Annotated in this window: 55 protein-coding genes, 1 other RNA gene and 1 pseudogene (2 of these 57 cut by a window edge); 31 read left to right on the forward strand and 26 right to left on the reverse strand. The window is 69.7% G+C overall.

Annotated features, from left to right (window positions below; translation table 11 throughout):
* A protein-coding gene (gene glnA, locus NO889_RS01135; protein ID WP_256410414.1) for a type I glutamate--ammonia ligase crosses the window boundary here: on the reverse strand, nt 1-72 show its 5' portion. The gene continues 1,299 nt to the left of window position 1, outside the view; 72 of the gene's 1,371 nt are visible here — the first part of the coding sequence; the start codon lies at nt 70-72; its stop codon lies beyond the left edge, outside the window.
* A gap of 126 nt (nt 73-198) precedes the next feature.
* On the opposite strand from glnA, the gene lrp reads away from it, so the two are divergent.
* Nucleotides 199-660 (forward strand): HTH-type transcriptional regulator Lrp, encoded by a 462-nt coding sequence (lrp, locus tag NO889_RS01140; RefSeq protein ID WP_256410415.1) that lies wholly within the window; start codon nt 199-201, stop codon nt 658-660.
* Nucleotides 661-724: 64 nt separating this feature from the next.
* On the opposite strand, the gene NO889_RS01145 is transcribed toward lrp, so the two are convergent.
* Nucleotides 725-1,999 (reverse strand): amidohydrolase, encoded by a 1,275-nt coding sequence (locus tag NO889_RS01145; RefSeq protein WP_256410416.1) that lies wholly within the window; start codon nt 1,997-1,999, stop codon nt 725-727.
* Nucleotides 2,000-2,153: 154 nt separating this feature from the next.
* On the opposite strand from NO889_RS01145, the gene NO889_RS01150 reads away from it, so the two are divergent.
* Entirely contained in the window at nt 2,154-2,573 is a 420-nt protein-coding gene (locus tag NO889_RS01150) for a DUF8059 family membrane protein (protein WP_256410417.1), read from the forward strand.
* 497 nt (nt 2,574-3,070) lie between these two features.
* Here the strand turns inward: NO889_RS01150 and NO889_RS01155 are convergent, their stop codons facing one another.
* Nucleotides 3,071-4,297 (reverse strand): phosphoglycerate kinase, encoded by a 1,227-nt coding sequence (locus NO889_RS01155; protein WP_256410418.1) that lies wholly within the window; start codon nt 4,295-4,297, stop codon nt 3,071-3,073.
* A gap of 65 nt (nt 4,298-4,362) precedes the next feature.
* A complete protein-coding gene (gene gap, locus NO889_RS01160) occupies nt 4,363-5,415 on the reverse strand; it encodes a type I glyceraldehyde-3-phosphate dehydrogenase (RefSeq protein WP_256410419.1) in 1,053 nt (350 codons plus the stop codon).
* 138 nt (nt 5,416-5,553) lie between these two features.
* Between gap and NO889_RS01165 the strand changes: the two genes are divergently transcribed.
* Nucleotides 5,554-5,931, forward strand: a complete 378-nt coding sequence (locus tag NO889_RS01165) for an Hsp20/alpha crystallin family protein (RefSeq protein ID WP_256410420.1) — start codon at nt 5,554-5,556, stop codon at nt 5,929-5,931.
* On the opposite strand, the gene NO889_RS01170 is transcribed toward NO889_RS01165, so the two are convergent.
* A complete protein-coding gene (locus NO889_RS01170; RefSeq protein WP_256410630.1) occupies nt 5,928-6,827 on the reverse strand; it encodes an ATP-grasp domain-containing protein in 900 nt (299 codons plus the stop codon). The genes NO889_RS01165 and NO889_RS01170 overlap by 4 nt on opposite strands.
* A gap of 89 nt (nt 6,828-6,916) precedes the next feature.
* Nucleotides 6,917-7,207, reverse strand: a complete 291-nt coding sequence (gene eif1A / locus NO889_RS01175; protein ID WP_094531098.1) for a translation initiation factor eIF-1A — start codon at nt 7,205-7,207, stop codon at nt 6,917-6,919.
* A gap of 119 nt (nt 7,208-7,326) precedes the next feature.
* On the opposite strand from eif1A, the gene NO889_RS01180 reads away from it, so the two are divergent.
* A complete protein-coding gene (locus tag NO889_RS01180; protein ID WP_256410421.1) occupies nt 7,327-7,506 on the forward strand; it encodes a DUF7470 family protein in 180 nt (59 codons plus the stop codon).
* A gap of 96 nt (nt 7,507-7,602) precedes the next feature.
* Entirely contained in the window at nt 7,603-7,848 is a 246-nt protein-coding gene (locus NO889_RS01185; protein ID WP_256410422.1) for a DUF8151 family protein, read from the forward strand.
* 27 nt (nt 7,849-7,875) lie between these two features.
* On the opposite strand, the gene NO889_RS01190 is transcribed toward NO889_RS01185, so the two are convergent.
* Nucleotides 7,876-9,570 (reverse strand): cryptochrome/photolyase family protein, encoded by a 1,695-nt coding sequence (locus NO889_RS01190; protein ID WP_256410423.1) that lies wholly within the window; start codon nt 9,568-9,570, stop codon nt 7,876-7,878.
* Nucleotides 9,571-9,702: 132 nt separating this feature from the next.
* Here NO889_RS01190 and NO889_RS01195 point away from each other — a divergent pair, with 132 nt between their 5' ends.
* From NO889_RS01195 to NO889_RS01210, 4 genes are all read left to right on the forward strand, one after another.
* The gene (locus tag NO889_RS01195) at nt 9,703-9,900 is read left to right on the forward strand and encodes a hypothetical protein (protein ID WP_122106368.1); all 198 of its coding nucleotides are present in this window, start codon (nt 9,703-9,705) and stop codon (nt 9,898-9,900) included.
* A 74-nt stretch (nt 9,901-9,974) separates the two neighbouring features.
* Nucleotides 9,975-10,949: an aldo/keto reductase gene (locus NO889_RS01200; RefSeq protein WP_256410424.1), complete on the forward strand. Its 975-nt coding sequence runs from the start codon at nt 9,975-9,977 to the stop codon at nt 10,947-10,949.
* A gap of 104 nt (nt 10,950-11,053) precedes the next feature.
* Nucleotides 11,054-11,209, forward strand: coding sequence for a hypothetical protein (locus tag NO889_RS01205; RefSeq protein ID WP_198530018.1), 156 nt, complete (start codon nt 11,054-11,056; stop codon nt 11,207-11,209).
* 77 nt (nt 11,210-11,286) lie between these two features.
* On the forward strand, nt 11,287-11,724 hold the full coding sequence (locus tag NO889_RS01210) for a hypothetical protein (RefSeq protein ID WP_256410425.1): 438 nt from the start codon (nt 11,287-11,289) through the stop codon (nt 11,722-11,724).
* A 718-nt stretch (nt 11,725-12,442) separates the two neighbouring features.
* On the opposite strand, the gene NO889_RS01215 is transcribed toward NO889_RS01210, so the two are convergent.
* Complete coding sequence (locus NO889_RS01215) at nt 12,443-15,622, reverse strand: adenosylcobalamin-dependent ribonucleoside-diphosphate reductase (protein ID WP_256410426.1); 3,180 nt, start codon at nt 15,620-15,622, stop codon at nt 12,443-12,445.
* A gap of 428 nt (nt 15,623-16,050) precedes the next feature.
* Between NO889_RS01215 and NO889_RS01220 the strand changes: the two genes are divergently transcribed.
* Complete coding sequence (locus tag NO889_RS01220; RefSeq protein WP_256410631.1) at nt 16,051-16,290, forward strand: DUF8029 family protein; 240 nt, start codon at nt 16,051-16,053, stop codon at nt 16,288-16,290.
* A 51-nt stretch (nt 16,291-16,341) separates the two neighbouring features.
* Here the strand turns inward: NO889_RS01220 and NO889_RS01225 are convergent, their stop codons facing one another.
* Both NO889_RS01225 and NO889_RS01230 read right to left on the reverse strand, forming a co-directional pair.
* Nucleotides 16,342-18,615 (reverse strand): CDC48 family AAA ATPase, encoded by a 2,274-nt coding sequence (locus NO889_RS01225; RefSeq protein WP_256410427.1) that lies wholly within the window; start codon nt 18,613-18,615, stop codon nt 16,342-16,344.
* On the reverse strand, nt 18,612-18,863 hold the full coding sequence (locus NO889_RS01230; protein ID WP_256410428.1) for an Hsp20/alpha crystallin family protein: 252 nt from the start codon (nt 18,861-18,863) through the stop codon (nt 18,612-18,614). Before NO889_RS01230 ends, NO889_RS01225 begins: the two co-directional genes overlap by 4 nt.
* A 192-nt stretch (nt 18,864-19,055) precedes the next feature.
* Here NO889_RS01230 and NO889_RS01235 point away from each other — a divergent pair, with 192 nt between their 5' ends.
* From NO889_RS01235 to NO889_RS01250, 4 genes are all read left to right on the forward strand, one after another.
* The gene (locus tag NO889_RS01235; protein ID WP_256410429.1) at nt 19,056-19,841 is read left to right on the forward strand and encodes an alpha/beta fold hydrolase; all 786 of its coding nucleotides are present in this window, start codon (nt 19,056-19,058) and stop codon (nt 19,839-19,841) included.
* Between the two features lie 66 nt (nt 19,842-19,907).
* A complete protein-coding gene (locus tag NO889_RS01240; protein ID WP_256410430.1) occupies nt 19,908-20,597 on the forward strand; it encodes a DUF2391 domain-containing protein in 690 nt (229 codons plus the stop codon).
* Between the two features lie 49 nt (nt 20,598-20,646).
* Nucleotides 20,647-21,042, forward strand: a complete 396-nt coding sequence (locus tag NO889_RS01245; protein ID WP_256410431.1) for an Hsp20/alpha crystallin family protein — start codon at nt 20,647-20,649, stop codon at nt 21,040-21,042.
* Nucleotides 21,043-21,045: 3 nt separating this feature from the next.
* Nucleotides 21,046-22,722, forward strand: a complete 1,677-nt coding sequence (locus NO889_RS01250) for an ABC1 kinase family protein (protein WP_256410432.1) — start codon at nt 21,046-21,048, stop codon at nt 22,720-22,722.
* A 10-nt stretch (nt 22,723-22,732) separates the two neighbouring features.
* Here the strand turns inward: NO889_RS01250 and NO889_RS01255 are convergent, their stop codons facing one another.
* From NO889_RS01255 to NO889_RS01285, 7 genes are all read right to left on the reverse strand, one after another.
* A complete protein-coding gene (locus NO889_RS01255) occupies nt 22,733-23,551 on the reverse strand; it encodes an FkbM family methyltransferase (protein ID WP_256410433.1) in 819 nt (272 codons plus the stop codon).
* Nucleotides 23,552-23,561: 10 nt separating this feature from the next.
* Entirely contained in the window at nt 23,562-24,704 is a 1,143-nt protein-coding gene (locus NO889_RS01260; RefSeq protein WP_256410434.1) for a site-2 protease family protein, read from the reverse strand.
* A 193-nt stretch (nt 24,705-24,897) separates the two neighbouring features.
* Nucleotides 24,898-25,158, reverse strand: a complete 261-nt coding sequence (locus tag NO889_RS01265) for a DUF7123 family protein (protein ID WP_256410435.1) — start codon at nt 25,156-25,158, stop codon at nt 24,898-24,900.
* 407 nt (nt 25,159-25,565) lie between these two features.
* The gene (locus NO889_RS01270; RefSeq protein WP_256410436.1) at nt 25,566-26,384 is read right to left on the reverse strand and encodes a molybdopterin synthase; all 819 of its coding nucleotides are present in this window, start codon (nt 26,382-26,384) and stop codon (nt 25,566-25,568) included.
* A gap of 44 nt (nt 26,385-26,428) precedes the next feature.
* The gene (locus NO889_RS01275; protein WP_256410437.1) at nt 26,429-27,286 is read right to left on the reverse strand and encodes a 3-hydroxyacyl-CoA dehydrogenase family protein; all 858 of its coding nucleotides are present in this window, start codon (nt 27,284-27,286) and stop codon (nt 26,429-26,431) included.
* Between the two features lie 24 nt (nt 27,287-27,310).
* Nucleotides 27,311-28,993: a histidine kinase N-terminal 7TM domain-containing protein gene (locus NO889_RS01280; RefSeq protein WP_256410438.1), complete on the reverse strand. Its 1,683-nt coding sequence runs from the start codon at nt 28,991-28,993 to the stop codon at nt 27,311-27,313.
* A gap of 138 nt (nt 28,994-29,131) precedes the next feature.
* Nucleotides 29,132-30,073, reverse strand: coding sequence for a UbiA family prenyltransferase (locus NO889_RS01285; RefSeq protein ID WP_256410439.1), 942 nt, complete (start codon nt 30,071-30,073; stop codon nt 29,132-29,134).
* Between the two features lie 281 nt (nt 30,074-30,354).
* On the opposite strand from NO889_RS01285, the gene NO889_RS01290 reads away from it, so the two are divergent.
* The gene (locus NO889_RS01290; RefSeq protein WP_256410440.1) at nt 30,355-31,158 is read left to right on the forward strand and encodes a class I fructose-bisphosphate aldolase; all 804 of its coding nucleotides are present in this window, start codon (nt 30,355-30,357) and stop codon (nt 31,156-31,158) included.
* The gene (locus NO889_RS01295; protein ID WP_256410441.1) at nt 31,158-32,069 is read left to right on the forward strand and encodes a class 1 fructose-bisphosphatase; all 912 of its coding nucleotides are present in this window, start codon (nt 31,158-31,160) and stop codon (nt 32,067-32,069) included. Before NO889_RS01290 ends, NO889_RS01295 begins: the two co-directional genes overlap by 1 nt.
* 356 nt (nt 32,070-32,425) lie before the next feature.
* Here NO889_RS01295 and NO889_RS01300 read toward each other — a convergent pair whose 3' ends face one another.
* From NO889_RS01300 to NO889_RS01320, 5 genes are all read right to left on the reverse strand, one after another.
* Nucleotides 32,426-33,400, reverse strand: coding sequence for an NAD-dependent epimerase/dehydratase family protein (locus NO889_RS01300; protein WP_256410442.1), 975 nt, complete (start codon nt 33,398-33,400; stop codon nt 32,426-32,428).
* Nucleotides 33,397-34,068 carry a phosphate ABC transporter permease gene (locus NO889_RS01305; protein WP_256410443.1) on the reverse strand — a complete coding sequence of 224 codons (672 nt, stop codon included), beginning with the start codon at nt 34,066-34,068 and terminating at the stop codon, nt 33,397-33,399. The genes NO889_RS01300 and NO889_RS01305 overlap by 4 nt, the downstream gene beginning before the upstream one ends.
* Before the next feature lie 102 nt (nt 34,069-34,170).
* Nucleotides 34,171-34,449 (reverse strand): zinc ribbon domain-containing protein, encoded by a 279-nt coding sequence (locus tag NO889_RS01310; protein ID WP_256410444.1) that lies wholly within the window; start codon nt 34,447-34,449, stop codon nt 34,171-34,173.
* 108 nt (nt 34,450-34,557) lie between these two features.
* Entirely contained in the window at nt 34,558-35,874 is a 1,317-nt protein-coding gene (locus NO889_RS01315) for an MFS transporter (RefSeq protein WP_256410445.1), read from the reverse strand.
* A gap of 101 nt (nt 35,875-35,975) precedes the next feature.
* Nucleotides 35,976-37,772 (reverse strand): hybrid sensor histidine kinase/response regulator, encoded by a 1,797-nt coding sequence (locus NO889_RS01320; protein WP_256410446.1) that lies wholly within the window; start codon nt 37,770-37,772, stop codon nt 35,976-35,978.
* Nucleotides 37,773-37,942: 170 nt separating this feature from the next.
* Between NO889_RS01320 and NO889_RS01325 the strand changes: the two genes are divergently transcribed.
* The 4 genes from NO889_RS01325 (at nt 37,943) to NO889_RS01340 (ending at nt 41,699) form a co-directional block, all read left to right on the forward strand.
* Nucleotides 37,943-39,424 (forward strand): DNA polymerase Y family protein, encoded by a 1,482-nt coding sequence (locus NO889_RS01325; RefSeq protein ID WP_256410447.1) that lies wholly within the window; start codon nt 37,943-37,945, stop codon nt 39,422-39,424.
* A 107-nt stretch (nt 39,425-39,531) separates the two neighbouring features.
* A complete protein-coding gene (locus NO889_RS01330) occupies nt 39,532-39,990 on the forward strand; it encodes a hypothetical protein (RefSeq protein ID WP_256410448.1) in 459 nt (152 codons plus the stop codon).
* Nucleotides 39,991-40,066: 76 nt separating this feature from the next.
* On the forward strand, nt 40,067-40,612 hold the full coding sequence (locus tag NO889_RS01335; protein WP_256410449.1) for an NUDIX hydrolase: 546 nt from the start codon (nt 40,067-40,069) through the stop codon (nt 40,610-40,612).
* A gap of 82 nt (nt 40,613-40,694) precedes the next feature.
* Nucleotides 40,695-41,699, forward strand: coding sequence for a CPBP family intramembrane glutamic endopeptidase (locus tag NO889_RS01340; RefSeq protein ID WP_256410450.1), 1,005 nt, complete (start codon nt 40,695-40,697; stop codon nt 41,697-41,699).
* Between the two features lie 28 nt (nt 41,700-41,727).
* On the opposite strand, the gene NO889_RS01345 is transcribed toward NO889_RS01340, so the two are convergent.
* Nucleotides 41,728-42,951, reverse strand: a complete 1,224-nt coding sequence (locus NO889_RS01345) for a TIGR04347 family pseudo-SAM/SPASM protein (protein WP_256410451.1) — start codon at nt 42,949-42,951, stop codon at nt 41,728-41,730.
* On the reverse strand, nt 42,948-43,328 hold the full coding sequence (locus tag NO889_RS01350; RefSeq protein WP_256410452.1) for an Htur_1727 family rSAM-partnered candidate RiPP: 381 nt from the start codon (nt 43,326-43,328) through the stop codon (nt 42,948-42,950). Before NO889_RS01350 ends, NO889_RS01345 begins: the two co-directional genes overlap by 4 nt.
* 137 nt (nt 43,329-43,465) lie before the next feature.
* Between NO889_RS01350 and NO889_RS01355 the strand changes: the two are divergent.
* The 3 genes and pseudogenes from NO889_RS01355 to NO889_RS01365 form a co-directional block, all read left to right on the forward strand.
* A pseudogene (locus NO889_RS01355) lies at nt 43,466-43,674 on the forward strand (radical SAM/SPASM domain-containing protein); the annotation flags it as partial.
* Between the two features lie 60 nt (nt 43,675-43,734).
* Nucleotides 43,735-44,135, forward strand: an RNA gene (gene rnpB, locus NO889_RS01360) — RNase P RNA component.
* A gap of 166 nt (nt 44,136-44,301) precedes the next feature.
* Nucleotides 44,302-44,904, forward strand: coding sequence for a TIGR00296 family protein (locus NO889_RS01365; RefSeq protein ID WP_256410453.1), 603 nt, complete (start codon nt 44,302-44,304; stop codon nt 44,902-44,904).
* Nucleotides 44,905-44,970: 66 nt separating this feature from the next.
* On the opposite strand, the gene NO889_RS01370 is transcribed toward NO889_RS01365, so the two are convergent.
* The gene (locus NO889_RS01370; protein WP_256410454.1) at nt 44,971-46,128 is read right to left on the reverse strand and encodes a nicotinate phosphoribosyltransferase; all 1,158 of its coding nucleotides are present in this window, start codon (nt 46,126-46,128) and stop codon (nt 44,971-44,973) included.
* A gap of 105 nt (nt 46,129-46,233) precedes the next feature.
* Nucleotides 46,234-48,009, reverse strand: a complete 1,776-nt coding sequence (locus NO889_RS01375) for an Hvo_1808 family surface protein (protein WP_256410455.1) — start codon at nt 48,007-48,009, stop codon at nt 46,234-46,236.
* A 150-nt stretch (nt 48,010-48,159) separates the two neighbouring features.
* Between NO889_RS01375 and NO889_RS01380 the strand changes: the two genes are divergently transcribed.
* The 8 genes from NO889_RS01380 to phnC form a co-directional block, all read left to right on the forward strand.
* Nucleotides 48,160-48,738: a cysteine hydrolase family protein gene (locus tag NO889_RS01380; protein WP_256410456.1), complete on the forward strand. Its 579-nt coding sequence runs from the start codon at nt 48,160-48,162 to the stop codon at nt 48,736-48,738.
* A 92-nt stretch (nt 48,739-48,830) separates the two neighbouring features.
* A complete protein-coding gene (locus NO889_RS01385) occupies nt 48,831-49,439 on the forward strand; it encodes a preprotein translocase subunit SecD family protein (protein ID WP_256410457.1) in 609 nt (202 codons plus the stop codon).
* A gap of 47 nt (nt 49,440-49,486) precedes the next feature.
* A complete protein-coding gene (locus tag NO889_RS16410; RefSeq protein WP_256410458.1) occupies nt 49,487-49,678 on the forward strand; it encodes an HVO_2523 family zinc finger protein in 192 nt (63 codons plus the stop codon).
* Between the two features lie 203 nt (nt 49,679-49,881).
* Nucleotides 49,882-50,847 (forward strand): phytoene/squalene synthase family protein, encoded by a 966-nt coding sequence (locus NO889_RS01395; RefSeq protein ID WP_256410459.1) that lies wholly within the window; start codon nt 49,882-49,884, stop codon nt 50,845-50,847.
* 4 nt (nt 50,848-50,851) lie between these two features.
* Nucleotides 50,852-51,061 carry a hypothetical protein gene (locus NO889_RS01400; protein ID WP_256410460.1) on the forward strand — a complete coding sequence of 70 codons (210 nt, stop codon included), beginning with the start codon at nt 50,852-50,854 and terminating at the stop codon, nt 51,059-51,061.
* Between the two features lie 584 nt (nt 51,062-51,645).
* The gene (gene hisD, locus NO889_RS01405; protein ID WP_256410461.1) at nt 51,646-52,923 is read left to right on the forward strand and encodes a histidinol dehydrogenase; all 1,278 of its coding nucleotides are present in this window, start codon (nt 51,646-51,648) and stop codon (nt 52,921-52,923) included.
* 225 nt (nt 52,924-53,148) lie between these two features.
* Nucleotides 53,149-54,318: a phosphate/phosphite/phosphonate ABC transporter substrate-binding protein gene (phnD, locus tag NO889_RS01410; RefSeq protein WP_256410462.1), complete on the forward strand. Its 1,170-nt coding sequence runs from the start codon at nt 53,149-53,151 to the stop codon at nt 54,316-54,318.
* Between the two features lie 7 nt (nt 54,319-54,325).
* On the forward strand, nt 54,326-54,873 hold the 5' portion of the coding sequence (gene phnC, locus NO889_RS01415) for a phosphonate ABC transporter ATP-binding protein (RefSeq protein ID WP_256410463.1). It continues 331 nt past the right edge of the window; 548 of the gene's 879 nt are visible here — the first part of the coding sequence; the start codon lies at nt 54,326-54,328; the stop codon falls past the right edge of the window.

The raw sequence follows: 54,873 nt of genomic DNA on the forward strand, positions 1-54,873 counted from the left end.
GTCGATCTCGTCGAGTACCGCCTGTTCCTCGGCCGTGAGGCCGCCGTCCGGTTTGGCGTGGTCGCCGGTCATGTTTTGGACAGTTACCTCGTTATCTGCCAGTATAAAGGCCTTGTCGCTTGACGCATGAACCGCCGAGTCCCCGCCAGTAGTGGACGTTCGTAAAATTCTAAACCCCCCAAACCGTGATCGAACCCAATGACGTACGAAAACCTCGACGCCAAACTCGTGAACTCGCTTCTCGGAAACGGTCGCGCCAGTCTCCGCAGCCTCGGGGACGAGCTCGACGTCTCCGTGACGACGGTCTCGAATCACCTGCGGGACCTCGAGGACGAGGAGGTCATCCGCGGGTACAGTCCGATCGTCGACTACGACAAGCTCGGGTTCGACGTGACCGCCATCCTCCAGCTGAAAGTGGAGGGAAGCGCGCTCCCGGAGGTCACCGAGAAGCTCCGTCAGGAGAAACAGATGATAAGCGTCTACGAGGTCACGGGCGACTACGACGTGATCGCGATCGGGAAGTTCACCGACACCGACGGCATGAACGACCAGATCAAGGAGATCCTCACCGACGCCGACATCCGCGAGTCGAACACCAGCGTCGTGCTCAATGCGGTCGTCGAGAACAAGCAGTTCGAACTCGACCTCAACGAGGAGTAGTCGTCCCCGCGAACGGCGGGGTGGTCGACCACGTCACGGACCGCTCCCGCCGCGACGATCCGCTCTAGTTCGCCGCGAGCCGCCGGACCGCGTCCGTGATCACGTCGACGCCGACGTCGATACACGCCTCGTCGACGTCGAAGTACGCCGTGTGGTGGCCGTCCGGGTTGCCCCCGCCGACGCCGAGGTACGTCGCCGTCCCGCCCCGTTCCTGGACGCGCCGGATCAGGTAGGAGGCGTCCTCGCTGCCGCCGAACTCCTTCGTTATCACCTCCTCGACCGAGTCGGTCGCGCTCGCGGCCGTCTCGACGACATCCACGACCGACGCGTCGTTCTCGAACGTCGTCGTCTTCCCGTAGAGGCTCGTCTCGTAGGTCACGTCGTGCATCGTCGCCGCGCCGTCGACGACCTCCCGAGCCCGCCCGAGCATGTACTCGTTGAGGTCGTGGGTCTCGCCGCGGACCTCGACGCGCATCGTGGTCTCCTCGCAGATGACGTTCTGGGCGTTGTCGGCGTTGACCCGTCCGACGTTGATCCGCGTCGCGCCGTCGCCGTGTCTGGCGATCCCGTAGAGGTTGCCGATCGCCGCCGTGGCCGCTTGGAGGGCGTTTCGGCCGGCGTGCGGCTGGCCGCCCGCGTGGGCCGGCTCGCCGGAGAAGGTCACGTCGAGCTTGGCGTTCGAGAGCGGCCCGTCGTAACTGGAGACGACGGTGCCGATCGGCTCGTCGAGGCCGACGTGGACCGCGAGCAGATGGTCCACGTCGTCGAGGTGACCCGACTCCGCCATCGGCTTGCCGCCGCGGCCGCCCTCCTCGGCGGACTGGAAGAACAGCTTGAGGGTGCCGTCGAAGCCGCCCTCCGCGAACGCGCGCGCCACGCCCAGCCCGATCGCGGCGTGGGCGTCGTGGCCGCAGGCGTGCATCTCGCCGGGATGGACGCTCGCGAATCCCTCCGCCGCCGGTCGGTGATCGTCGTCCATCGCCTCCTGTCGCTCCAAGGCGTCGATGTCGGTGCGGAGGCCGATCGTCGGCCCGTCGCCGAACGTCCGGGTCGCGATCACGCCGGTGATGTCGCCCATCCGGTCGAGGTACTCCTCGGGCGCGCCCTCCTCGCGGGCGCGCTCGCGGGCCGCGGCGACCTCGTCGGCCGGCGGAACGCCCATCCGCGAGTCGGGGTCGACCGTCTCCTCGCCGAGGAACACGTCGTAGCCGAGGTCCTCGAGTTCGGCCGCGAGCAACGCCGAGGCACGGAACTCCTTCCAGCCGGCCTCCGCGTGTCGGTGGAGGTCGCGGCGGATCTCGGAAAGCGAGCTGTCGGCGAACGTCGTCAGTGGCTCCATACGGTCCCCTCCGGGCCGAGCGGAAAAAGCGTTGAGTAAACGGAGAAACGCGCCTCGGCGGGACGGGGCGATCCGTCGATCGGCCGATTCGCGGAAATCGGTTCTCGTAGGAGAAGATTTATGAAACAATCAACGGATCGACACTGACGAATCCATGACACGTGCGCTGAAGGGGTCCGGATTTCTCGGATTGGCAGTCATGATGGTCGTCGGGTTACACCAGTTCGTCATCCTCTCCGGCGGCAGCGCCGTCCCGCCGTGGATGATCGGCGGACACGCCCACCTCGGCGTGCTCTCCATCCTCGCGGTCGTGATGGGATTCGCCGTCCCCGCGCTCGAGGTGACGGGGACCCTACGAACCGCCGTGACCGCGCTCTTCGTCGCCGGTCAGTGGGGCATCCCCGGCATCGTCTGGCTCGGTGAGGGGTTCGGGCTGACGTTCCTCATGCCGACCGGGTTCCTCTGGGGCGGCGCGCTGATCGTCTCGATGCTGATCATGTTCTACTACTCGGTGACGGAGCCGGCGAATGCCGCGGGGGGCGGTTCGTCGAGTTTCGCGCCCGGCGACGACTGAGCGTCGGGAACGGCGGAACGGTCGGCGGCGGCCCCGTTGACCGTCTCTCGGTCGGAACGAGACCGCACGAAACGGCCGTTATATTTCGAGTGCTTGTCGTACGGATGTTTCGGTGGTAATCGGGGTGATAAGAATGAGATCGTTGCTAGCGCGGTGAACACGTCCAAAGCCCCAGCCGGCTCCAGTCGAGGGCCTCGCGGCGCTCCTCGCTCACTTCGTTCGCTGTGGTGCTTGCGTCGGCCGTCTTCCCGGAGCCGGCTGCCCCTTTGAGTCCCACCCGACCGCACCGCCCCACACCTCACGCCTCCCCAGCCTCGCGGCTCGCGCTCTCCGAGCGCTCACCGCGTCCCTCGCGGGCTCCTCGCGTCCTTCGGACGCTCGGAGGCGCGCCACCGCGATCGCTCGTTGCTTCGCCTGTGTTGACCGGATTCGGACCCGGACGTATCACTCACAGGCGATCTCAACGGATCGACGACGGACGGATCGACGACGCGCGGCTACGCCCCGCCGTCGTCCGCGCGCCGGAGCAGTTCGATCGCGGGCAGCGGCTCGCCGGTGAGCGCGCGGATGTACGCGCCGCCGGCGATGGAGACGTGCGAGAAGTCCGCCTCGTCCAGCCCGTACAGCTCGATCGCTCTCGAGGTGTCGCCGCCGCCGACGACCGAGAAGCAGTCGGTCTCCGCGATGGCCTCCAGCACGCCGACGGTGCCGTCCGCGAACCGCTCGTCCTCGAAGACGCCGAGCGCGCCCTTCACGAAAACGGCGTCGGACTCGCGGATGAGGGGGCCGTAGTCGGCGACGGTGTCGGAGCCGACGTCGAGGTAGGCGTCCGTCTTCTCGTCGAGGTCGGCGACGCGGACCTCGGCGCGGTCGCCGTCCGCGCCCTCGTAGGCGAGGTCGATCGCGAGGCGGATCGCGTCGCCGCGCTCCTCGAGGATCGCCTCGACGGTGTCGTGGGTCGCCTCCCACTGCTCGTCGAAGAGGTCCATCCCCTCGAGGTCGCGGCCGACCGGGTGGCCGGCCGCGCGCAAGAAGAGCTCGCCGGCGACGCCGCCGAGCAGGAACCGGTCGACGCGGTCGCCGAGGGCGTCCATCACGCCGATCACGTCGGTGGCCTTCGTCCCGCCGACGACCATCGTGACCGGGCCGTCGAACTCCTTGCGGGCGATCGCGGTGTTGGCCTCGTACTCCGTCTCCATCACGCGGCCGGCGTAGGCGGGGAGCGCGACCGGGAAGCCGACCAGCGAGGCGTGCTTGCGGTGGGCCGCGGAGTACGCGTCGTTGACGTAGGCGTCGAAGCGCGGCGCGAGCGTCCGGACGAACTCGGTGTCGGCCTTCTCCGTCGGCGACGCCTCCGGTAGCTCGTCGTCGCACATCCGCGTGTTCTCTAAGAGGAGCACGTCGCCCGCTTCGAGCGCCTCGATCGCCGCGAGCGCCTCCTCGCCGTAGGTGTCGGCGACGAAGCCGACCTCGCGGCCGACGTGGTCGGCGAGGATCGCCGCGTGGCCCGAAAGCGACGTGAAGTCGTCGCGGCCGGGGCGGCCCTGGTGGGCGAGGAGGGCGACGCGGTGGCCGGCGTCTGCGAGCTCGCGAACCGTGCGCGCGTGTCGCTCGAACCGGCGGTTGTCCCGCGGCTCGCCGTCCTCGATGGGGGAGTTCAGATCGAGGCGAACGAGCACGCGCGAGCTGGCCGGCAGGTCGTCGATGGTCTGGAACGTGGACATGGGTGAGACTAGGTGTGTCGGTGTATCCGTCGGCAGGGGTTGTGAATTCCGGGGAAACGCGGCGGTTACGACTCCGCGTGGACGTACGCGGCCATATCGAGCATTCGACACGAGAAGCCGTACTCGTTGTCGTACCACGTGAGGATCTTGAGCAGGCCGCCGTCGGCGATCACGTTGGTGGACGGGAGGTCGACGTAACTCGAGAAGGGGAGGCCGGTGACGTCGCTGGAGACGACCTCGTCGTCGGTGTAGCCGAGCACGCCCGCGAGCGGCCCGTCGTCGGCGGCCGCGCGGAACGCGTCGTTGACCTGCGACTCGGTCACGTCCTCCGTGAGATCGACGACGAACTCCGTGATCGAGCCCGTCGGGACGGGAACGCGGATCGCCATCCCGTCGATCTTGCCGTCGAGCTGCGGGAGGACCTTCTGTGCCGCGCCGGCCGCGCCCGTCGAGGTCGGGACGATGTTCTCGGCGGCGGCGCGTCCGCGACGGGTCTTCGCCTTCGGGCCGTCGATGAGCGCCTGCGATCCGGTGTAGGCGTGGACGGTGGTGAGGGTGCCGGCCTCGATGCCGAACTCCTCGTCGAGCACCTTCGCGACCGGCGTGATGGAGTTGGTCGTACACGAGGCGTTCGAGACCACGTCCTCGCCGTCGTACTCGTCGTGATTGACGCCGTAGACGAGCTGTTTGACCGGCTCCTCGCCCTTCGGCGGCGCGGAGATGACGACGGTGTCGGCCCCGCCCGCGAGGTGCGCGCTCGCGTCCTCCTTCGTCCGGAAGATGCCGGTACACTCCAGGGCGACGTCGACGTCGAGGTCGTCCCACGGGAGGTCGGCGGGGTCCTGAACGTTGAAGAGCGGCACCGACGTGCCGCCGATCGTCAGCTCGTCGTCGACGAGCTCGATCCCGTCGAGCCGCCCCATGACGGTGTCGTACTTCGCGAGGTAGCCCATGTCCTCGAACTCCATCACGTCGTTGATCCCGGCGAGCTCGATCCGGGGGTCCTCGAGGACCGCGCGGAGGACGTTGCGGCCGATCCGACCGAATCCGTTGAGTCCGACCCGCACGACCTCCTCGTCGGGTACCTCGTCGCCAGCGGACAGATACGATTTACTCATATGCGAAAAAGCGGTGCGCAGACACTTAAATCCGCCCGAGTCGTGCGAGCCCGCCGCGGAGCGTGTCTCTCACGGTCGATCCACGGGGATCCGACGATCGACAGAAGGCTTATCGGGGAGACCGCCCTCACACGAACCATGGACAGAGACGATCGAGACGACCCGTTCGGCGACTTCTTCGAGGAGATCGAACGGATGATGAACGAGGTGGCCGGAAACGGACACGGGACCGACGACGCCGGCTTCGGGTCGGAGACGCACGTCGACGCGTACGCGACCGAGGAGTCCGTTCGACTCGTCGCCGACCTCCCCGCCGTCTCGAAAGAGCAGCTCTCCCTGCAGTGTGACGGGGAGGCGCTCACCATCTCGGCGGCCTCCGACCGACGCGAGTACGACGAGACCGTCGAGCTCCCCGCGACCGTCGACGAGCGGTCCGGCGAGGCGACGTTCAACAACGGCGTGCTCGAGGTCGAGTTCGAGCGCGACGACGACTCCGCCTCCATCGACGTCGTCTAGGCGTCGTTCCCGCGACCCGTTCTCCGCGACCCGTTCTCCGCGACCCGTCGGATCACCCCCGCGAGTCGGTCGTAGAACCCCGGCTCGTACTTCCTCGCCGTGTCGACCGTCGGTCGGGCGTTCGTCTCGTTAACCAGGAACCGACCGTCGGCTTCGAGCAGGTCCACGCCGAGGTAGTCGATCCCGAGCGCCGCCGCCGTCCGCTCGGCCAGTTCGCGACCCTCCCCGTCGAGTTCGACGCCGCGCGCGTCCGCGCCGCGGTGGACGTTGTGTTTCCAGCGGCCGGCCGCGAGCGCGTCGGGAGGGAGTTCGCGACGGACCGCACCCGCGTAGGCGCCGTCGACGACCATCGCCCGGTAGTCGCGCGCGCCGGGGAGAAACTCCTGTATCAGGTACGACTTGTCGCCGGTCGCGCGGTAGTCGTGAGCGAGGTTCAGGTAGTCGACGACCCCCAAAAGCGAGTCGAGGTCGGTCGCCTTCGCGACGCCGACGCCGCGGGTCGCCGAGTTAGGCTTGACCACGACGGGGAACTCGAAGTCTGCGGCCGCCTCGACGACGGCCGACTCGTCGACCGGGTTCGAGACCAGCGTCGTCCGGGGAACGGGGAGTCCCGCGTCCGAGAGCGCCGCGAGCACGCCCGCCTTGTTCCGGGAGGTCACGACCGCGTCCCGACCGTTCACCCACGGGACGGCGAGCCGGCGGTCGAGGACCTCACCCTCCATGAGCCGGGACGGGTAGACGAAGCCGACGTCGAACGCCTCCGCGTCCGTCGCCGCGTCGCCGTCCGCCCCGTCGAGCCGGAACGTCCGCTCTTTCGCTCGAACGTGATCGACGTCGATCCCGCGGTCGGCGAGTGGCCCGCGGACGCGCTCGTAGGTCTCCGCCGCGGTGGTCATCGCGAGCCGGGTGGGGTCGGTCACGGTCGGAGACGGCGTCTATCGAGCCCCGCGGAGAGCGGGGTGTCGCCGCGGCGGCGCGACCGCGCTCACTGGAGGTGTCCCTCCTCGCGGAGCTGCTCGGCCTCGTTCTTCTCGTAGCGCCAGGAGATGTCCGCCTTCTCGTCCTGCCAGTCCCACGGTTCGACGAGGACGATGTCGTCCTCGCGGATCCAGACGCGCTTTTGCATTCGTCCCGGTATCCGTGCCGTCCGTTCCTTCCCGTCCGCACAGCGGACCTTCACGCGGTTGGCACCGAGCATCTCGACGACCTCCGCGAACACCTCGTCGTCGTCGGGCATCCGGAGGTCGCGCCGGCCCTGGCCGTCTCCGTCGGTCATGCGTGTCGGGTGATACGTGTCCCACCCGATAAAAGCCCCACCCTCCGACGCGGCGCTCCGGCCCGACGCGGCGCTCCCGAGGCGTCCCATTTAACCGGCGGCGGACGGAGACCCCGGACATGCGAGACACGCTCGGACTGGAGGGGATCGCGGGAGTCGTCGTCGTGTTCCTGGCGATCACGGTCGTGACGCTTCGCGACCCCGTGATCGGCGGCGGGCTGATGCTCCTCGTCGCCGGCCTCGCGCTGATCGCGAAGGGGGTCGCGGCGTCGACGATGCGCGCGTTCGGCCTGAAGTGACCGCGAGAGACGAGGCGACGCGGCCGACGGCGACTGCGTGACCGGCGCGACCGCGCGGCCGAAAGGGCTATACGCGACCGTCTCGGCCGCTTCGATATGGCACGGATCCCCGAATTCGCGGTCGAACTGTTCGAACTCCTCGCGCTCGTCGTCGGGTCGGGCGTGGCGTCGGTCATCGGCGTCGAACTCGAGCGCGTCGGCGTCGCCGGCCTCGCGGGCGGCGACCTCGCAGTCGGGCTGTGGGCGCTCACGATGGGGATCGTCGCGCTGTACGTCGGCGTCGTCGCGCTCGGGTACGAGCAGGTGCTCCCCCGACTCCGCGCGCTCGCCGGCGACGCGTGAGGCCGCGGCCGCGACCCTCGGACGAGGTCACAGCTCGCCGGCGGCGGCCAGTTCGCGGACGCGGGCCGCGCGCTCCCGGATCGCCTCCCGCTCCCCGTCGTCCTTGTCGTCGGCGTGCGAGTACAGCAGTCCCGTCCGACCGGTCCCGCGAAGCGTCTCCTCGTGTTCCATCAGGAAGTCCCAGTAGAGCGCGTTGAACGGACAGGCCCCCTCGCCGGTCGTTCGAGAGACCGCGTACGGGCACGACGCGCAGTGGTCGCTCATGCGGTTCACGTAGCTCCCCGAGGCGGCGTACGGCTTCGATGAGAGGACGTCGGTCCCGAACGATCCCATGGCGACCACGTTCGGTGTCGTTACCCAGTGGTACGCGTCGACGAAGCCGAGATGGAACCACTCGTCGAGTTCGGCGGGGTCGACGCCGTAGAGCATGGCGAAGTTCGATAGGACCATCAGCCGCTCGATGTGGTGGGCGTAGCCGTGCTCGCGGACGTGGCCGACCGCCTCCGAGAGACACCGCATGTCCGTCTCGCCGTCCCAGTAGAGCGGCGGGAGCGTCCGTTTCTGATCGAGACGGTTCGCGTCCGCCAGTTCCGGCATCGTCTCCCGGTAGACGTGACGGACGAACTCGCGCCAGCCGAGCACCTGCCGGATGAACCCCTCCGCCGCGTTGAGCGGGACCGGCGAGCGGTCGGCGGCGGTTCCGTCCCCTTCGCCGCCCGTCGCGAACGCGTCGAGGGTCGTCTCCGATCCCGCGGAGCCGACGTCGGGATCGAACGCCCCCGGTTCGCCGCCGCGCGCCTCGTAGGCCGCCTCCACCGCCCGGACCGGCTCGCGCGGGTCGAGGAGCCCGAGGTTGATCGCCGGCGAGAGCAGCGAGTGTGCGAGGAACGGCTCACCGCCGACCATGGCGTCCTGATAACGGCCGAACGCGGGGAGCCCGCGGGCGACGAACGCGTCGAGCGCCGTCAGCGCCTCCTTCCGCGTCACGGGCCACGCGAACGTCTCGATCGAGTCGTTTCCCCACGTGTCGAAGCGGTCGCGAACCCACGCGTGGGTCTCGCGAGTGAGCGCGTCCGGCTCGAACCGCGGGGGGTTCGGGGGGGTCCAGCCGTCCGGCGGCGTCTCGCGGTTCCGGTCGTCGTAGTTCCACTCGCCGCCCTCGGGCTCGTCGCCGTCCATCAACACGCCCGTCTCCCGACGGACGTGGCGGTACCAGTCCTCCTGACGGTACGTGCGGTCCGCGGTGCCGTCCTCGTGGATCGCGACCCCGTCGGCGTTCCGCTCCTTGCCGTTCCGCTCTTCGCCGCCCGACGACTTCCCGGTCCATGCCCGCCAGTCGTCCGGCGTCGTCCAGAACAGCTCGTTCTCGAGAAGAATCAGGGACCCGCCGCGCGCCTCGACGATCCCGCGGAGCCGCTCGCCAGCCCCGTGACTCGCAGGACGCATGAGCCTGAAGGCGACGTCCGGCCGCCGGTCGAGGAACGTCGCGATCCCCTCGCCGAAGGAGTCCGCCTCGAGGTAGGTCACGTCGTGGCCGCGATCGCGGAGGTCGTCGCGGAAGTGACGCATCGCCGAGAAGACGAGCGTCAGCTTGTGCGCGTGGTAGCGCCGGCGGGCCGCGAACCCGTGCGCCTCGATCAGGAGGACGTCGTCCGTGGCCTCGAGCGCGTCCAGGTCGAGGTTGAGCTGGTCGCCGAGCAGCCAGAGGGTGGAGTCGCTCACGACCGATCGCACGGGACCGAATCACATAGCTCCGGGGTCGAACGCTCCGGTTTGACCGCTCTCGAACCGAGAGCGGTCGCTCCGGGAGAGGAACACCCGCCCTTTTTGTTCGCCGTCGACGAGGAGCGGAACATGGACGAGATCCTCACCAACTGGCTCCTCGGTCTGATCGCCGCCCTCCTGGCCGTCCTCGTGCTCGACTCGACCGGCCAGCCGTTCCTCGACCCGCTCGCGCCCGTCGCGAACGTGCTCGCGCTCGTGACGTTCCTCGCGTTCGTCATCCTCACCGGCGCGTTCCTCGTGTACACCGCGTCGTTCCGGAACGAGTAGTCGGGGACGGACCGTCCCGGCCGAACCACGCGCCCCCGCGAAGACTTTTGCTCACGGCCGCCCACGGCCGTCCCATGGAGTACACGACGCTCGGAGATACGGGCATGACCGTCTCGAGGATCTGCCTCGGCTGTATGAGCTTCGGCGACCCCGGCTGGCGCGAGTGGGTGCTCGACGAGGAGGAGGGAAAAGCGCTCGTCGAGCGGGCACTCGAGCTGGGGGTGAACTTCTTCGACACCGCCAACATGTACTCGAACGGCGAGTCCGAGCGGATCCTCGGGGAGGCGCTGGAGGGTCACCGTGAGGAGGCGGTCGTCGCCACGAAGGGATACTTCCAGATGGACGAGTCGAACCCGAACTCCGGTGGACTCTCCCGGAAGGCGATAGAACAGGAACTCGAGAACAGCCTCGACCGGCTCGGGATGGAGACGGTCGACCTCTATCAGATCCACCGGCTCGACCCGGAGACGCCGATAGAGAGGACCCTCGCGGCCCTCGACGACGCGGTCCGACGCGGACGGGTTCGTTATCTCGGGGCCTCCTCGATGTGGGCTCACGAGTTCGCGGAGGCGCTTCACGCGAGCGACCGGCTCGGGTTCGACCGGTTCGCCACGATGCAGAACCACTACAACCTCGTCTACCGGGAGGAGGAACGCGAGATGCTTCCGCTGTGTGAGAAGGAGGGGATCGGGGTCATCCCGTGGAGCCCGCTCGCGCGCGGGTACCTGGCGCGCCCGGACGACGACGTCGACGCCACGAGGCGCGGCGAGACCGAGGACCACCTCTACCGCCATCCCTACCGCGAGGGAGGCGGCCCCGCGGTCAACGCCCGCGTCGCGGAGCTGGCCGACGAGAAGGGCGTGAAGATGGCGCAGATCGCGCTCGCCTGGCAGTTCCACAAGGACCCGGTCGACGCCCCGATCGTCGGCACGACGAGCATCCGACATCTGGAGGACGCGGTGGAGGCGCTCGAGATCGATCTGTCCGACTCCGACGTCGAATGGCTCGAGGAGCCGTACGAGCCGGTCCGCGTCTCCGGACACGACTGATCGCCGGTCGCTGCGGAGTGGATATATTCTGGGGATCGACGTATTCGGTGTATTAGGACATATATGGACAACCTACTTATCGAGTGAGTAAATACCACGCACACATGACCGACGACGGCGACGAGGCCTCGGTCCGGTCGAGCACCGAGTACGCGCGCAGCCGGGTCCGGTGTCCGAACTGCGGGGACCACGTCCCGGCGGTCGGCCGGGACGCCGGGGCGACCGAGTGTCCGAACTGTCGAACGCTGGTTCGCAACTGAGCGGCCGGCGGGAGGGGGATCGCACCCACGTGCCCGGAGCGACAACCCTTTTCGGCCGGGCTACCGAATCGGAGCGTATGCCAGACGACGACTCCACCGAGCCCGAGGCGGGCGACGACCGGGCCGAGGACGGCGACGAACAGGCCGACGACGAGGAGAAGTCCTTCCGCGAGCGGGTCGAGGAGATCCGCGAGCGACGCGAAAAGGAGCGCGAGGAGGGCGACCGGCCCGACCCCGAGGAGATGATGGGCGGCGGTGGCGGCGGCCCGCCGGGCATGGGCGGCGGTGGCGGCGGTAACCCCTTCGCACAGATGATGTCCGGAATGATGGGCGGCGGCCCCGGCGGTCAGGGCGGCCCGCCGGGCATGGGCGGCGGCCCCGGCGGTCGCGGCGAGGGCGGCGGCGAGGAGGCCGGCAACGAGGAGCTCGTCCGCGAGGTGCGACAGCTCCGCGACGAGGTCCGCGACGCGACCCGCCAGCTCCAGCGCATCGCGCAGGCGCTCGAGGACGACTGAGACGGCGTCGGATCGTTTTCTTGGCGTTCGTCGAAGCTCACCGGTAGCGAGAACCGTCCTCGCTCCGTGCAGGATAGGTGAGAGAGTGAGCGCTCGCCCTGCGCCGGTGAGCGGGTGCGGTCGCACCCGCGAACCGCTCGCGAGGGAGTCGGTCTTCGAAGGCGGCCGACGAGGCCGGGGAGGCGTGAGGTGCGGGGGCGGGACGATCGCGGCTGAGGCTTTGGCGGTGTCCGCCGCCGATCCGCTCTCAACGAGTATACCGATCCGGTGACATCCTCTCCGCCGTAAACGGCGGAGCTTCCCACAAGCGAAAGCTTGCTAGTTTGGGAGATTTACGGTTTAACATTCCCGAGGGAATGCTGGCAGTGCCACGCTACCGTTACCCCTATCCTCGGCGGTGAGGCGGGGATTCGGGGGTATCTTGGGCTTCTTACACCCTGTTCGTCTGATGGAAGGGTGCCTTCCACGACGAAAGGGCGAATCCCGATACTGTCTCATTGGGATAGGGCGAGTAGACCGCCTCGGTTAGCATTCAACACGTCGTAGAATCCCTTAAAACCACATGCGGGCGCTGTATCCCCGCGCTGAAGCGCGAGGTTTTAGCGCCCTATCCCGCTAGATAAGCAGTCAGCGAACACCCACTCGATCCGCATCGTCTCCGAACGAACGGATCCAACGGAGCCGAAACGAAGAGGGACGCTCCCTCGACGCTCCTACCTCAACACTCGGACCAGCCGCAGGACTCGCACGTCTTACACCCCTCCGAGAAGTAGAGGTTCATCCCGCCGCACTCGGGACACTCGGGGGACTCGCCGGCTGCGATGAGGTCCTGCGTGACGTCGCCGTCGTCGCCGGCGGGTCCGGCCGGCGACTCAGACGCCTCGACGTCGGTCGGCGAGTCGACGGACGCGTCGACCGAACTCCCGCCGGCGACCGCGCCGCCGTCGGTCTGGCTCGGCGGATCGGCGGCGGCGTCGCGGTCCGCCGTGTCGACGTCGTCGAGGCTCTGCTGTTGGGGGATCCCCTTGTCGATCTCGTCGTCGAGGTAGCGCCGGAGCGCGGTGCCGATCGCGTCCGGGATCGACTGGATCTGCTCGCCTTTGTCCCAGGCGACCTTCGGACTCCGGGTGCCCTGGAGTTCGTCGACGATCTCCTCGGGATCGACGCCCGAGCGGAGCGCCGTCGAGATGACCTTCGCGAGCGCCTCCGTGAAGGAGTTGGTGTAGCCGCCGGAGTGGCCGATGTTCGCGAACAGCTCGAACGGCCGGCCGTCCTCCTCCTCGTTGATGGTGACGTACAGCTTGCCGTAGCCGGTCTCGACGCGCTGGGTCACGCCCGACAGCGAGTCGGGGCGGGGCCGGGTCTCCGTGTACTCGACCGCCGGCCGGTCCGCAGACTCGAGGAGCGCGGAGACCTCCGTGTCGACGGCCGCCCGGACGTCCTCGTTGTCGAGGAACGCCTCCAAGCCGCCGAACACCTCGTGGATCTGTTCGACGATCGTCTCCGCGGCCTCGCTCTCGTCGGCGAACTCCGTGTTCTTCGCGCGGGTCGTGAGCACCTGCTTCGAGCGGGTGCCGTCGCGGTAGACGGTGACGCCCTTGCCGCCGTGGTCGTAGATGTAGCGGTACACCTCCTCCATGTCGGCGGCGGTGGCGTCGTTCGGGAAGTTACACGTCTTCGAGATGGCGGAGTCGACGCCCTGCTGGCAGGCGCACTGGACCGCCGCGTGCTCGATCCCCGACAGCGAGCCGGTGACGACGAACAGCTCGCCGATCGCGTCCGGCACCGTCGAGAGCCCCTCGACGCCGTCGAAGGCGTTCTCGGCCATCTGCTCTTGGGCCTCCCGCTTGACGGCGTCGACGTCGATGTCGTTCGCCTCCAGCGTCCGCAGGAAGTAGTCGTCGAACTCGACGAGCATCTCGTCGCCCTGGACGTCGTCGGAGACGTTCTTGTAGAACGCGACGTTGTAAATGGGCTCACAGCCGCCGGTCGTGTTGCCGATCATCGACGTGGTGCCCGTCGGCGCGATGGTCGTCGTGTTGTGGTTGCGGATCGGGTAGCCGTCCGACCACTCGTCGGCGTCGAGGCCGGTGTGGTGTTCGAACCACTCGCGGTGCTCGGTCGGGTCCGCGTACTTCGAGTCCGCCCAGTCGTTGAAGACGCCGCGCTGCTCGGCGAGCTCGTGGGAGGTCGCCTTCGACTCGTGGTTGATGTGGGTCATCAGCTGGCGGGCGACCTCGTTGCCCTCCTCGGAGCCGTACTTGACGCCGAGCTGGATGTACAGCTGGGCGAGTCCCATGATGCCGAGCCCGATCTTCCGCATGTCCCGGACCTTCTCCTCGATCTTCTCGACCGGGAAGTCCGACATCGTGACGACGTTCTCCAGAAAGCGCGTGCCGTACTCGATGCGGTCGTCGAACTCCTCGAAGTCGATCGCCTCCTCGAGGAAGGCGTCGACAGCCGCCTCGTGGGTGTCGTACTCGTCCGCGTGCTCCTCGCTCCAGACGCGCCAGTCCGGCGCGCCCTCCGCCGCCAGCGTCGAGAGGTTGATGTGACCGAGGTTACAGGCCTCGTACTCCTCGAGCGGCTGTTCTCCACAGGGGTTTGTTGCGAGTATTCTATGATTTGGATTTTCCTCTACGTCGAACGAATGTTCCTTGTTCACCCGTTCGAGGTAGATGACGCCCGGTTCGCCGTTCTCGTGTGCACCCTCGATCATGTCCTCCCAGAGCTCGGCGGCCGGGATCGAGAGCACCTCGCCGACCTCGACGTGCTCGCCGAGGCCGAACATCTCGTAGATCTCCTTCGTCTCCGGCGTGGCGACGTGGGGCTCCTCCGTGCGCGGGTTGGTGAAGGTGAACTCCTCGTCGTTGTACAGCGCCTCCATGAAGTCGTCGGTGACGCCGACGCTGATGTTGAAGTTCGAGAGGTGTCCCTCCACCGCGTTCCGGAGGTGTTCGGGGACGCGTCCCTCGTCGTCGATGAGATCGCGGGCCTCCTCCAAGGCGTCCGCGAAGGAGTTGTGGGTGAAGTCGTCGGGGTCGTTCAGCCGCAGGGAGTGGGCCAAGGAGACGTCCTTGTTCTTCGAGTGGATGAACTGGATCACGTCCGGGTGGGAGACGCGCATGACGCCCATCTGCGCGCCGCGGCGCGCGCCGCCCTGCGCGATCGTCTCGCACATCTGGTCGAAGGTGCGCATGAACGTGATCGGCCCGGAGGCGATGCCGCCGGTGGAGCCGACCGCGTCGCCGTAGGGGCGGAGCTTCCAGAAGGCGTACCCCATGCCGCCGCCGGACTGGAAGACCTCGGCCGCCTCCTTGGCGGTCTGGTGGATGTCGGTGATGTCGTCGTCGGGCGAGTCGACGAAACACGCCGACAGCTGCTGGAGCTCGTCGCCGGCGTTCATCAGCGTCGGCGAGTTCGGCATGAACGAGAGCGACTCCATCCCGTCGCGGAACGTCGCCGCGGTCTCCTCGACGTGCTCGCGGATCCCGTCCGGGAGCTCGGGGACGACCGTGTCGTAGGCGAACTTGTTGACGTTGTGTGCCGAGAGCGTCGTCTCCGCCTCGTCGTCGGCGGTGACGCCCGCGCCGAAGACCTCCTCGGCGAGCTCGTCCCGGCGCGGATGGTCGGGTTTGAGCTGGTCGGGCGTGACGGTGACCTCGACGTCCCGCTTTTCCGCCTCGAAGACCGCCTCCGCGAGCGCGACGTTGCGCGCGACGCGGTCGAACAGCTCCTCCTGCGTCTCGACCGGCTCCCCGTCGGCGTCCTTCCGGAGGTAGCGCGCGGGGAGGATGTTGTGGTAGGCGTTGGTCGTGAGACGCTCCTCCATCGTCTCGCCCGTGGTGCGTTTGATCGGCAGTTCGAGTTCGTCCGCGGAGACGCCGTCGCTGCTCATTCGACGGTCACCCCGCTCGGGTGGCGTGGGATATGGATCATCTGTAGTGTTGGTGTACTGGCGAGGCGGGCCCTTGTACGTTCGGATGTGCGGACCCGATGGGCATCTATGTGTACGATTCGTTATGTAACGTCCGTGCCGCGCGTTCGACGCCGAATCCGGGTACGTCGGAAACGAACGGGGCCCGAGCACATAATGGTAGTCAGACCGGAGTGAAACTGATACGAACCCGTCGAAACCGAAAGACGTGATCGGGTTCGCATTCGAAGGAAAGGGGGGTCGATCGGTGGGTCGTTCCCCGAACGGACGAGCCGGTATCGCGTTCGCAGCCGATCGACCGACGCCGACGCGTCGGCGGCTGCCACGGTACGTATCAGAAAGACAGCAGATCGAGCGGCCGGATCGCCAGACCCCGCCCCCACAAGCTTATACCGCGGCTCGCCGTGCTCGCAGACATGACCGCTTCGCTCGCCGCGCACGCGATGTCGGCACCGCTTCAGGCCGGGATCCTCGCCAGCCCGATGGGACAGTTGCTCGTCGCGCTGGTGGCCGTCGCGGTCGTGATCGTGCTCGGGAAGTTCGTGTTGAAGCTTGCGTGGCGACTCGTCACGATCGGGATCGTCGTCGTCGCCGCGCTCTTCCTGCTGTCGACGGCGGGACTGATCTGAAAAATCCGAACGCGGCGCGACGGCGCTACCGGGAGGCCCCGGACCGGAGCCTCACTGGAACGCGCCGAACTCGGTTTCCGCCGGGTCGTCGACCTCGGAGCGCCGGAACTGCTTTTCGATCTCCTCGTAGCGCTCGCGGGTCTCCGGGGTGACGCTCGGGTTCACCTCGTCGAGGGCGTCCTCGAAGTGAGCCATCGTCACGCGGACGTTGCCGACGGACTCGCCGATCTCCTCGCGTGCGACGCTGGCGATGAACTCCCTGGAGGCGTTCATCGACGCCTCGCGGGCCACCGCCTCGAGGTCCGCGCCGACGTACCCCTCGGTCTTGCGAGCGATCGCGTCGAGGTCGACGTCGTCCGCGAGCGGCTTCTCGCGGGTGTGGACCTCGAGGATCTTCCGGCGCCCCTCCTCGTCCGGGACGGGCACGTGGACGTGCCGGTCGAGCCGGCCGGGCCGGAGCAGCGCCGAGTCGATCAGGTCCGGACGGTTCGTCGTCGCGATCACGACCACGTCCTCCAGCGACTCGAGCCCGTCGAGCTCCGTGAGCAGCTGGGAGACGACGCGCTCGCCGACGCCGGAGTCGCCGGAGTTCTTGCCCCGCTCGGTCGCGATCGAGTCGATCTCGTCGAAGAACACGATCGTGGGCGCGTTCTCGCGGGCCTTGCTGAACACCTCGCGGACGCCCTTCTCGGACTCGCCCACGAACTTGTTCAGGAGTTCGGGACCCTTGATCGAGATGAAGTTCGACTCGCTCTCGTTGGCGACCGCCTTCGCGAGCAGGGTCTTCCCCGTTCCGGGCGGTCCGTACATCAGGACGCCCTTCGCGGCGGCCATGTCCAGCTGGTCGAACACCTCGGGGTACTCGAGGGGCCACTGGATCGTCTCGCGGAGCCGCTCTTTGGTGTCGCCGAGCCCGCCGACGTCGTTCCAGGTGACGTCGGGGACCTCGACGAACACCTCCCGGAGCGCGGAGGGCTCGATGCCCTTTATCGCCTCCTTGAAGTCGCCCTCGGTGACCTGGATCGAGTTCAACACGTCCGCGTCGATCTCGTCGCTCTCTAAGTCGAGCTGCGGGCGGATCCGGCGGAGCGCGTGCATCGCCGACTCCTTCGCCAGCGACTCGAGGTCCGCGCCGACGAAGCCGTGGGTGTTCTCCGCGTACTCGTCGAGGTCGATCCCCTCGGCGAGCGGCATGTTCCGCGTGTGGACCTGGAGGATCTCCTTGCGGCCGTCCCGGTCGGGGACGCCGACCTCGATCTCGCGGTCGAAGCGCCCGCCGCGCCGGAGCGCCGGGTCGATCGCGTCGACCCGGTTGGTCGCGCCGATGACGACGACCTCGCCGCGCTCCTCCAACCCGTCCATCAGCGAGAGCAGCTGGGCCACGACGCGGCGCTCGACGTCGCCGCCGGCCTCCTCGCGTTTGGGCGCGATGGAGTCCAGCTCGTCCATGAACACGATCGCGGGGGCCTCCTCCGTGGCCTCCTCGAACACGTCACGGAGCTGTTCTTCGCTCTCGCCGTAGTACTTCGACATGATCTCCGGACCGGAGATCGTGTGGAAGCTGGCGTCGATCTCGTTGGCGACCGCCTTCGCGATCAGGGTCTTGCCCGTCCCCGGCGGGCCGTGGAGCAGGACCCCCTTCGGCGGGTCGATGCCGAGCCGCTTGAACAGCTCGGGGTGGCGCATCGGCAGCTCGATCATCTCGCGGACCTGCTCCAGCTCGTCGTCGAGCCCGCCGATGTCCTCGTAGGTGACGTCGGGAGAGCCGTCCGCGGCCGCGCCCTCCGGCGCGCCCGCGCCGCCGACGATCTCCTCCGCGGGCTTCTCGGAGATCTCGATCTCGGTCGAGTCGGTGACCACGACGGTCCCCGACGGCGACGTGCCCGCGACCTTCAGCGGGACCGCCTGCGACTGCCCGCCCATGAAGCCGAAGCCGAGCGGGAGCTGGACGTTCTGGCCCTCGGTGACGGGCTGGCCGCCGAGCTCACGCCGGATCAGCGCGTCGATGTTGCCGCGGATCCCGAGCCGCTGGGGAAGCGCGATGGTGATCCGGTCCGCGGGCTCGACGTCGACCTGCTCGATCGTCACGCGGTCGTCGATGCCGACGTTCGCCTCCTGGCGGAGCTTCCCGTCGATGCGGACCACGCCGGTGCCGTCGTCCTCGGGGTAGCCCGGCCAGACGCGCGCGATCGCGGCTCCGTCGGAGCCCTCGACGCGAATGAAGTCGCCGCCGGAGAGTCCGAGCTCCTCGGCCGCGACGCGGTCTATCGCCGCGAGCCGGCGGCCGGCGTCCTTCTGTTTCAGCGGTTTGACGGTGAGTTTCATCGGTCGCCCTCGATCGTCAACACGCCGTTGGTCACCGAGGCGCTCCGGGCCTCGCCGGGCAGTTCGAACTCCGATTCGGCCGGCTCGCCGTCGCGCTCGATCACGACGATGGCCGTGTGGCCGACGGTGTCGACGCTGATCGACTCGTCGTCGCCGCCGACGTCGGCGGCGACGACCCACCCGTCATCGTACTCGTACCGGCGAAGGAGCGAACCGTCGCCGACCGATCGGGTCTGTCTGGTAGTCATCCTAACCACAAGTTAGGCGCGAGAGTATTTAAACTAATCGGATAAAATCGCAGGACGTGAGAATACCCGACGTTCAACGGTGGTATTGCGGTTCGGATCGGTTTCCCGCGGTCGACCGAAGGTCCGTCCCGTCGGGCCCTCTCCGTCCGAGAGTCCCCCCATTTAATCCCCTTCGCGTGCGGGAATCGGATCATGGATCGGAGCGCCGCGGATCGGGTCACGCATCACGACCGCGAGACGGCCTACCGCCGCTTCGATCGCGGCGGCGGCGGGCCGACCGTCTGTTTCGTCCACGGAAGCGGCGGGAACGCCGGCGTCTGGAAGGCGCAGGCTCGGCTGAGCGACCGGTTCCCGGTCGTCGCGCTCGACCTCTCCGGCCACGGCGAGAGCGACGACGTGGAGACGCCCGCCGGGGAGGCGACCCTCGAGGCGTACGCCGACGACGTCGTCGCCGTCGCGGCGGCGACCGACGCCGACGTGCTCTGTGGTAACTCGCTCGGCGGGGCCGTCGCGCTGTGGACCGCGCTCTCACGCGACGTCGCGCTCGACGGCCTCGTCCTCGCGGGCACGGGCGCGAAGCTGGCGGTGAGCGAGGGACTGTCGGAGGCGCTCGCGGACGACTTCGACCGGGCGGTGTCGCTGCTCCACGAGCGCGACCGGCTGTTCCACGACGCGCCCGCCGACCTCCGCGAGCGCTCGCGAGCGACGATGCGGGAGTGCGGCCGAGAGGTGACCGAGCGCGACTTCCGGACCTGCGACCGGTTCGACGTGCGCGACCGGCTGGAGGAGGTGACCCTCCCGACGCTCGCGGTCGTCGGCGAGCACGACGCGCTCACGCCGCCGGGGTATCACGAGTTCCTCGCCGACCGGATCCCCGACTGTGCGTACGCCGGGATCGACGACGCCGCCCACCTCGCGATGCTGGAGGAGCCCGCCGCGTTCGACTCGGCGCTCGCGGGGTTCGTATCGCGGCTCTGAGAGCCGTCCGGACACCGACCGCGCCGGTCGCGCACCTTTTTCCCCGCCGCCGGCGACGCGGAACCCATGAGCACCGAGGACGGCGGTCGGGACGCCGCGGGATCGGCGGTGGGACCCCCGGACGACGGGACACACGCGAACCCCGACATCGACGATCTCCTGGCGCAGCTGGACGCGCTGGAGGAGGCGGTCGACGAGGGGCACGAGCGGGAGCGGGTCCGAGAGACGATCTCGCTCGTCGAGCGGATGCCGGGAAGCGACGCGTTCACGACGCGGATCAGCAAGTACACGGGTCGGGACATCGCCCAGTCGTTCGTCGGGGGGATCGTCTTCGCGCTCCCGCTGCTCGTCGAGGGCGGCGTCTTCGAGATCGCCGCGTGGTTCGCGGCGGCGCGGATCGCCGGGCTCCCCGTCTACCTCGCCGGGCACGTCTGTTTCGTCGTCGGCGTGACCACCGGGCTGTTGTACTACGCCGACTTCCGGGACGTTCGAGTGTATCGGCCGATCTTCGGGCTCGTCCCCCGCCGGCTCGTCGGCGTCCTGTCCGTCGCGTTCCTCGTCTCCGCGGGGCTGATGGCGCTGTGGGGTCGGCTCTTCGCGGAGGATCCGACGGCGCTGGAGGCGTTCGCCAGGGTGACCGTCGTCTGGGGCGGGGCGGCGTTCGGCGGCGCGATCGGCGACATCCTCCCAGGGGAGTCGACCGGACGGGACGTCAGCGAGCGCCTCGAGGAGCTCGGCGACGTCTTCGACGACTGAGGCGGACGGGTACCACAGGTTTTTCGCCGCGGCGACCGTACCGGATTCCATGTCAGCGTTACGCGACGCGCTTCGGGACCTCCCGGACGCGGTGTTTGCGGATCTGCTCGAGTCCGACGACGGGTACGTTCTGCTCGTCGACCTCCCCGGCGCGACGGCGGGGACCACGGAGGTCCTCTTCGAGGACGGCCGGATCGTCATCGAGGCCCGCCGCGAGAAGTCGACGCCGGAGGGCTTCCGGTACGTCCGGGAGGACCGACCGCTGTTCCTCGACGCCGAGCTCCCGCTGCCGCCGGACGCCGACGGCGACGACGCCGACGCCGAGATGGACCGCGGCGTCCTCGAGGTGACCCTCCCGAAACGCGCCGACGCAGACTCCCACCGGATCCCGGTCGAGGGGAGCGGCGACGGGCTCGACGACGACGGAGACGAGGCCGGCGCCTGACGGGTGGTCACGCTGGTCAACCTCCGTGCCTACTGGCGGTTCCTCGTCGTCATCCGGCGGTTCTCCCCGCTGATCCTCGCCTACTGGCGGGATCGGAAGCGGTTCCTGCTGTTCGGACGGAGCCGCGAGGTCGACGCGGCGACCCAGCGCGAGCGCGCCGACGTCCTGCTCGACATCCTGCTCACGCTGGGCCCGACGTTCATCAAGCTCGGCCAGCTGCTGTCGACGCGGCCCGACGTCCTCCCGCCCGCATACATCGACGTGCTCGAGGGGCTCCAGGACGACGTCCCGCCCGCCGACTGGACGGAGTCGAAGCGGGTGTTAGAAGACGAGCTCGGCCCGGTCGAGGAGACGTTCGACGACTTCGACACGGAGTCGATAAGCGGGGCGAGCCTCGGACAGGTGTACACCGCACGGTTCGAGGGCGAGGACGTGGCAGTGAAGGTTCGTCGTCCCGGAATCGAGTCGCTCGTCGAGGCCGACCTCCGGGCGATCCGCTGGTCGCTGCCGATCGTCCGACGGTTCATCGGCGGCGGCCGGGCGTTCTCGATAGAGAACCTCTCCGAGGAGTTCGCGAAGACGATCCGCGAGGAGATGAACTACCGCCGCGAGCGGGAGATGCTCGAGGAGATCAAAGCGAACTTCGCGGGCGACGACCGGATCCGGATCCCGGAGGTGTACGAGGCCGCCTCCGGTCCGCGCGTGCTCACGATGGAGTACATCGGCGGGACGAAGATCAGCCGGATCGACGAGCTCGACGCGGCCGGACTCGACCGGACCGCGATCGCGGAGACGCTCCAGGAGGTGTACCTCCAGATGATCATCGACGACGGGGTCTTTCACGCCGACCCGCATCCGGGGAACCTCGCCGTCGACGCGGACGGCGCGGTGGTCTTCTACGACTTCGGGATGTCCGGACGGGTCGACCCGTTCGTCCAGGAGAAGATCGTCGAGTTCTACGTCGCGGTCGCGAGACAGGACACCGACGCGATCCTCGACACCCTGATCTCGATGGGAACGCTCTCTCCGGAGGTCGACCGCGACGTGATGGGCGAGGTGATGAACCTGGCCATCGCCGACGCCCGCGGCGAGCAGATCGAGCAGTACCGCGTCAACCAGATCATCGAGCAGGTGGAGTCGACCATCTACGAGTTCCCGCTGCGGCTCCCGCGCAACCTCGCGTTGGTCCTCCGGGTCGCCACCGTCGTCGAGGGGGTCTGCGTCACGCTCGATCCGGAGTTCGACTTCATCGCGACCGCGACGAACTACCTGGAGGAGGAGGGGTACTACGAGCAGACCGCCCGCGAGCTCGCCGAGGACGCCGGCAGACAGCTCCAGCGGACGACGGAGTCGCTCTTCACCGTCCCGCCGAAGGCCGAGGCGTTCCTCGACCGGGCGAACCGCGGCGACCTCCACGTCGACGTCACCATCGAGGACGAGTCGCGGGTGCTCGACAAGCTGGCGATGCGGATCGCCTACTCCGTGCTGCTCGCGGTCGGCGTCCTCTCGGCGACGATCCTCTACTCGTTCGCCGAGGAGTGGCGGCTCGCGGCGATCGTCCTCCTGCTCGCGACCCCGCTCGCGGTCGCGCTGTACCGATCGTTCCGCAAGAAGCGGCGGACGATTCCGGGGAACCCGCAGTTCACCAGACAGGGAATGCGGGAGCGACGCGACGACTGAGACGGGGCCGTCACCCCCGACAGATCCAGACGTCGCCCCGCTCGTCGGCGTCGTAACCGCGCTCCGCGAGCCACGCCGCGAGCGCGTCGGCGTGGTCGTCGCCGGCGGTTCCGTGGACCTCGACGACGAGCAGCGGTCGGTGGGCTCGGATCGTCGTCTCCGCCCCCCGGAGCACCGCCAGCTCGTGACCCTCGACGTCGACCTTGATCGCGTCCGGCGGTGGGACCGGATCGCCGACGGGCGTCACGGTGCTCGCGTCGACGGCGTCGGCGGCGGCCGCGTCAGCCGCGTCGTCGTCGACCGCGTCGTCCGAGGTGACTCCCTCGACCAGGTCGTCGAGTCGGAAGACGGGGACCTCCTCCACCGCGTCGACGCGCGCGCCCCAGCGGGTCGCGCGGTCGCGGTCGAACGCGGAGCACTTCGAGAACGTCGAGCGGTAGAACGGCAGCGACCCGCGCTCGTCGCCGAGGCCGGCCCGTCGGAGGTCGATCCGGTCGGCGAGCCCGTTTCGGGCCGCGTTCCGGGCCAGCCGGTCCGCGCTCTCGCCGTTGGGCTCGAACGCGACGATCCGCCGGTCGGTCCCGACGGCGAGCGGGATCGCGTGCTCGCCGACGTGCGCGCCGGCGTCGAGCACGGTCGCGTCGTCCGGAAGTCGGTCGAGAGCGGCCAGTCCGGGGTCGTCGCCGTGGGGGTTCGTCGGCTCGTAGCTCCGGTAGGTCCCGGCGACGGTTCGTTTCGGCGTGGCGATCCCGAGCGCGTACGTCAGGTCCGCGAGCCGGTAGCGGGTTCGGAACCCGAGTCGTTCGAGCCACGCGGGGGGAGCGAGCATCGGCGGAGGATCAGCCCGACACGATCTGTATCGGGACGAGGAGGAAACAGAGCGCGCCCGCCCCGAACGTGAGCACGCCGACGGCGACGCGGGGCCAGTCGAGTCGCGCCTCGTCGTCGGGGTTCGCCGGACCGTTGAAGGCGATGAGAAGCGAGAAGACGCCCCAGAACGCCCAGAGGCCGACCGACTCGTCGAGGCCGAGCCCGCGGCCGTAGTGGAGGTACGCGGCGATCGCGAACAGCGCGCCGGGAACGAGCGACGCGATCGTCTCCTGGCGCGGCCCGACCATCGCCCGGACCATGTGACCACCGTCGAGCTGGCCGACCGGAAGCAGGTTCAGGAGGGTGAAGAACATCCCGACCCAGCCGCCGATGATCACCGGGTGGACCGCCCGCGTCGGGTCCGCGTACGAGGTCGGCTGCCCGATCGCCTCGGCGATGAGGCTCAAGAGCGGCGGGTTGTTGAAGCGGATCATCGTGCCGGAGCCGGTCGCGAGCTCCGCCGGAACCCGGATCGGGTCGAGCGAGAGTCCGACGGCCGTGACGACCACGGTGGCGACGAGGCCGGCGATCGGGCCGGCGACGCCGACGTCGAAGAGCACCTTCCGGGAGGGCATCCGGCCGCGCATCCGGATGACCGCGCCGAGCGTCCCGAACGGGAAGACGAACGGGATGACGTACGGCAGCGACACGTCGACGCCGTGGTACCGGCCGGCGACGTAGTGGCCCAGCTCGTGAGTCATCAGGACGCCGAGGACCGCGGCGGTGAACGGCCACGCCCGCAGCATCACGAGGGGGTTCGCGCGGATCTCCGCGAGCGGGACGTAGTACCAGCCGTACGCGCCGACGAACAGCGTGGAGAGCACCGTCGCGAGGAACAGCCCCACGTTCACCCACGGGACCCCCTCGCGTCCGTGGCCGAAGGGGGTCGCGACGACGACGTGGCCCTGCTCGACGGTCTCCACCTCGACGTCGTAGCCGGCGTCGCGGAACGCCGGGACGAGCTTCCGGAGGAGCGTCCGCTCGGGGATGTACGACTCGCCGACGTACCGGACGCGACCGTCCTCGCGACGGATCTCCTCGACGCGGAAGAACGTCCGCAGCGGGTCGGGACGGGGGACGTCGGACGCCGCCCCGTCCTCGCGTTCTGGCATCGTCGGTCGTTGGCCGTCGTCGAGTATAAACCCCGCGTCACCGGACGCGGAACGAACCGGTCGGCGGCTGACGGCGGAGGCTGGAGAACGGTCGGCGCGAGAAGAATAACGGTTCGACGGAAGCGATCGGTGTTCGCGGAAACGCTCCGTCAGCGGGGACGCGTGAGCGTGTCCGGTTCGGTTCCGGGCCGGCTCAGGCGGACTCGACGCGCCAGGTCGTCGCGCCCGTGTACGACCACTTCTCGACGGTGAGCTCGGTGGCGGACTCGCTGAGCTTCACCATCAGCGCGCCGATCTCCTTCGGCGAGAGGTCGACGTCGTCCGAGATGAACTTCCCCTTGAAGTACATCTCGCCGTCTTCGGCGCGTTGGAGCAGGTACCGTTTCAGCCGCTCCTCCTTGGAGAGGTCGTCGGTCGTGCCCGCGTTCGTGGAGGGGTTCGCAGTCGCGCTCATGGTACATCCCGACCATGGCGACGGGGGATGTTATAAAGCGGAGACCGTTGGTCGGCATTCAGAGGGTTTCAACTCCTTTCAGGCGTCGAGCGGACAGTAAAACGTGCTCTCCGACGTTTCACGACAGTTCTAGAGACGGTTAGACAGTTTATACGGCGTCCAAAGCCGTTCGATTCGATCCCGACGGATACGGCGTCGCGGAGGAACCTGCGAACGCCGACTCGGTGGTTTGCGGTGATTGTTGCCTCTACGATCGCGGGCGAACCGTCCGATCGCGGTCGAGCGCGGACCGCGAGCGAGATCGTTCGGTGCGTATCGACTCCGGATCGGCCTCGGGTCGGGCCCGGATCGACCGCGGCTCACGGGTCGTAGCCGTCTCGATCGAGCGGCGGTCGACCCGAAACGGCTCACGACCGCTGGTGGAGCCAGAACTCCTCGGACTCGGTGGTCTCCTTTTTGAAGATCGGCACCTCGTCCTTGAGTCGGTCGATCCCGTCCTCGACGGCCCGAAACGCCTCCGCGCGGTGGCCCGCGAGGACGACCACGAAGACGATGTCCTCGCCGGCCTCGATCACGCCCGTTCGGTGGTGGAAGGCCACCTCGAAGACGCCCTCCCGGTCCGTCAGCTCCGCGGCGATCGCGTCCATCCGCTCGCGGGCGACGCCCTCGTACTTCTCGAAGGCGAGGTGGGTCGTCCGGTCGTCCTCGGGCGCGTCCCGCGCGCGGACCCGCCCGGTGAACGTCGCGATCGCGCCCGAGCGCTCCGCGTCGGCCGACCGCTCGACGCGGTCCACGAGCAGTTCGCGGGTGATCCACGGCTCCGCGCGCTCAAGCCCCGAGAGGAGTTCCCCGACGTCGACGTCGTCGGGGCGCTTCCCTCGGGCGATCACGTCGCCGGGCGCGTCGTCCGGATCGGCGTCGGGACCCAGAAGCACCGTCGGGACCCGGAGACGGCTGTAACCGACCGCGACGAGGTAGTCGTGGTCCGGCGCGAGGTCGTCGAGGAGCGCGTCGAAGCCGTCGACGGTCCCGCGGCCGGTCCACGAGCCGTCGGGCGAGAGCGAGACGATCGTGTCGCCCGCGGCGTCCCCGTCGACGGCCCCCCGCTCGTCCGCGTCGTCCGGGTTCTCGTCCCGTCGAACGACCGCGACCCGCCCCGCCAGCCGCGCCGTGAGCGTCCCGACGAGGTCGTCCGCGCCGGGGCCGAGCACCGAGATCGGTTGCATGGCCGAACGCGGGCGGCGAGCGGCTTAGGCGTTTCCCGGTCGGCTCACTCGTAGCCGTAGAACCCCTCCCCCGTCTTCTTTCCGAGGTCGCCGGCGGCGACCTTGCGTGTGAGGAGGTACGCCGGCTTGTATCGGTCGCCGAGCTCCTCGTGGAGCGTCTCGCTGGCGTCGAGGACCACGTCGAGGCCGATGTGGTCGGCGAGTTCGAGCGGACCCATGGGGACGTTCGTGCCGAGCCGCATGCCCCGGTCGATGTCGTCCCTCGTGGCCACGCCCTCGTCGTACGCACGGATCCCCTCGTTTATCCACGGCATCAGGACCCGGTTGGTGACGAATCCGGGCTTGTCGTCGGACTCCCACGTCTCCTTGCCCAACGCGTCGGCGAACGCGTGGGCGAACTCGACGACCGCGCCGTCGGTGTGCTCGCCCACGACGACCTCGACGCCCTCCATCACGGGAACCGGGTTCATGAAGTGGAGGCCGACGACCCGGTCCGGGCGGTCGGTCGCGCCCGCTATCTCCGTGATCGAGAGCGTCGACGTGTTGGTCGCGAGGACGGCGTCGTCGTCGGCGAGCGCGTCGAGGTCGGCGAAGACGTCCCGTTTCACCGCCATCTCCTCCACCGCGGCCTCGACGGTGACGTCCGCGTCGGCGAGGTCGGCGAGGTCGGTGGTGCCCGCGATCCGTCCGCGGATCGTCGCCGGCTCCTCGTCGATCGCGCCCTTCGCGGCGAGGCGCTCGAGGCTCGAATCGATCTCCTCGAGGCCGCGGTCGACGTACTCGGACTCGATATCGCGCATGGTCACGTCGTAGCCGGCGGTCGCGGCGACCTGCGCGATGCCGTGACCCATCGTCCCCGCGCCGACCACGCCCACCGTCTCCACGTCGGCTGGCTCGTACATGGGATCCGCTGGCGGGGGGCGGGACTAAGCGTTGTGGTGCGGGAGGCCACCGCGTCGGCGGAGGGGAACCGTCGCCGTGACGACGGTCCCGGTCGGATCGTTGTCCTCGAAGGTGACGGAGCCGTCGATCACCTCCGTCCCCCACTTCACGAGCCAGAGCCCGAGACCGCTCGCGTGACGGAGCGGGGTTTCGGTTCCCGAGTTCAGGACGTCCAACTCGTAGTCGTCGATCCCCGGTCCGTTGTCGACGATGCGGATCCGGACGCGGTCGTCGTCGACGTCCGCGGCCACGGTGACCCGTTGGTCCTCGCCGTCGTTGTGGAGCGCGGCGTTCTCGACCAGGTTGTCCACCACGACGGAGAGTCCCTCGGAGACGACGGCGTCCTCGTCGGGGCGCTGGAACTCGAACTCGACCGCCGGGAACGCGTCGCGGGCGTCGGCGAGGCTCCGTTCGAGCAGACCGGCGAGCGACGTGCCCGCTCGATCGTTTACCGTGTCCTCGAAGAGGTCGATCGCGTCGCGTCCCTTCTCGCTGATCTCGACGATGCGCGCCGTGCGTTGCGTGATCGTCTCCGCCGTTTCCCCGGAGGTGCGTTCGGCGTACCCCTGGATGATGTTGGTCTCGGTACGAATGTTGTGTCGCAACACGCGGTTGAGCACCTTCAGCCGCTGCTGTTGTTGGAGGTACCGCGTGACGTCGTGGAGGGTGAACACGTACCCGAGCGTCTCGCCGCGTCGATCGGTGAGTTCGCTCACGCCCACGTCGTACGACCGCGACGCCGACCCGGTGCCGACCGTCAGGAGCTCACGCTCGCCGTCGGTTCGGAACGGTTCGCTGAGCGGGAGAACGTCGGATCCAGGTGACCCGAGCGCCCGATCCACGTCCACGCCGAGGGTCTCGGCGGCCGCCCGGTTCATCTCGACGATCGTGTCGTGGCCGTCGACGACGATGAAGCCCTCGTGGATGTGGTCGAACAGGAACTGCTTCGCGCGCCACGCGGGGGCCGGGTTTGCTCCGAACATCCGGAACCGGTCGATGGCGCCCAGATACGCGACGCCGGAGATCGCGAACGCGATCGGCGTCGGGTCGATGCCCACGTTCGGGAACGCCCCCATGTTGTAGAGGACGTTCGTCGCCCACGGCGTGGTGACCCCGAGGATCAGCGCCGCGCTCTGCCCGCGGAACGCGGTCGCTCCGCTCGAGAGAAGCCCCAGTATCGGAACGATCCCGAGCACGCCGAGAAGGTAGGTGTAGCCGGCGGCCACCGTGTACCAGATCCCCCCCTGATCGACGAGCACCGACCCGCGGGCGGTGACGCCGGCCTCCCGGATGTAGAGGAGGCCGTGGTACTCCTCGGTCACCGCGAGGACGACCGTGAGCGCCGGAAGGACGGCCAACAGCGCGACGTTCCGACGGGTGAGATATCCGTCGCGTCCCGTGTACTCGAGGGAGAACAGGATCCACGCGACGGGGACAGTCATGACGCCGATCCAGCCGGCCTTCGTCCAGAACACCGCCTCCGCGGCCGTTCCCGCCGAGAGGCTGAAGACGATACACGTCGACCACCACGACTGACCGATCAACAGCCACACGAGCGGCGTCGCCCCCGGGTTCGGCCGCGCCCGCCACGCTAGGATCGCCGCGCTGGCTCCGATGGCGACCGAGCCGATCAGGAGCGGGACGGCCATCGAGGTCGGAGGGAACACGTGTCGGGTGATCAGTACCCTGGCATATGAATTATCCGGGAGATATCGGGAAATCAAGGCGGATCGCCGGTCCGCGGACCGGCCTCTGCGACGAGGGTCGGACGAAAAAAAGACGGATCGCGGTCGGTCCGGTCGCGGTCAGATCCCCGTCGTGAACACGAGGAGGAGCGCGAACACCACGAGGTGTTTCGCCTCGCCGGCGATAGCGAGACGGCCAGGTGCCGCGTTCCGGCCCACGAACCACGCGAGGACCAACGCGTAGCCGAGACCGACGAGTATCGCCGCCGCGGCCGCGGCGGTCAGGATCCCGACGGAGAAGGCGATCACGACGAACGCGACCAGCGCCAGGTCGAGGCCGTACAGGATCCGCCGAGTCCGCCGGATCCCGAAGGCGACCGGGAGCGTCGAGACGCCGACGGCCGCGTCGGCCTCGACGTCCCGGACGTTGGGGATCTCCGTGTTGACGAACGTGTCGACGAGGAAGTAGACGAACACCACCGCCGCGAGCGGCGTCACGGACGCCTCGGCGAACGCGATCGGCAGGCCGACGACGGCGATCGCCCAGGCCGAGGCGACGATCGTCGAGTTCACGATCAGGACCCGCTTCAACCGTTTGAAGTGGGACCCGAGCGACGGCAGCCAGTCGGACGCGTAGAGGATCCAGAAGCCGCCGGGAAGCAGGGTGATAGCGAGCGCGATCGGACCGCCGGTCAGCGCGAGGGCGACCGCGAGACCGTACGTGATCGCCGTGAGGACCGACAGCAGGGTCCGGTGGCGCGTCACGAACGCGCTCCGTTCCGGACTCGACATCTCGTCGTCGGCCGCGTCGGCGATCCGATCGCCGGCGTACACTGCGAAGGTGACCAAGCCGACGACGATCGGAGCGGGATTCAGCGGCAGCGACAACACGAGATGGACCGTCAGGACCTCGATCATCGCGATGAACACGAGGTAGGTCGAACTATACGTCAGGACGTCTCTGACCCGGTACCCGACATCGACGACCGATTCGGGCACGTCGGCGTGCCACGGAACGGCCGCGTCCGTGGACACCGGGGGTTCGTTTGTTTTGCTAGCCATGGGTAGAGCGACCGGTCGACGGCCGGTCCGCCGACGATCGCCGGATCGACCGTCGGCCCGCGCGATCCTCAAAGTCGGGGTCGAAACGACCGGGAGAACGCGGTTATCGACCGGAAGAGCGTCGGATCACATATCTGATAGTTATTTACTATTGAGGTAGTTAGTTGTTCACATCCTGCCGGGGGAGAGACGGCACACCGAGAGAATACGGTGGGTTCGAGGTCGAGCGATCGACGGACGACCATAGCCCTTTTTGGTAATGTAACTGGAATTACGCACCGATGCTCCCAAGCGCCGCCGACGAGATATCCAGGGACGGAAAGTCGCTCATCCTCGCGTACGACCACGGGCTCGAACACGGGCCGGTCGACTTCGAGCCGAACCCGGCGACGGCCGATCCCGAGCGGCTGTTCGAGCTGGCGACCCACAGCGCGGTGACGGCGCTGGCCGTCCAGAAGGGGGTCGCCGAGGCGTACTACCCCGACTACGCCGACGAGGTGAACCTGCTCTTGAAGCTGAACGGGACCTCGAACCTGTGGCGGGGAGAGCCGAACAGCGCGGTCAACTGCTCGGCCGAATACGCTGCCGAGCTGGGTGCTGACGCGATCGGGTTCACCGTCTACGGCGGCTCGAACCACGAGGTCGAGATGGCGGAGGAGTTCCGCGAGGCCCAGGAGGGTGCCCGCGAACACGACATGGGCGTCGTGATGTGGTCGTACCCGCGCGGACAGGGACTTCGCAACGACGGGAGCCCCGAGGTCATCTGCTACGGGGCCCGGCTCGGACTCGAGCTCGGTGCCGACCTCGTGAAGGTGAAGTATCCGGGCTCCGCCGAGGCGATGGGCGAGGCCGTCAGGATGGCCGGCCCGACGCAGGTGGTGATGTCCGGCGGAACGATGCGCGACGACAAGGCGTTCCTCCGGAACGTCGCGGACGCCATCGACGCCGGCGCGACCGGCCTCGCCGTCGGCCGAAACGTCTTCCAGCGCGACGACCCCGAGCGCATCCTCGACGCGCTCGAGGCCGTGGTCTTCCAGGAGGTCGACCCGGCCGAGGCGCTGGCCATCGCCGAGAGCGACGACTGATGGCCGAGCCCGACCCGGTCGTCGAGGCCGTCTTCGACGCGGTCGCGGCGACGGCCCCGACGATCCGCGACGCGCTCCCCGGCCGGCGCGTCGAGAGCGGGACGGAGAACCCCTCCGGCGAGACGGTGTTGGCGGGCGACGTGTACGCCGACGAGCTGCTCGCGGAGGCGTTGGGGGCGGTCGAGGGGGTCGGCTCCTTCGTCAGCGAGGAGCGCCCCGAGGCGATCGAGGTTGGCGGCGCGGTCGGCGAGGGCGGCGAGGGCGCGTACGCGGTCGCGATAGACCCCCTCGACGGCTCCTCGAACCTGCGGTCGAACAACGCGATGGGGACCGTCGTCGGGATCTACGACGCGCCGCTTCCCGCCACCGGCCGGGACCTCGTCGCCGCCGGCTACGTCCTCTACGGGCCGATCACGACGATGGTGGTCGCCGACGGGTCGGGCGTCCGCGAGGAGGTGATCGAGCGCGGGAACGGAGGGGACGGCGACGCTGACTCCGGCGTCGCCCGCTCGGTCGTCGACGACGACCTGACGCTGCCCGACGAGCCGACCGTCTACGGCTTCGGCGGGCGGGTGCCGGACTGGCCCGACGCGTTCCGCGAGTACGCCCGCGAGATCGAGGACGAATTCAAACTGCGATACGGGGGCGCGATGGTCGGGGACGTGAACCAGGTGGTGACCTACGGCGGGGTGTTCGCGTACCCCGCGCTCTCGGACGCCCCCGACGGGAAGCTCCGGCTCTCCTTCGAGGCGAACCCGATCGCGTACATCGTCGAGTCGATGGGCGGAGCCTCCTCGGACGGCTCAAAATCCATCCTCGACGTCGAACCCGACGGGATCCACGACCGCGTCCCCCTCCACGTCGGTAACGAGGAACTCGTCGACCGGCTCGAGAGCGCCCTCGACGGATAGGAGCGGTCTCGGACGTTTTCCGCAATTTTCGGTCGCGGTGGCGCGCCTCCGAGCGTCCCGACGGGACGCGAGGAGCCCGCGAGGGACGTGGCGAACGAAGTGAGCCACGAGGCTGGGGAGGCGTGAGGTGCGGTGCTGTGCGGAACGGGGTGGGGCTCAAAGGGGCAGTCGCGAGGACGAAGTCCGACGAAGCAAGCACCGAAAGGAGCGAGTGAAACGAGCGACTGAGGAGCACAGCGAGTCGCACGAGTCCTCGCGACTGGGGCTTTGGCGGGGTTCACTGCGTCAGCAATCAAGTATAGCCGAGCGATGTGAACGCCATACACGGCAACGGAGCCACACCGATCTACGTCCACTCATTCCGGCGGTTCGGCCATCGCGTTTCCGGAGTCCTTGGGCTCGTACCCCACCCGCTCGCGGGCGCGTTCGATGTCGAACCACGAGTTCGGGTTGTCGCTGATCCCGTAGAAGACCTCGAAGGCCCCGCCGGCGAGGGTGTTCGGGTTCAGGTCGTCCTCCCGTCCGCCGTCCGCGCCGCTCCCGCCATCCGGATCGAGCCCGTCCCGCAGACACGCGTCCACCAGCCCCGCGCAGTCCCGTCGCGAGAGCCAGGTACACCGCATCCGCGCGACGGCCTCCACGTACGCCTCGTCGCCGCGCTCGCAGTCGCCGCGGGCGACCGCACGCTCCGCGTCGCCGAACGGGTGGTCGTGAGTCGGGTCGCGCACGGAGCCGATCCGGAGCGCGTAGCAGTCGATCCCCTCGCGCTCGGCGTAGAGCCGGCACCACGCCTCGCCGGCCGCCTTCGACGCGCCGTAGTCGGAGTCGGGCCGCAGCGGGCTCTCGGCGTCGACCGTCAACTCGTAGTCGGGGTCGTACAGCGACGGCGCGTGCTGCTCCTCGTACATCCCGACTGCGTGGTTCGAGGAGGCGAAGACGACCGTTCCGACGCCCGACCGCGAGGCGGCCTCCAGGACGTTTCGCGTCCCGCGGACGTTGTTGCGCTCGACGGACTCGTAGGGGGTCGAGACCGCCGGCGCGCCCGCGAGGTGGACGACGGCGTCGACCCCGCGATCGTCCATGACCGCCGCGAGCGACTCCGCCGCGTCCGCCCCGCCGAGGTCGAGGGCGACCGTCTCCGCCCCGTCGCGATCGCGGTGCGGGTGCGGCGCGCCGTCGCCGAGCTCCGCCGGCGGCTCCCGCCGGTCGTGGAGGACGTAGTCGGCCGCCGAGTGCGCCGTCACCGCGGTGCCGACCGTGCCGTGCGCGCCGGTGAGAAGCACCGTGGCGGTCTCGAGGGGGTCGTCGCCCGCGGGGGAAGCGTCGCTCACGAGGAGGCCCCCTCGTCGTCGCCGGCGGTCCAGCGGCGCGCACCGGGGAGTAACCCGACCAACTTCGTCACGTAGCCGAACTTGAAGAGCCCGAGCTGTGAGAGCCCGCCGAGGACGAACAGCGCGAGGAACGGGATCGCGGTGGGGTCGAACAGCAGCGGCTCGACGGTCAGCTCCTCGGCCGCGGTCGCGAACGACGCCGGCGTCAGCGAACGGGACGCGAGCGCCGCGCCGATGAACGCCGTCGAGACCACGAGCGTCGTGCGCGTGAGCACGAAGCCGAACAGCGCGCCGACGGCGACGCCGGCGAGCGTCGCGCCGACGAGCAGCGCCGTTCCCTCGATCCCGGCCGCGTCGGCCGCGTAGAAGGGACCGACCGCGAACCGCCCCGCGAAGCCGCCGACGACCCCACCGATCGCGAGGACGGCGAAGGAGAGGCCGGCGTACGCGAGGAAGCCGCCGATCGCGCCGCCGAGCAGGACGCCGGCGGCCGAGAGCGCCAGCCCGTCGACGGCGATCAGTCCGGCGAGGTTCGGGACGGCGAGGTAGCCCGCGCCGGCCCCGATCAGAAAGCCGGTCAGCGACACGGCGTACACGGAGACCGCCGCGCCGACGAACGCGAGCAGGAGACCCGCGACGACGACCCCCGCGTTGAGTGGCGTGAACATGGACGCACGTGTGCCGCCGTTCGCCTTAAAAGGTCGGCGTGTCGGGAGACCGCGGACGGCAGGCGCGGGGTCGTCGTCCCCTCGACGTCGTCCTCTCGACACTCACCGCGCCCGGCGTGCCGCCTGCCGATCGACGTGGCGCGTGTAGCCGCCGACGGCGAGCCCGAAGCCGACGACGAGGAGCAGGAAGCCCGCGAGTCGAGTGGTTCCGATCGTCATGAGCGCGAGGATCGCGCCGAAGACGAACGCGAAGACGCCGGCGACGACGATCCCGGCGTCGACGAGCGGCGACGGCTGGACCGCCTCGCAGTGCGGGCAGATCCGGGCGTCGCCGGGGATCGGCTCGCGGCAGTCGACGCAGTGGACGCGGTCGCGGGACACGCCGGTCGTTCGGGCGGGAGCGACATATATGTGGCCGGGATCGGTCGTCCACGGCGGTTCCCCGCGACGCAGTCTGTCGTCCGCGACGGGCGGTCACTCACGGCGATCTCAGTCGTCCGCGGCCGCCCCGGTCGCGGCGTCGGCCGTCTCGAGCGTCTCCTCGACCTGCGTCACCACCAGCGCGAGCGCGACGAGCGAGAGGACCGCTCCGACGGCGAAGGGGACGACGAAGTCGAAGCCGACGAGCCAGCCGGACGCCAGCGGGCCGAGCGCGACGCCGAAGCCGAACCCCATGGTCAGCACCGACAGCGTCGTCCCCGACTCGCCCTCCCGCGCGAGGTCGCCCGCGAGCGCGAGCGACGGCGCGAAGACGAACGCGACGGCGACCCCCTGACCGAGCCGGACGAGCGTCATCAGGACGGGCGAGAGGACGATCCCTTGAAGCAGCGTCGTCGGGGCGAGGAGCAGGAACCCCGCCACGAGGAACGGCCGGCGGCCGATCCGGTCGCTCGCGCGACCGACGGGGACCTGGAGGGCCACGTTCGCGACGGTGACCGCCGCGAACTGTACCCCGAACCAGACGGGCGGCTGGTCCAGCCGCAGGTTCACCTGGTTCTGTAACGTCGCGTACAGCGCGATACACAGCCCCATCGCAACCGTCGCGATCCCGAGCACGAAGACGGGGTCGAGCAGGCGGTCCTCGCCGCGAACCCGGATCGAGAGGTCGTCACCCGCCTCGGCCGCGTCCGCGGCGTCGTGGACGAGGAGATAGACGAGGAGGAAGCTGAGGTACGCGCCGAGACAGGCGGCCGCGAAGGCCGCGTCGAAGCCGTTTATCACGGGGAGCCCGACCGCGGACAGGTCGTAGGGGCCGTTGTCGACGACGACGCCGGCCAGGACGGGTCCGAACCCGAACCCGATCAGCCGGAAGGTGTTGAACACGCCGAAGTTCCCCCCGCGCTGGTTCGCGCTGCCCGCGTACTCGTTGACGAGCGCGACCGTCGCCGGGATCGTCAACGCCGCCCCGAATCCCTGTGTCGCCCGGAGGACGACGAGGATCCAGTAGGCGTCCGCGAGCGTGTAGAGCGCGCTCGCGGTCCCCAAAAGCAGGATCCCCGCGAGCACGAACGGCCGCCGGGTGGCCAGCCGGTCGGAGAGCCGTCCGGTGAACGGCTGGGAGAAGCTGTTGAGGAAGCCGAAAAGTGAGAGAACGAACCCGATGAGAAGCGGCTCGGTGAGCGTCACGCTCGCGGGACCGACCCCGACGCTCGAGCCGAGAAGCGCGTCGATGTCGATCAGATCGCTGGCGACGTAGAGGGGGAGAACGACGATGAGAAACGAGTTTCCGACCGCGCCGACCATCCGCGCGAGCGCGAGGACGATCACCCGGCGATCGGTCTCGAGGATCTCCGAGATCGATCCCATTCGGTCGGAGTTCGATCCGTGCGGTGAAGGCCCTTGCGGACGGCGGGAGGCGATCCGGTTTCTCGCCGGGGACGGGAGGTCGACCCCGGATGGGGTGGAGCCTACTCCGCGGGCGCGGGTTGGGGGCGGTCGACTCCGTGAACCTCGAAGCGTGCGCCACCCGTCTCGGACGACGTGGCCGCGACCTCCCAGCCGTGTGCGGTGGCGATCTCGTCGACGATCGCCAGCCCGAACCCGGCGTTGCCGTCGGACCCGCTCTCGCCGGGTTCGAACAGGTCACCGCGGACCGCCTCGGCGATCCCCGGTCCGTCGTCCGCGACGTAGAAGCCGTCCGCTACGTCGCCGATCCGGATCGTGACGGGCTCGTCGTCGACTGCTGCGTGTTCGACCGCGTTCCGAAAGAGGTTCTCGAACAGGTTCCGCAGCCGGTCCGGGTCGGCGAGGACGGTGCCCTCGGCGACGACCTCGACCGTCGCCCGGTCGGTGTCGACGGTCTCCCAACTGTCGGCGGCCAACGCCGCGAGATCGACCGGTTCCGGATCACCGACGGTCTCGCCCTCGCGGGCCAGCGTCAGCGTGTGCTCGACGATCGACTCGATCCGGTCGAGGGCGTCGACGGCGGCCTCGAGATGGTCGTTCCCCGTCTCCTCGTGGGCTAACTCCACGCGACCGCGGGCGACGTTGAGCGGGTTCCGGAGGTCGTGACTGACGATCCCGGCGAACGCGTCGAGCCGTTCGTTCTGTCGTCTGAGCGCCTCCTCGCGTTCTTTGAACGCCGTGATGTTCTCCTGGAACCCGACCCAACCGGTGACGCGGTCGTCGTCGCGCTCGCGGATCGGCGCGATGCTGACGCGGTTCCAGAACGGCGTGCCGTCCTTCCGGTAGTTCAACAGTTCGACGCTCGCGGGTTCCTCGGCGTCTATCGCCTCCCGGAGCTCGGCGACCGCGGCCTCGTCGGTCTCCTCGCCTTGGAGGAACCGGCAGTTGACCTCGACCGCGTCCTCGCGGTCGTAGCCGGTCATCTCGACGAACTCGTCGTTGACGTACACCATCGGGTTGTCCGGCAGGCTCGGGTCGGTGATGGCGATCCCGACGGGGGCCTCCTCGAGCGCCCGCCGTTTCGTCTCCAGCTCCTCGCGGCGGGCCGCCTCCACGGAGACGTCCCGGAGGATGCCTACGCTGCCATCGAACGCCTCGCCCTCGTAGGGGAGGACGGCCATGTGGTCGCGACAGGGGATGGGGTCGCCCTCCTTGGGATCGATGTCGACGCGGAACCGCTGGATGTCCGGCCCCCCGCTTGAGAGGATCGACCCGAGCCGGTCTTCCGCCTCGGCGACAGCCTCGTCGCCTTTGATCAGGTCGGGTTTGCTGCCGAGGATCTCCTCGCGGTCGTACCCGGTCAGCTCGGCGAACGATTCGTTGACGAAGGTGAACGTCCCCGTCTCGTCGACGACGTACACCGGGTAGCCGAGCGCGTCGATGACCGTCGAGTAGCGGTCCGCGACCCGTCGCGTTCGGGACTCCTCGACCGCCCGCTCGACTCGGTTCGCGAGCCGCTTGAGCTGTTCGGGCCCGCCCTTCTGGAAGTAGCCCGTGACGCCCGCGTTGAGCGCCCGACTCGCGATCTCCTCGGACCCCTTCCCCGTGTACAACACGAACGGGATCGCCGCGTGGTCCTCCCGGAGCGTCTCGAAGAAGGCCAACCCGTCCATTCCGGGCATGTCGTAGTCGCTGACGACGCAGTCGAACGACTCGGAATCGAGTCGATTCAGCCCGGCCTCCGGCCCCGTCACGCTCGTCACCGACACCGACGCCAGCTCGCGGTCGAGATACGCCTCGGTGAGATCGAGCACCGAGGGATCGTCGTCGACGTGTAACACGTCGATCCGTTCCGTCATGCGCGATCTAACGGTGCCGGAAACAAACGCGTATCGCCTCGAATATCACGCCCGGATCCGAACCGCGGGTCGCAGGCGACGGGGGGCGATCCGGTCCGATACGGTGACCCGGTTTCACCTCCGCCGCGCGTGGCGGGCGCTTAAGACGACGCGGCGGCCACGCAAGGACGATGGAAGGTGCCGACTCGCGAGGCGTCGACCCGCGAGCGACGGACGGCGGGACGCTCCCCGGCGCCGACGAGGGCGACGGCGCGGACGAACCCGCCCGCGTCGTCCTCCACGTCGACATGGACTGTTTCTACGCCTCCTGTGAGCGCCTGCGCCGCCCCGACCTCCGCGGCGAGCCCGTCGTGGTGGGGATGGGATACGAGCCCGGCGAGACGATCGGCGCGGTCGCGACCGCGAGCTACGAGGCCCGCGCGTTCGGCGTCGAGAGCGCGACACCGATCTCCGAGGCGCTCGACCGGCTGCCGCGACGCGCGGACGCCGACCCCGACGACCCGGACGCGCCCGACCCGGACGAGACCGGTCGCTACCTCCCCGTCGACATGGCGTTCTACGAGTCGGTCGCCGAGGACGTGAAGGCGGTCCTCCGCGACTGCGCCGACGTGCTCCGCGAGGTGAGCGTCGACGAGGCGTACCTCGACGTCACCGACCGCACCGCGTGGGACGCCGTCGGCGGCGACGACCCGGCGTCGAGCGCCGCGGCGGGCCCCGCGGAGGTCCGGACGCTCGCGGAGGGGTACGCGCGACACGTCAAGGAGCGCATCGAGCGGGAGGCGGGCGTGCCCGCGAGCGTCGGCGTCGCGCCGAACATGTCGGCGGCGAAGGTCGCGAGCGACGCGGACAAGCCGGACGGACTCGTCGTCGTGCCGCCCGGCGCCGTCGCGGAGTTCCTCGCGCCGCTGCCGACGGCGGCGCTCCACGGTGTCGGGCCCGTGACCGAGCGGGCACTCGCGGAGCGCGGGATCGAGACCGCGGGGGACGTGGCGGCCGCCGACGCGGACGCGTTGGCCGAGGCGTTCGGCGATCGCGGACGGGAGCTGGTCCGGCGCGCCCGCGGCGAGGACGAACGGGAGGTGACCCCGCGAGGACTGCCGAAGAGCCTCTCTCGGGAGTCGTCGCTGCCGCGGACGAGCGACGAGGAGCGCAAGCGCGAGACCGTCGCGGCGCTGGCGGCCGACGTGGCCCGGCGCGCCCGCGAGCGCGGCTGTCTGTACCGCACGATCGGGATCAAGGCCGTCGAGCCGCCGTTCGACGTCAACACCCGCGCCCGGAGCCTCCCCGGCCCGGTCGACGACCCCGAACTGGTCGAGGAGGTGGCGCTGGAGCTGCTCTCCGAGTTCGCCGACGACGCGGTCCGCAAGCTCGGCGTGCGCGTGTCGAACCTGGACTTCTCCGAGGGCGACCAGGCGACGCTCGGCGGATTCGAGGGGGCCGCGAGGGGCGACGAGGAGGACCGGCCGGCCGGTTCGCGGCCGGCCGGTTCGCGGTCGGCTGCCGGCCGCGACGGCAGCAAGCTCACCGACTGGGTCGACGAGGAATCGACCGCCGGGGAGGAGTGGGACGGAGGAGACCGCGGGAACGGCGGGGACGACGCCGGACCGCGTCGTTCCGAGGAGGGACAGGCGTCGCTCGGCGACTGGGAGTGAGACCGAGGGAAACGGGACGATGGAGCGGCGCCGAAGCGACCGCGAAGCGGCGGCGGGGCCGATCGAACGCGTCGACCTTTTTGTGTCCTCGCCGACACCGACCGGACATGCCCTCCCTCCGTGCGGTCCTCCTCGGTTCGGACCGGGAAGGTCGATCCCGCCCCGATCCGCGGTTCGTCGTTCCGCCGCTCTGTTTCCTCGGCGTCCTCGTCGGCTACGCGGTCGGCGTCTTCGAGGTCGTCGGCGGCGTCGTGTTCCTCCCGTGGGACGCGGCGGTCGCCGGCGTCCTCGTCGCCGCCGTCCTCGCCCATCGCGGCGACGGGCTGGCGGTCGCGTGGGTCGTCGTCTACGCGGCGCTTCTCGGGTACAGCGCCGACCACTACCTACTCGGGCTCTCCGGCCGACCGATCGTCGAGCGGGTCGCCGCGCTCCTCGGCGTCGACGGCCTCGTCTACCTCGGCGTCCAGGCGCTCGTGTTGGGGACGCTCGCGTGGATCGGCGGGACGGCCGCCGCGCGCGTGACCGCGATGGTCCGGGACCGCCGGTCGGCGACGGGACGCGAGTGAGGCGTCGGGAGCGGTCGGGCGTCCCGCCGCCGGCCCGAGGCCGAGGGTTTACCTCGTCGAGCGCCGAGCCGTGAGTATGGACGATCTCGCGTGGGAGACGACCGACTCGGCGATCGACTACCGCTGTCCGGGGTTCGACGTGCGTCGGGACGAGGTGGGGTTCCCCGACGACGGCGAGGGCGAGTACCACTACGTCGACGAGCCGCCGGCGGTGGTCGTGCTGCCGCTGACGCCCGACGGCGACGTCGTCGTCATCGACGAGTGGCGACAGGCCGTGGGTCGAACCAACCGCGGGCTGCCGGCCGGCACGGTCGAGCCGGAGGACCGCGACGACCTCGAGCGGGCGGCCGCCCGCGAGCTCGCCGAGGAGACCGGCTACGAGGCGGCGGGCTTCGAGCGCCTCACGACCGTCGAGCCGGCCAACGGGGTGACGAACGCGGTCCACCACCACTTCCTCGCGACGGGGTGTGAGCCGACCGCCGACCGCGACCTCGACCGCGACGAGTCGATCGCGGTGGAGACGGTCCCGTACGACGACCTGCTCGCGAGCGTCGTCGACGACGGCCTCCGCGACGGCCGGGCGGTGACCGCCGTGACGTGGTACGAGCTGTTGTACCGATGACGACGGTCCGCTCGCCGTCGGACCGGCGGCGACCCGAAACGGACGGACAAGCCCTTTGCCCGGCGGACGCCAACGGGAGACGATGACGGCCTCCCCCGACGACGACCCGGTCACCACCTCCGACGATCCGGCCGCGACCGAGGACGGCGATCCGACCGCGACCCCCGCCGTCGATCCGGCCGCGACCGAGGACGGCGATCCGACCGCGACCGCCGCCGCCGATCCGGCCGCGACCGAGGACGGCGGTTCCCCGCTGATCGCGGTCGCCGTCGCGCTGGCGCTCGGGGTGCTCGGCCCGGTGTTGGCGGTTCTCGGCAGCCAAGGGGTCTTCCTCGTCGACGCCGCGGTCGGCGGGCTGCCGCTCGCGGTGAGCGTGATACTCACGCTGATCGCGGGACAGTACGTCGCGTTCGGCGGGCTCGCGGTGGGCTACCTCGCGTGGCGGGGCTTCGACCGGGCGGGGATCGTCTCGTATCTGGGCGTGCGCCGGCCGAGCTTGACGGAGGTCGGGCTCGTCGTCGGCGGCTGGGTCGTGATCGTGATCACGCTGCTCGTCGTCTCCTCGATCGTCCAGCTGCTCGGCGCGGAGGCGGCCTCGAACCAGAGCGCGGAACTCGCCATGCAGAACCCGGCGATCATCCCGCTCTTCGTCGTCGCCATGTTCCTCGTCGTCGGCCCCTGCGAGGAGATACTCTACCGCGGGGTCGTCCAGGGGCGGCTCCGGGAGTCGCTGCCTGCGGTCCCGGCCATCGCGATCGCCTCCGGGATCTTCGCGTTCATCCACGTGATAGCGCTGACGGGCGGGATCTCGGGGCGGCTCACCACGGTCGCGATCCTCTTCTTCCCGAGTCTCGTCTTCGGCGCGGTGTACGAGTACACCGAGAACCTGGTCGTTCCGGCGCTGCTTCACGGCCTCCACAACGCCGTGATATTCACCCTGTTGTACCTCACCATCGCGTACAGCGACGAGATAGAGGGGATGGCGGAGGGCGGCGCGGCGGTCGCGGAGGGCGGCGCGACGGTTGCGGAGGCCGGTGCGGCGATCGCGGAGGCGAGTGCGACGCTGCTCACGCTGCTTCCGGTCTGACGTGAGGACGGCGGGCCGCGAGGCCGGCTCAGTCGGCCGCGTCGCCGACCCGATCGACCGGGGCCGCGGCCTCGGGCGCGATCTCCTCCTCGCGGAGGTAACACTGCGGGTCCGGCGCGAAGAGGTCGCCGGTCGTCCGCAGCGCCCGGAGCCGCGAGCCGCCGCGACAGATCGAGCGGTACCGGCACGCCGCACACCGGCCGGTGAGCCGGTCGTCGCGGTCGCGCAGCGCGGACAGGAGCGGGTCCGACTCGTCCTCCCAGATCGCGGCGAAGGGGCGGTCGCGGACGTTGCCGAGGCCGTGACCCTGCCAGAACTGCGTGAGGTGGACGTTGCCGACGGGGTCGACGTCGGCGACGCGCTCGCCGGCCGGGTCGCCCCCGTTGCGCTCGAGGTACGCCCGGATCCGCTCGGCGCGGTCCGGACCCAGCTCGCGGCGGGCGTACTCGACGAGGTAGCCGGCGTCGGCGTAGTTGCCGACGAGCAGCGTCTCGATCTCCTCGCCGCGGTCGTGGTACTCGCGGGTGAGGTCACACAGCGTCCGGACCGCCTCGCGTTTCCGTTCGGGCGAGAGGTCGACGTCGACGATGTCGGCACCGCGGCCGCCGTAATCCAGGTGGTAGAAACAGAAGCGGTCGACGCCGACGTCGGTGAGGAGGTCGATCACGCCCTCCAGGTCGGCCGCGTTCGCCTCCGTGATCGTGTACCGGAGCCCGGTCTTCAACCCGGCGTCGAGACAGGCCTCGATGCCCCGGACCGCCGCGTCGAACGCGCCCTCCTTCCCCCGGAACGCGTCGTTGCGCTCGGCGAGGCCGTCGACGGAGACGCCGGCGTACGCGAGTCCCGCGTCCCGCAGCTCGGCGGCGGCCTCCCGCGTCAGGAGCGTCCCGTTCGTCGAGAGCACCGGCCGGACCCCGCGGTCGGCCGCGTACGCGACGAGCTCCGCGAGGTCCTCGCGTATCAGCGGCTCGCCGCCCGAGAAGAGCACGACCGGGACGCCGTAATCGGCGAGCTGACGGAGCAGCCCCTTCGCCTCCGCGGTGGTTAGCTCGCCGGGGGCTCCCTCGGCGTCCGCGCCGGCGTAACAGTGGTCGCAGTGGAGGTTACACCGCTTCGTCGCGTTCCAGACGACGACCGGGCGGCGCTGTTTCCGCTCCGTGATCTGCGGCTCGGCCGAGCCGTCGGCGGCGTCGTACCGGAGCCCGTCGCTCTCGGCGTCGAGCCCGCACAGCAGCTTGCTGATCGAGATCATCGCGGTCCTCCGTCCTCGGCGTTCGGAACGTCCACGGCGGCGTCCCCGACCCCAGGCGTCCCCTCCGTCCCCTCGCGGACGCGCGGTTCGGCGGATTCGTCGCCCGACCCCGCCGCGTCGTCGCCCTCGGTCCCGGCGTCCCCGAGCGAGTACGTCGAGAACCGGCGGGTCTCGTCGGCCGGACAGAGCCAGACGTCGCGGGCGTACCACGCGAACAGCCGGCTCGCCTCCTCGTGGGCGACCTCCGCGGACGGGGCCGCGACGGTCCCGACCCGCCGCATCGGGTCCGACTCCGACTCGCGAACGAACACTTCCCACCGGCGCTCCCGGGTCCGGCGGGGCGTCTCGTCGAGGCTGCGCTGCGCTTTCTCGACCATGCGGGTCGTACCGGTTCGGGAGACATATCGGTCCGAGCGCGCTCCCGGACCCTGGGAACGCCCGCGAACGCGTTCGCTGGATCGCTGAACCGGGAGGAACGCGTACCCCCGCGGGGACGACCGTGTTCGACGACCTCGACGCCGACCTCTTCGAGGGGCTCCGCGATCCGGAGAACCTGACGGGGAAGTGCGGGGCCTGCGAGTTCAGGCACGTCTGCGGCGGGAGCCGGTCTCTGAGCGTGCGCGCGCCGGCGATCCGCTCGCGAGCGACCCGCTCTGCCCGTACGTCCCCGAGGGGTACGACGGGCCGCTCCCGGAGGGCGTCGAGCGCTCGAACCGGGCGTGAGGCGATCGAGCGCAGTCCCGACCGAACCGCTTATTCCTCGCGCCAGGGTACTCCCGGTCGGACAGAGGGAGCCCGACTCCCGTGCCTCTGGCATGAGGAAAGTCCCCCCACCGGCCGGACGGGCGACCGGGCACACGCCCGGAGTCGGAGACGGCTGGCTCTGGAACAGCAACGACACCCCCCGCCCCGACCCGTGATTCGCGCGGTCGCCTCGGCGGCCGCGGCGTTCGCGGGTGACCCCGCGAACGCGCGAACCGACCCGCGAGGGAAGGGAGTTAACCCGATGAGGGCGGCGTGGCTATGCCACGTTAGCGTGGTCGTGCCACGCTGTGAGACGGGCGGGAACGGATGGAACGGCGAATCCTCGCCGGTGCAAGTCCGCGCCACAAGGTAGTCCGGCCACGGCGCGGACGCTCAGCCGAATGTCGGGACGAACCGAAGGGGGCTTACTCCCCTCAGTCCGCTCGCACGCCGAGCGGCGCGACCGGCCGTAAAGAACTCCGCGTCCGGGAGCGGCCGAATCGGCTTCGTCGGCGATTATAGCCCGCCATTCGGACGTTCTCTGTCGATCACGAACGTTCACCATCAAGGGAAGCGTTCAAGTCGTCAGCACCGCTAACAGTGTGTATGTCCGAGGCACAGACCGTTCGGCTGTCGTACGACGACGGGGCACGAGCGGTCGAACTCGCACGCGAGGCGGTCGAGTCGTTCGTCCGACACGGACAGCGCGAACAGCCCGGAAGCATGCGCGAGGCGTTCTACGCGCGGACCGGGGCGTTCGTTCGACTGGAGTCGACCCGCGGACGCGGTCGGCTGCGCGGGTGTGCCGGCGCGTGGGACGGGTCGGACCAGCTCGGCCACGCCATCGTCGAGGCCGCGATCAAGGCCGCCTCCGGCGACTCCTGCGGCTCGGAGGTCGAGCCGAAGGAGCTGGAGAACATCACCGTCTCGGTCTGTGTCGTCTCGAACACCGTCCTCACGAACGACCCGCTCGAGGACCTCGAGATCGGCACCCACGGCGTCGCCGTCGACGGCGGCAACACCCACGGCTGGCTCTACCCGACCGTCCCCGTCGAGAACGGCTGGTCGGGCGCGGAGTTCCTCTCACGGGCCTGCCGCAAGGCGAAGCTCTCGCCGACCGCCTGGCAGGACGACGACACCATGGTGACGCTCATCGAGGGACAGGTGTTCCGAGAGCGCGCGGACGGCGGCGCAGTCGAGGAGCTGTAGCCGGCCGACTAGACGCCGAGATCGATCGCCTCGATTCGTTCTCTCATCCCGTTCGACCCGCGTCCGCTACGTCGATCCGTACCCGACGCGCTTTGCGTCGGCGAGGGCGCGCTCCGTCGCCGAATCGAGATCGAACGCGTCGGCGGCGACGACCTCCCCGGCGCGGATCACGGGCTCCATCAGGGACTCCGCGTCCGCCGGCCCGTCGCGGTCGGCGAGTCCGACCGCGTGGCCGCCCGCCGCGGTGCGGTAGACGGCCTTCGCTCCCGAGAGCTTGCCGCGTTTGGCGGCGGGCTCACCCTCCACCGCGACGACGTCGAGCGCGAAGTCGACGGGGTCGGCGTTGGAGACGTAGCCGCCGACGCCGAAGCCGTCGACGACGTCGCGGAGCCGCCGGAGGTCGGCGGGGTCGAGCCCGCCCGAGACGTAGATGTCGACGTCGCCGTGGCCGCGAACGTCGAGCTCCCAGTTCACCTCCCGAACGATGTGTCTGAAGTCGCCCCGTCGCGATCCCGTGGTGTCGAGGCGAACCCCGTCGAGCCGGTCGCCGAGCGCGTCGACCGCCCGCAGGACCTCGTCGACCTCGTCGGAGTAGGTGTCACAGAGCGCGATCCGGGGGACCGACTCGTCGACCGCCGCGTCGAAGGCGCGCCACGCCGCCTCCTGGTTGCCGCGACCGAAGCAGATCGACAGCGCGTGCGGCATCGTCCCAGACGCCTCCCGGCCGATCAGGTCGCCGGCGGCGACGTGCGAGAAGCCGTCGAGCCCGGCGACGAGCGCCGAGCGCTCCACGGCGGCCGTCATCGCGGGGTGGACGTGGCGCGCGCCGAACGAGAGCACCTGCGCGTCCGGCGCGGCGACCCGGCAGTCGAGCGCGGCGGTCGCGATGGCGGAGGCGTGCGAGAGGAAGCCCAGAAGCGAGGTCTCCAGCCGCGCGAACGTCAGGTACTCCCCCTCGATCCGCATCACCGGCCCGCCGTCGAACAGCCGCCCCTCCGGGACCGCGTGGACGTCGACGTCGCGGCCGGAGAGCAGCGCGACCGCGTCCTTCAGCCCGGCGAACAGCTCGAACTCGCCGGTCGGGAACTGATCGGCCGTGACCTCGGCGACGACGCGGGGGTTCCGGCCCGCGCCCTCGAGGGCGGTCGCCGTGCGGTCGAAGTAGGCGTCGGTGGCCCGCCCGCTCCGGACCGCCTCGGCGTCGACGATGTCGAACTCGGTCATGACCGGACGTTCGGTCGGCGGGTACGAAAAGTCATCCGTGTCGTCGCCGCGGTTCGCGTATCCGACGACGATCCGGCGCCGGACGCGACGAGGTCGCGATCCCTCCTACCGCCGCGAGCGACGCCCGAGGAGCGCGGTCGCGGAGAGCAGGGCGACGACCGCGGCGACGACGCCGAGGCCGGGCACGCGGCCGTCCGTGGACCCATCGTCGCCGGGGTCGGGGCCGTCGCCCGTGCCGTCCGGGTCGCCGTCCGACGCGCCGCCGTCCGTCTCCGAATCGTCGTCCGACGCCGTGTCGTCGTCCGCGTCGGTCGCGCCGTTCGCGGGGTCCGTCCCGTCGTCAGCCGTTCCGTCGTCAGCCGTCCCGTCGTCCGCCATCCCGTCGTCCGTCGTCCCCGATCCGGGCTCCTCGAGGTCGATGCCGGGTCGGAGCTCGAAGACGTCCGGCGGGTCGGGCGCGTGGACGATCGTCACTCTGGTCCCGTCGCGCTCGATCCCGTAGGCACCGCGGAAGTCGCCGGTCGGGATCTCTCGGACGCCGTCGTCGAGCCGGTCCGCGCCGTGTTCCTCCAGCATCGTGCGGTACGTCGAATGGAACTCCGCGGCGTCCGTCGGCGACCGCCACTCGGTCACCCAGACGTAGCCGTCGCCCTCGGCGTCGCCGGCGTCGTTCCGGTAGGGGTACAGCTCGTCGTCGACCCATCCCGTCGTCGCGGGGTCCGCGTAGTTGTACGCCGACCGCGTGTCGAGCCGATCGTCGGTGGCGGTGTGAATCTCGACGTTCTCGCGGACGTCCCGCGTCGGCTCGAGGACGGGGTGGTCGTACTCCCAGCTCTGGTACCAGAACATCACGAACATCGACGCCTCGCCGGCGGTCTCGGAGCCGTTCACGCCCTGGTCGGCGTACGTCTCCCAGCCGCCCTCGGCGGCGTCCTCGAAGTCGATCTCGCGGGTCTCGTACTCCGGCTCGCGGTGGATGACCGCCGCCGTCGCGTTCGGCGGGTCGTTCATCGTCTCGTTGACCGCGCTCCAGCCGCCCTCGTCGATCAGCTCCTCGACGTAGAACGGCCCGTCGGAGTACGGCTGGAGGATCGTCTGGAGGATCCCGACGTTGTAGTCGGCCGTCGACCCGCCGCCGGATCCGCTCGAGTCGGGATCGTCGAGACAGCTCCAGTTTGCCTCACAGCGGTCGGCGTACCGCTCCTCGATGTAGACGGCTTCGCCCTCCACTATCCCGTCGACCGCGAGGTCGGCGTCCTGGGTCGCGCCGACGAACCGCGGCGCGGTGAGGTCGTGGTACTGGTCTTGCATCGCGTGAGTGAGCTCGTGAACGAGCGTCGACTCGCTGACCCGGACCGCCTCGCCCTCGGCGACCACGAGGACGATCCGGTCGTCCGCCGGCGAGTAGAACCCCGAGACCGAGCCGCCGAACACCGTGTCGATCGCCTCCGAGGCGGAGTCGTCCTCGCCGACGACGAACAGCGCCTTCCACACCTGGTCGTTCCAGCGGCGGAACTCGGCGTCGCTCGTCGCGTTGGTCTCGTTGCCGTCCGTCCCGTCCGACCGGAACTCCTCGCGCGTGACCGTCTCGACCGGGACGGCCGTCTCGAAGGGGCGCTCTCGGAGGTACTCGACGCGCGCCATGCTCCGGTGGGTCAGCGTCTCAAGTTGGGCCTCGGTCAGCCCGTCCGTCCCGTCGAAGTCGAGCTCGGACGTATGGTGCGTCCCGTTCCAGCAGCCGACCAGGTCGTTGTCGTCGGCGGTCTCGCAGTCGGCGGCGGTCTCCGCGACCGCCGCGTCCGCCGCGGCGACGCCGCCGGTCCCCGCGAGGAGGAGGACGAAGAGGGCGAGCGTCGCCGCGAGGGGGAGAACCCGTCGCATACGGTCGATTGCGACGGGGTGGGTAAGTAGTTTGTCCGTCCGATCCCGGCTCCGGGCGGTTCGTCCGCCCGACCGCGCGCCGAGCGGCTCGCCCGTCCGGCCGGGGCTCGCGAGTGCGATCTTTTGTGCCCGGACCTCCAAGGGTCGACCATGCCGTACGATCCGGCCGACACCGCGGTGGTCGTCGTCGACATGCAAAACGGGTTCTGTCACCCCGACGGAAGCCTCCACGCCGAGCCGAGCGAGGCGGCGATCGAGCCCGTGACCAACCTCGTCGGGCGCGCCCGCGACGCCGGCACGTCCGTCGTCTACACCCGCGACGTCCACCCGCCCGAGCAGTTCGACGAGACCCACTACTACGACGAGTTCGACCGGTGGGGCGAACACGTCGTCGAGGGGTCGTGGGACGCCGAACTCGTCGACGACCTCGACGTCCGCGAGGCGGACCACGTCGTCGAGAAACACACCTACGACGCCTTCTACCGGACGGATCTGGAGGGACACCTCGACGCGCACGGGATCGACGACCTGCTGATCTGCGGGACGCTCGCGAACGTCTGCGTGCTCCACACCGCCGGCAGCGCCGGGCTGCGGGACTACCGGCCCGTCGTCGTCGAGGACGCGCTCGGCTACATCACCGCCGACCACCGCGAGTACGCCGTCGAGCACGCCGACTGGCTGTTCGGCGAGACGACGACGTCGGAGGAGATCGCGTTCGCGTCGGAGTGACCGCGGGACCGGTCCGCGACGCCGAACGCGGCGATTATCAGTCGCGTTAATCAGCGTGTAACGCTTTTGAGTCCGGGCCGGGAGCGGGGGGTATGGAACTCTCTCGACGCGGCGTGCTCGGCGGGCTCGGGGCCGCGTGTGCGGTCGGGGCCGTCGGCTTCGCCGGGGCGGCCTCGGTGGGCGACGAGGACGGCGACGGAAGCGGCGCCGGCGCCGGAAGCGACGCAGACGACGGGCCGACCGCCGCGGGCGACGGCTCGGGAACCGACGGGTCCGAGGGCGACTCGGAGGGGTCGACCGCAACGTCGGTCGCCGTCGATCCGGACGCGCCGTTCGAGGCTCGGCTCCTTCGCGAGGACGGCGGGTCGGACGACGACTCCGGTGACGGCCTCTTCGACGCGTCGGAACTCGACTACGTCCAGGGGGTCACCGAGGACGAGGGCGAACACCTCGTCGGGATCTCGCTCTCGACGGAGGGCGAGGAGTCGTTTCACGAGCGGCTCGAGGCGGCGGGTGCGACCGACGATCCGGAGCCGTTCGCGGTGTCGATGACGCTCGACGGCGAGGAGGTGCGCCGCGTCGACCTCGACGAATCCACCGTGGCGGCGTTGACCGACGAGGAGTGGGGCGGCGTGTTGACGCTGCCGTTCGAGTCGGCGGAGACCGCGGAGTCGGTGTACGCGTCGCTGGCGTCGGAGTGACGCCGGCTGGGGAGTCGTTTATTATCTCGGCAGCCGTCGGGGCGAGCGTGAGCGACCCGAGCGAGCGGTCCGACCGCGACCGCGAAGGCGACGCCGGCCGTGAAGGCGACGCCGGCCGTGAAGGCGACCACGGCGGACGGCCGTGTCCCCGCTGCGGGGAGGCGATGGTCCACAGACACTGTAAGTACGTCTGTCCGATTCACGGGGTCGTCTACGACTGTAGCGACACGTTCTACTAGGGGATCGGCGGCGATCCGCGACCCGAGGAACGGGCCGTCTTCGAGCCGACGACGACACGAAATGATCGGGCCCGTGGAGAGGGAGAGATACCCGGATCGTGTGGGACGATATCCGTGGGAACTGTTATACTTCTGCGGCCCGACCCGTTGTACATGATGGGTGACCCGCCCTCGACCCTCCCCAGCGCGCCGCAGGGGGCACCATGGTAGAGAAACGCCAGGTTGCCCGTGGGAAGCGGATCCAGCGCCGCACCGGGAAGACGTTCCACGTCGCCACCCGCCTGCTGCCCGAGGAGATCCGCCACCCGACGTACGTGTTGTACGGGTTCTTCCGCGTCGCCGACGAGATCGTCGACGCCGAGGATACCGCGCCGCCGGCCGAACAGCGCGACGAGCTCGAACGCCTCCGCCGGGTAGCCCTCGGCGAGGAGCCGACGGACGACCCGGTGTTGTCCGCGTTCTCGTCGGTTCGCGAGGAGCGGGGGATCGACGACGCGGACGTGAACGCCTTCATCGACGCGATGGAGAGCGACATCGACACCGACCGCTACGAGACGTACGACGAACTCGAGACGTACATGGACGGCTCCGCGTCCGCGGTCGGGCGGATGATGACGGCGATCATGGACCTCGATCCGGAGGCCGAGGAGACGGCGCTTCCCCACGCCACCCGGCTCGGCGAGGCGTTCCAGATGACGAACTTCCTGCGGGACGTCCGCGAGGACGTACTCGAGCGCGACCGGATCTACCTCCCGCTCGAGACCCTGCGTCGACACGGCGTGACGGAGGCGCAGGTCCTGGACTTGGAGTTCGGCGACGGCGTGGCGGCCGCGATCCGCGAGGAGCTCGTCCGGACCGAGCGGCTCTACGAGGAGGGCGTCGCCGGGATCAAGTACCTTCCGGAGGACTGCCAGCTCGCGGTGTTGCTGGCGGCGGTGCTGTACGCCGACCACCACCGCCTGATCAGGAACCTCGGGTACGACACCGTCTCGACGACCCCGGAGCTCTCTTTCACCCGCAAGATCTCGCTTCTCGTCCGAACCCGCTGGAAGTGGCAGTGGAACCCCGACCCGGAGGCGGTGTTCTACGAGATGAGCCACGGGTTCGACCGCGACCACGGCCGCCACGGGCACGGTCGACACGACCACACCGCCCTCCGGACCGACTGACCCGATGGACCGGGCGGGGTTCGTGCGGCTCGCGCTCCTCGCGTTCGGGCTCGGGATCGCCGCCTTCGTCGTCCGCGGGACGACCCGGCTTCTCGCACCCTACGGGGTCGCCGTCGCGCTCTCCGCGCCGCTCCTCTTCGCCGCCGGCGCGATCCTCGCCGGACTGGTCGTCGTCGCGACCCTGGACGTGACGGGGATCCGACCGCTGGAGTGAGGGCGCGACGGCGACGTCCTGAGATGACCTAGTGAATGGCGCGCCGGTGAGCGCCCGGTAGGGCGCGAACCCGACCGCGAGGGACGCTGCGAGCGGTGCGAGGGACGAACGGAGTGAGTCCCTCGATACGCGAGCGGCGAAGCCGCGAGCCGCGAGCCGCGAGGCTGGGGAGGCGTGAGGTGCGGGGCTGTGCTGGGCGGGGTGGGACTCAAAGGGGCAGTCGCGAGGGCGAAGGCGCGCGACGTAAGTAGCGAGGGACCTTCGGTCCCTCGGACAGCCGGCGGCTCCGCCGCCGGCGAGACCGCAAGGAGTGAACGACTGAGGACCGTGGTTCGAGAGAGCGGAGCTCTCTCGTCATCACGAAAGGCGCTCCGCGCCTTTCGAACGACAACGAGCGCACCGAGTCCTCGCGACTGGGGCTTTGGCGGTGGTCACCGCAGTCGTCTATTTCACTTCGTACAGCCGAACGTCCGGGGCTCCGGCGGAATCCCCGGTCGCGTCCCCCGATCGTCGGAGCCATCGGCCGACTCAGGCGTATCGCCGCGAGCCGGAACGCCCTTTTCCCGTCGCCCCGGATCGAGGGTATGAACGTACGAGCCGTCGCCGACCTCTCGCCCGCGGAGCGGCGCGCCCTCTTCGAGCGCGACGCGGGGATCGAGGCGGTCCGCGGGGACGTCGAGGGGATCGTCGACCGGGTGCGCGAGGAGGGCGACGTGGCGGTCCGCGAGTTCGCCGAGGAGTTCGACGGGGTGGCCGTCGGCAACCTCGACATCACCGACGAGGCCGCCCGCGCGCACGCCGAGCTCGAGGACGCGGACGACCCGACCCTCGAGGCGATCCGCGAGGCCGCCGACAACGTCCGGACGTTCCACGAGCGCCAGCGGCCCGAGGACTGGCGCGAATCGTTCGCGGGGCGCGAGCTGGGCCGCCGCTTCCGACCGATCGACCGGGCGGGCGCCTACGTCCCCGGCGGCGCGGCGGCGTACCCCTCCAGCGCGCTGATGGGTGTGATCCCCGCGGTCGTGGCGGGCGTCGACCACGTCTCCGTCACGACCCCGCCCGCGGACGACCCGAACCCGGTGACGCTCGCGGCGATCCACGAGGCCGGCGCGGACGCGGTGTACCAGGTCGGCGGCGCGCAGGCGATCGCGGCGCTCGCGTACGGGACGGAGACCGTGACCACCGTGGAGAAGGTGGTGGGTCCCGGCAACAAGTGGGTGACCGCGGCGAAGGCCGCGGTACAGGGGGACGTCGAGATCGACTTCCTCGCGGGGCCGAGCGAGGTGCTGGTGCTCGCGGACGACACGGCCGACCCCGAGTACGTGGCCGCCGAGCTGCTCGCGCAGGCCGAACACGACCCGGACGCCTCCGTCGTCGCGGTGACCGACGACGCCGACCTCGCGGACGCGGTCGCCGAGGCGGTGGAGGCGGGCGTCGCCGATCGCGAGCGCGCGGAGACGGTCCGGGCCGCCCTCGAGAACGACGCCTCGGGCGTGCTCCGCGCGCGGTCGATGTCGGAGGCCGTGCTCTTCGCGGAGGAGTACGCGGCCGAGCACCTCTCGATCATGGCCGACGACGACGAGGCGCTGCTCGACCGGATCACCAACGCCGGCTCCGTCTTCCTCGGGCCGTACTCGCCGGTGGCCGCGGGCGACTACGCGACCGGGCCGAACCACGTGCTGCCGACGAACGGCGGCGCGAAGCGGTACGGGGGGCTCTCCGTCGACACGTTCCTGCGCTCCTCGACCGTCCAGCGGCTCGACCGCGACGCCCTCGACGACCTCTCGGAGACGATCACGACGCTCGCGGAGGCGGAGGGGTTGGAGGCCCACGCGGAGAGCGTCCGGAAGCGCCTCGAGTAGCCGATCGTCGGAGGACCGGACCGACCCGGAGGCTTCGCCCTCGCCGTCGGTCGCGGTCGGCTACGTGTCGCTCTATACCGGTTCCCACGGGCACCCCCTTCTACGGAGTCCGTCCGTGGAGGGGGTGGCGTCTCCGGAGCCCCACGGTCCACCCCGGACCCACATGATCCGGACTATACGGCTCATAGCAGCCTTCTTTAGCACGAATTCGAGGGTTTAGGGTACATGGTGGACAACACCAGCGGACGGACGGATTCGAGTTCGAGACGACGCTTCCTCAGCATCGGCGGCGCGGCCGCGGTCGCGGGGCTCGCCGGCTGTTCCGGCGGGTCGGGCGAAAGCGGCGACGGCGGCGACGGTGGCGGCGGCTCGGAAGATTCGATGTTGTCCGACTCCTTCGACCCCGCGGAGCCGGAGTGGGAGGAGAACAACTACCTCTCGTCGCTGCTCATCGACGAGGGGTACGAGCGCGGCAGCCGCAACGACCTGGAGAGCATGGGCGACCGCGAGGTCGACGAGGTCCCCCACGGCGAACCGGTCCGGGAGGCACCCGAAGACGAGAGCGAGTGGCTCGAACCCGAGACGCTGATCTTCACGGAGAGCCCCAGCGAGGACGTTCAAGGGCGCTACGAGGAGGACTTCGCCGCGGTCTTCGAACGCATCGAGGAGGAGACCGGCATTCCGGTCGAGTACAACAAGGTCGACAACTACGCGGCCTCCGTCGAGGCGATGCGCTCGGAGCGGGCCCACATCGCGAACTTCTCGACGGGGACCACCGCGTTCGCGGTCAACCTCTGTGGCGCGGTGCCGTTCGCCGCCGGCCTCGCCGGCGACGCGTTCGGCTACCGCCTGTTCGCGACGACGCGGGCGGACGCCGACGACATCCAGAGCGTCGAGGACTTCGCGAACGACGACGTCCGCATGGCCCACGCCGAGGAGGCGTCGAACTCCGGCCACCAGGCGCCCTCGGCGCTGTTCGACCAGTACTTCGACGTGACCGCCGGCGAGGACTACGAGATCAACTTCTCCGGCGACCACTCCGCGACCACCCGCGGCATCGCGGCCGGCGACTACGACGCCGGACCGATCTGTTCGACCTGTATGGTCGACACCGTCGAGGCCGAGAGCAACCTCAGCTTCGACGACTTCAAGGTCGTCTGGGCGTCGGCTCCGTTCCCCAACGGGCCGATCGCGTACCGCTACAACCTCCACCCGGACATCGCCGAGGGGATCCGGGCCGCCTGGCTCGACTCCGACTTCGAGGGGACGGCGTACGGCGACCGCACCGGCTACAACGAGTTCGTCCCCATCGACTACCGGCGCCACTGGTACGACATCATGGTCATCCAAGAGTACAACGGCGTCGAATACACCGAGGGCTCGCTGAGCGAGTGATCGACCGATGACCCTCGACGTGACCGACCTACGAAAGACGTACCCGACCGGCGACGAGGCGCTGAAGGGAGTCGACCTCTCGATCGACGGCAGCGAGACGACCGCGATGATCGGGCCGAGCGGCGCCGGGAAGAGCACGTTCATCAGGTGTATCAACCGGCTCACGGAGCCGACCGCGGGAACGATCGAACTTGACGGGACCGACCTGATCGGGCTCGACGACGACGGGCTCCGCGAGGCCCGCCGCGACATCGGGATGATCTTCCAGGAGTACAACCTGGTCGAACGACTCACCGTGATGGAGAACGTGCTCACCGGACGGCTCGGGTACGTCTCCGCCTGGCGAGCGTTCCGTCGCTCCTTCCCGCCCGAGGACGTCGAGCGCGCGTACGGGATCCTCGACCGTGTCGGGCTCGACGGGATGGAGAACAAGCGCGTCGACGAACTCTCCGGTGGGCAGCGCCAGCGGGTGGGCATCGCCCGCGCGGTCGTCCAACAGCCGACGATCCTGCTCGTCGACGAGCCGACGTCCAGCCTCGACCCGGAGACGTCGAA

The organism is Halorubrum rubrum, assembly GCF_024494685.1.
GTDB lineage: Archaea > Halobacteriota > Halobacteria > Halobacteriales > Haloferacaceae > Halorubrum > Halorubrum rubrum.

Excerpts from the sequence above, each read along its gene's own strand:
- lrp (WP_256410415.1), top strand. The coding sequence starts at position 199 with ATGACGTACGAAAACCTCGACGCCAAACTCGTGAACTCGCTTCTCGGA.
- NO889_RS01145 (WP_256410416.1), bottom strand. The coding sequence starts at position 1,999 with ATGGAGCCACTGACGACGTTCGCCGACAGCTCGCTTTCCGAGATCCGC.
- NO889_RS01150 (WP_256410417.1), top strand. The coding sequence starts at position 2,154 with ATGACACGTGCGCTGAAGGGGTCCGGATTTCTCGGATTGGCAGTCATG.
- NO889_RS01155 (WP_256410418.1), bottom strand. The coding sequence starts at position 4,297 with ATGTCCACGTTCCAGACCATCGACGACCTGCCGGCCAGCTCGCGCGTG.
- gap (WP_256410419.1), bottom strand. The coding sequence starts at position 5,415 with ATGAGTAAATCGTATCTGTCCGCTGGCGACGAGGTACCCGACGAGGAG.
- NO889_RS01165 (WP_256410420.1), top strand. The coding sequence starts at position 5,554 with ATGGACAGAGACGATCGAGACGACCCGTTCGGCGACTTCTTCGAGGAG.
- NO889_RS01170 (WP_256410630.1), bottom strand. The coding sequence starts at position 6,827 with ATGACCACCGCGGCGGAGACCTACGAGCGCGTCCGCGGGCCACTCGCC.
- eif1A (WP_094531098.1), bottom strand. The coding sequence starts at position 7,207 with ATGACCGACGGAGACGGCCAGGGCCGGCGCGACCTCCGGATGCCCGAC.
- NO889_RS01180 (WP_256410421.1), top strand. The coding sequence starts at position 7,327 with ATGCGAGACACGCTCGGACTGGAGGGGATCGCGGGAGTCGTCGTCGTG.
- NO889_RS01185 (WP_256410422.1), top strand. The coding sequence starts at position 7,603 with ATGGCACGGATCCCCGAATTCGCGGTCGAACTGTTCGAACTCCTCGCG.
- NO889_RS01195 (WP_122106368.1), top strand. The coding sequence starts at position 9,703 with ATGGACGAGATCCTCACCAACTGGCTCCTCGGTCTGATCGCCGCCCTC.
- NO889_RS01200 (WP_256410424.1), top strand. The coding sequence starts at position 9,975 with ATGGAGTACACGACGCTCGGAGATACGGGCATGACCGTCTCGAGGATC.
- NO889_RS01205 (WP_198530018.1), top strand. The coding sequence starts at position 11,054 with ATGACCGACGACGGCGACGAGGCCTCGGTCCGGTCGAGCACCGAGTAC.
- NO889_RS01210 (WP_256410425.1), top strand. The coding sequence starts at position 11,287 with ATGCCAGACGACGACTCCACCGAGCCCGAGGCGGGCGACGACCGGGCC.
- NO889_RS01215 (WP_256410426.1), bottom strand. The coding sequence starts at position 15,622 with ATGAGCAGCGACGGCGTCTCCGCGGACGAACTCGAACTGCCGATCAAA.
- NO889_RS01225 (WP_256410427.1), bottom strand. The coding sequence starts at position 18,615 with ATGAAACTCACCGTCAAACCGCTGAAACAGAAGGACGCCGGCCGCCGG.
- NO889_RS01230 (WP_256410428.1), bottom strand. The coding sequence starts at position 18,863 with ATGACTACCAGACAGACCCGATCGGTCGGCGACGGTTCGCTCCTTCGC.
- NO889_RS01235 (WP_256410429.1), top strand. The coding sequence starts at position 19,056 with ATGGATCGGAGCGCCGCGGATCGGGTCACGCATCACGACCGCGAGACG.
- NO889_RS01240 (WP_256410430.1), top strand. The coding sequence starts at position 19,908 with ATGAGCACCGAGGACGGCGGTCGGGACGCCGCGGGATCGGCGGTGGGA.
- NO889_RS01245 (WP_256410431.1), top strand. The coding sequence starts at position 20,647 with ATGTCAGCGTTACGCGACGCGCTTCGGGACCTCCCGGACGCGGTGTTT.
- NO889_RS01255 (WP_256410433.1), bottom strand. The coding sequence starts at position 23,551 with ATGCTCGCTCCCCCCGCGTGGCTCGAACGACTCGGGTTCCGAACCCGC.
- NO889_RS01260 (WP_256410434.1), bottom strand. The coding sequence starts at position 24,704 with ATGCCAGAACGCGAGGACGGGGCGGCGTCCGACGTCCCCCGTCCCGAC.
- NO889_RS01265 (WP_256410435.1), bottom strand. The coding sequence starts at position 25,158 with ATGAGCGCGACTGCGAACCCCTCCACGAACGCGGGCACGACCGACGAC.
- NO889_RS01270 (WP_256410436.1), bottom strand. The coding sequence starts at position 26,384 with ATGCAACCGATCTCGGTGCTCGGCCCCGGCGCGGACGACCTCGTCGGG.
- NO889_RS01275 (WP_256410437.1), bottom strand. The coding sequence starts at position 27,286 with ATGTACGAGCCAGCCGACGTGGAGACGGTGGGCGTGGTCGGCGCGGGG.
- NO889_RS01285 (WP_256410439.1), bottom strand. The coding sequence starts at position 30,073 with ATGGCTAGCAAAACAAACGAACCCCCGGTGTCCACGGACGCGGCCGTT.
- NO889_RS01290 (WP_256410440.1), top strand. The coding sequence starts at position 30,355 with ATGCTCCCAAGCGCCGCCGACGAGATATCCAGGGACGGAAAGTCGCTC.
- NO889_RS01295 (WP_256410441.1), top strand. The coding sequence starts at position 31,158 with ATGGCCGAGCCCGACCCGGTCGTCGAGGCCGTCTTCGACGCGGTCGCG.
- NO889_RS01305 (WP_256410443.1), bottom strand. The coding sequence starts at position 34,068 with ATGTTCACGCCACTCAACGCGGGGGTCGTCGTCGCGGGTCTCCTGCTC.
- NO889_RS01315 (WP_256410445.1), bottom strand. The coding sequence starts at position 35,874 with ATGGGATCGATCTCGGAGATCCTCGAGACCGATCGCCGGGTGATCGTC.
- NO889_RS01320 (WP_256410446.1), bottom strand. The coding sequence starts at position 37,772 with ATGACGGAACGGATCGACGTGTTACACGTCGACGACGATCCCTCGGTG.
- NO889_RS01325 (WP_256410447.1), top strand. The coding sequence starts at position 37,943 with ATGGAAGGTGCCGACTCGCGAGGCGTCGACCCGCGAGCGACGGACGGC.
- NO889_RS01330 (WP_256410448.1), top strand. The coding sequence starts at position 39,532 with ATGCCCTCCCTCCGTGCGGTCCTCCTCGGTTCGGACCGGGAAGGTCGA.
- NO889_RS01335 (WP_256410449.1), top strand. The coding sequence starts at position 40,067 with ATGGACGATCTCGCGTGGGAGACGACCGACTCGGCGATCGACTACCGC.
- NO889_RS01340 (WP_256410450.1), top strand. The coding sequence starts at position 40,695 with ATGACGGCCTCCCCCGACGACGACCCGGTCACCACCTCCGACGATCCG.
- NO889_RS01345 (WP_256410451.1), bottom strand. The coding sequence starts at position 42,951 with ATGATCTCGATCAGCAAGCTGCTGTGCGGGCTCGACGCCGAGAGCGAC.
- NO889_RS01350 (WP_256410452.1), bottom strand. The coding sequence starts at position 43,328 with ATGGTCGAGAAAGCGCAGCGCAGCCTCGACGAGACGCCCCGCCGGACC.
- NO889_RS01365 (WP_256410453.1), top strand. The coding sequence starts at position 44,302 with ATGTCCGAGGCACAGACCGTTCGGCTGTCGTACGACGACGGGGCACGA.
- NO889_RS01370 (WP_256410454.1), bottom strand. The coding sequence starts at position 46,128 with ATGACCGAGTTCGACATCGTCGACGCCGAGGCGGTCCGGAGCGGGCGG.
- NO889_RS01375 (WP_256410455.1), bottom strand. The coding sequence starts at position 48,009 with ATGCGACGGGTTCTCCCCCTCGCGGCGACGCTCGCCCTCTTCGTCCTC.
- NO889_RS01380 (WP_256410456.1), top strand. The coding sequence starts at position 48,160 with ATGCCGTACGATCCGGCCGACACCGCGGTGGTCGTCGTCGACATGCAA.
- NO889_RS01385 (WP_256410457.1), top strand. The coding sequence starts at position 48,831 with ATGGAACTCTCTCGACGCGGCGTGCTCGGCGGGCTCGGGGCCGCGTGT.
- NO889_RS01395 (WP_256410459.1), top strand. The coding sequence starts at position 49,882 with ATGGTAGAGAAACGCCAGGTTGCCCGTGGGAAGCGGATCCAGCGCCGC.
- NO889_RS01400 (WP_256410460.1), top strand. The coding sequence starts at position 50,852 with ATGGACCGGGCGGGGTTCGTGCGGCTCGCGCTCCTCGCGTTCGGGCTC.
- hisD (WP_256410461.1), top strand. The coding sequence starts at position 51,646 with ATGAACGTACGAGCCGTCGCCGACCTCTCGCCCGCGGAGCGGCGCGCC.
- phnD (WP_256410462.1), top strand. The coding sequence starts at position 53,149 with ATGGTGGACAACACCAGCGGACGGACGGATTCGAGTTCGAGACGACGC.